Source organism: Nocardia beijingensis NBRC 16342 (assembly GCF_001612785.1).
Taxonomy (GTDB): domain Bacteria; phylum Actinomycetota; class Actinomycetes; order Mycobacteriales; family Mycobacteriaceae; genus Nocardia; species Nocardia beijingensis.
The window spans coordinates 1-55,838 of sequence record NZ_BDBC01000067.1 but is presented as its reverse complement, the minus strand read 5'-3'; the positions used below and the strand labels follow the sequence as shown (position 1 = coordinate 55,838).

Genomic DNA, 55,838 nt, shown 5'->3' with positions numbered 1-55,838 from the left:
GCAGTCCCTGAGCGATGGCTTCCGCGATCGCGGCGGTGTTCCCGAACATCGATTCGTAGACTATTCGCGCGCGCATGACGATGTTCTCCTCTGCGCTCTACCGGGTGAGGTCTCCGACGGTAGGGCGGCGGAGAGAGGAGGCAACAGAGTCGAACCGACCATTCCCGCGGGACTTTCGCCATGGCGGGCCGGGCGGTGATCTTCCGGGGCTCACCTCGAGTACTGGCCAGCGGCGTGCTCGCGCATGCCGCCGAGCGAGGTAGGGGCTTTGCGCGGCGGTAGAGGCGGGGCCTGATGTCCCGTCCGATGCATGACCTTCGTCTCTGTCGATGATCCACCCGAAGCGCGATCCTCGAAGCTGATGGCGCCGGTCGTCAGAAGCGGCGGTGGATGGCGATATCCGAAAGCGTGGTCATTGCGCTGGACGGATGGTGGATTCGGCTGACCCGCCTGTGGTCGCTGCAACCATGCAATGCGAACCAACTGATGCGCCCGTCCGACCACATCGGATCAGCGGTCCGCGCCATCGCCACGATCGCGGTACTGATCGCGGTCCCGGTGGCGGGTGCCCTCGCTACGGACGCGTATGCCGGCGCCTCCGCCGAAATCCGTTACGAGAGTGCGACGAGATCCCTGGTTCACGCCGTAATCACCGACCAGCCCGTCCGAACCGCGGCGCATCGATACGAAGGCCGGGTGCGATGGGAAGAGTCCGGCCATACGGGCGAGGCATCGTGCCGGTCCGGGAGAAGGCGCAACTCGGCGATCATGTCGAGCTGTGGCTCGCCGCCGACGGCGCGCCCACCGCGCAATCGCGCCACCCGGACACTGCGGTGGTGGCCGGGATCGAGATAGGTGTTTCCGTCCTGGTCGGGATCTGGGTGTGTGGATGGTGCCTGGTGAACGCGACGGTCTTGATACTGGCACGGCATCGTAGCGCGCGATGGGACCGACAGATGTGTCGTACGGCAAGAGGTGACAAGCATTGATGTACTTGTACTTGTACTTGTACTGGTGCGGAAACGGACCACAGTCTCGCTGGGGAGGCCGACGTGCAGTGGACGCGCAGGGACGCGAACGCATCCTCACCGAGGCTGCACGGGTTGCACGCCCAGCCGCGCGGCGAGGAGCCCGCGGTCACCACCGAGGTGAGCTTCGAACCGGTCATTCCATTCGCTCGAAGTGATCGCATCCGGGGCCCGGAGACACACTGACCCGTTTCACCTCCGGACTCGATTGGCCGGCTCGGCTCTGAACAGCTCCGTGATGACGGCGTCCACCGCGTGTGGGACGGCGGCGGTGACCGGCTCCGACAAGCCGACACCCAGATCCAGGCGTGCCGCGTCCACCGCGATGACGACGATCCGGCCGGGCACGCGGCCGATCGCGCGGCCCAACGGTAGCGCGTCCTGGATCCCCAGCGTGTGAGAGGACGCCGCGGTGCCGGTGTGCCGGAGCAGATCGAGACCGCCGCGGCGGACCCGGCCGGGAACCGACGGCTCGCAGCGCACAGCGTCGATCACCACGGCGAGGTCCATACCGGCCCAGAGGTCGGCGACGCTCATGGGTTCACCGTCCGACAGGGTCACCAGAACACCCGAGATGTCCAGCTTTTCGATCTGGAGGGCGACGGCGGAACCGACTCCGTCGTCCCTGCGGTAGGCGTTGCCGACGCCGATGACCACGGCCCAGTGCTCGGTCATCGGCGCACCACGTCGAGGTCCAGGAAGTGCGCCGAGCAGGAGATGCACGGATCGTAGTTGCGGATCGCGCGCTCGCATACCGCTGCGAGCGCGGCGTCGTCGAGGTCGACATTGTCCGCGACCGCGCGCCGCAGGTCGTCCTCCATGACGGCTTGGTTCTGGGACGTCGGTGGGATGATCGTGGCCGCGCGCACGATGCCGTGGTCGTCGATCTCGTAGCGGTGGTAGAGCAGTCCACGGGGGGCTTCGCTCACCCCGTGGCCGGTTCCGGCGCGGGGCGCTACGGGCACCGCCGCACGGGAGGGGCGCTCGTAGGCGGCGATGAGACTCAGTGCCTCATCGATGGCGTAGACGACTTCGACCACGCGGACCAGGATGCTGCGGAACGGATTACGGCATTCGGTGCCGAGGCCGATCTCGGCCGCGACCTGGCGGGCGCTCGGAGACAGCTGGTGGTAGTTCAGCGTGTACCGGGCCAGTGGCCCGGTGAGATAGCGTTCGCCGTCGAGCAGGGCGTGCAAGGCCGTGGAGTGCGGTACCTGGTGCTCGCGCACGTGCACGGGAAATTCCGCCGCGGAGAGCCGAAGCCCGCTGCTGGTGTGCACCGTGCCGCTGTCGATGGCGTATCGGTCCGGTGCGGCGGCGGCGAGAAAAGCGTAATCGAGTTCCAACTCGGGAAAATCGAACGCAGCCGCTCGATGTCCGGTTCGCTCCGCGCAGTCCCGCGCGTCGCGGAGTAACTCGATCACCGGAGCGAAATCGGCGAGTTCGGGGACCGAGTAGAAGCCGCCGAGCCGGACGTTGACCGGATGGATGGCTCGGCCACCGAGCAGTTCCAGCAGCGCGTTGCCCGCTTTCTTCGTTGCCAGCCCTTGTTCGACGAGTTCGCGGTGGTCGGTGGCGAGCGCGATCGCGTCCGGGTAGCCGAGGAAATCGGGCATGTGCAGCAGGTGAATGTGCAGGGCGTGGCTGGAAATCCATTCACCGCAATACAGCAGCCTGCGCAGGTCGGCCAGTGGCCGGTCCAGCTCCACGCCACAGATCTGCTCGAGGGCGTTACAGGCACTGGTCTGGTAGGCGACCGGGCAGATCCCGCAGATGCGGGATGTGATGTCCGGGGGCTCGGTGTAGGCGCGTCCGCGCAGAAATGCTTCGAAGAATCGCGGTGGCTCATAGATGTTCAACTCGGCGCTTTCCACCTGTCCGTCCGCGATGACGACGCGCAGCGCGCCTTCGCCTTCGACTCGAGCAAGCGAGCCGACCTTCAGCTGCCTACTCCGAATCATCGCCGTTCCTGTTCGCGAACTCCGGCGCGGCTGCGGCGTAAGTGGCGAAAACGCGGTCGATGTCGCCGGGTTCCATGCCGTTGACGCGCAGTATGGGAAGCAGCGCGTGGATATTGGGTTTCGCCATCGGACCGAAACAACCGAAACACCCGCGGTGATAGGCCGGGCACAGGGCGCCGCATCCCGCCTGCGTGACCGGGCCGAGGCAGGGAATTCCCTCGGCGACCATCACACAGGTGGTGCCGCGGCGTTTGCACTCGGTGCACACGCTGGTGTTCGGGATGTCGGGTGCGCGGCCTGCCAGGAACGCGCACAGGGTGTCGAGAAGCTGGCGCCGGTCGATCGGGCAGCCACGGAGCTCGAAGTCCACCGGTACATGCGCGGAAATCGGGGTGGATATGCCCAAGGTGGCGATGTACTCCGGGCTGGCGTACACCACTGACGTGAACTCGCTGACGTCGGCGAAATTGCGTAGCGCCTGGATCCCGCCATGTGTGGCGCATGCCCCGATCGCCACCAAGATCCTGGATCGCTCACGGATTTCCACGATCCGGCGGCGCTCTTCTTCCGTCGTGATCGATCCCTCGACGAGTGAAACGTCGTATGGGCCCGGTGCCATGGCGCTCGACGCTTCCGCGAAGTGGGTGATGCGCACCCTGCCCGCGAGCGCGAGCAGTTCGTCCTCGCAGTCGAGCAAGGTGAGCTGGCAACCGTCACAAGAAGTGAACTTCCATACCGCGAGGGTCGGTGTCTCGGTCATAGTTCGCGCACCGCCAGGAGTGGTTCGGCGGTCGCGTAGGCGACCACGGGTCCGTCCCGGCACAGCAATAACGGGCCGAGTTGGCAGTGACCACAGCGCGCGACACCGCACTGCATGTTGCGCTCCAAGGACAGCTGGATGTCGGCGGCGGCGACTCCCCTGCGCAGCAGAGTCTGTGCGCAGAAACGCATCATCATTTCCGGACCGCAGAGGAGGGCTGTGGTCTTGTCCGGGTCCACGGTCAGGTGGGCCAGTGGCTCGGTGACGAAGCCGACGCGACCGCGCCAGTCCGGCGCGGGGCGATCGACGGTCTGCTCGAGTTCGATCGGACCGGCCGCCGACCACACTTGTTGATCGTCGCGGAACAGCATGTCCGCCGGGGTGCGGGCTCCGCTGATCAGCACGATCCGCCGATAGTCCGACCGGGCGGCGAGCGCGGCGAGGATCGCTGATCGCAGCGGCGCCAGTCCGACGCCGCCGCCCACGATGACCAGATCTCCCCCGATCGCGGACGCCAGGTCCCATCCGGTGCCGAACGGACCGCGGACGCCGATCCGGCCGCCGATCTCGGTGTCGTGCAACGCCGCGCTCACCGCGCCCACCGCACGGATGGTGTGTTCGAGGATGCCGTCGTCGGCGGCGGGATTTCCGCTGATCGAGATTGCGATCTCACCCACGCCGAAGCTGTAGAGCATCATGAACTGCCCCGCCCCGAAACGTCGCGCGGCATCCCGCACCGGCTCCAGGCGCAGTGTCACAGTGTCCGGGGTCTGTATGACGCGGTCTATCACGCGGTAAGGCAGCATCGTGTCGCCGTACGGCACCGTGCGGGTCTGCGTGTCCACGCTCATCGGGCACCTCGTCCGGCCGTGCCGCGCGGTGCAGCGGCGGCGCACGTTTCGGTGGGGTTGCGGTAGAGGTCGAGCAGCCGCGCCCGGGTGGCCTGCAGCCGTTCCAGCAGCGCCTCGAAAAGCATCATGGCCAGCGCGCGGCCGAATCGCGGGTCCTGGTCGGCCAGTTCGGCCAATACGCGCGCGTCGAATTCGACGGCCTCGACCGGTTCGGCGGTCACCGCACCGAAATGCCACCGATAGGGTGGTACGAGCCAGGACCAGCCCAGCAGATCGCCGCCTCCGAGCGTCTGGAGGACAACGGCGCCGCGCCCCGGCACGTGGGCGTCCAGCAGTATTCGGCCGTGGCCGATCAGCCAGCATCGGTCGGCCTGCCCGCCTTCGGTGATCACCCGATGGTCGGCGGGGAAAGTCACATCACGCCCGGCGCGGGCCAGCGTGCGCAGCTCTTCCTCGCTCAGTGCCGCCAACTGCCCGAACCCGGACAATTCCTCACCGGTCGGCATGGTCGGTTTCCTCGGCCGATTCGGCCAGCCGGGCCACCTCGGCGGTCAAATCGATCTCGGCGGGGCACCAGGCGATGCACCGTCCGCAGCCGACGCACCCCGAACTGCCGAACTGCTCGTACCAGGTGCTGAGTTTGTGGGTGATCCACTGCCGGTAGCGGCTCTCGCCGGATTGCCGCACACTGCCGCCGTGCAGGTAGGAGAAGTCCAGCTCGAAGCACGACGACCAGTGCTCCCAGCGTTCGGCATGGTCGCCGGTGAGATCGGTGACGTCCTCGGTGCTCGTACAGAAACAGGTGGGGCACACCATTGTGCAGTTGCCGCAGGTGAAGCAGCGGCCGGCGACGTCATGCCAGTGCGGAGACTCTCGGGACTCGTGCAGCAGTGCGCGGATGTCCACCTCGGGCATCTCGCGGCCCATCCGGCCTGCTGCTGCGGTCACGGCGGCCCGGGCGGCGGCGACCTGCTCCGCCTCGGCCGGGCCGGTGGTGATCTCGGCGAGGATTTCCGCGCCGTCCGCGCTGCCGACGTCGACGAGGAATCGGTGCCCCTCGGCGTCGATGCGCTCGGTCAGGGCGAGGTCGTATCCGGCCGAGACGCCGGGGCCGGTACCCATCGACGCGCAGAAGCACACGCCTCCGGGCTCGGTGCAGTTGACCGCGACGATGAAGAGTTCTTTCCGGCGGGCGGTGAACGATGCGTCGGGGTGCGCGCCGCCGCCGAGTACTTTTCCGAGGATCGCGATCGAGGTGAGGTCACAGCCTCGGACCCCGAGGAACGCGGAACGGACAGGCGATTCTTCGACGGATTCCGGCTCGAGATCCGGACCGAATTGCGCTATCTTGCGGCGCGGCGGATGCAAGAACTGCTTCCATGATCCCGGTCCGGCGGAGTGCGCGAACACCGCCGCGTCATCGCGGCGATGCAGCCGATACCGGCCGGGCGCGGTCTCTACCCCCCACCCGGCGGGCAGCCGCTGACCGGAGTCCAGCTCGTCGAGGACGATAGCGTTATCGCGCACCTGCGGGCCGATGACGCGGTATCCCCGCTGCTGCAGCACGTCCACTAGACGATCCAGACCAGCGCGATCGATCATCACGATGTCCTCAGACATAGCCGAACGCCTCTACTCGGTCGTTTGTAGCCGTTCGTTTTCGAGTCTGGTGGTAGTCGCTGGTGCGCCGGGAGGGACAAAGGTCCCGAATCGCGATGGCCGACGGCATCGATACGGTCTTTCGTCCTCACAGCCGAGGACGATCAGCCGCATTCGAGTCGATGTGGCCGCTCATACCGTTGACATCGGCGCCCCGGCTGGGTGCGACACCATTACAGGCTCGGGAGGTCCGGCATGACAGAACAGCGATTCGACGATCCGCATCACCTCGCCGCGGCGAAGGTCGTCGTCGGCGTGGACGGCTCGGACGGTTCGTGGACCGCCGTGCGGTGGGCAGCCCGGTTCGCGGCCGAACATGGACGCGAACTCGAGATCCTGCATGGCATGGAGCTGGTGGGAACCGGCTGGGTGCTGAGCGACTACGAGGTTGTGATCCCCTCGGTGGTCGATGCCATCCGCGAACAAGGGCGAGACGTGGTCACCCGGGCCGAACGCGTGGCGCGATCGGTCGCGCCCGACTTGCGGGTCTCGGCTCGTGCGACCCCCGATACCGGCAAGCATCTGTTGATCGAGCACAGCGCCGAGGCGTACGCGGTCGTGATCGGCGCGACCGGAGACGCCGGTACGCTCACCCACCTCGGCTCCACGCTGCTGGCCGTGACTGCCCACGCGAAGGGCACCGTGATCGTCGTGCGCACCGACCCTGATTCCGACGGATCGGTTCGCACGTCGGGCCCGGTAGTGGTCGGCGTGGACGGCAGCCCGGTCAGCGATACGGCGATCGCGGTGGCCTTCACCGAAGCCGCCGAACGCGGTGTCGGACTCGTCGCCGTCCATGTCTGGACCGACTTCGATTCCGGTCGATTCGCCGGCCACGTCAACCTGGCCGAGACCGAACTCGACAAGGTCGAACGAGCGATCCTCGCCGAACGCATCGCTGGCTGGCAGGAGAAATTCCCGGACGTTCACATCACCCGCAAGGTCGAGATCTCCGCGCCGGCTCCCCACCTGCTGGACTGGTCGAAGGTCGCGCAGTTGGTGGTCGTCGGCAGTCGCGGGCGCGGCGGATTCGCGGGCATGCTGCTCGGCTCGACCGCCAACACGTTGGTGCAACATGCTTGCTGCCCGGTCATGGTCGTACATCCTGCACGGTGATCGACAGCGGGGCGGCGGCGATGTCACTGATACAGATGGCCGCCTCGACCGCCGGTTGGCTGTCAAGACGTCGACATCGGCGACAGCGTGTCCGTCGCCGACGGGGACACCCGCGTCGCCTCCCGGCAGCACCGGTGCTGTGGATCAGCGGCAGCAGTTGGGGTCCAGGATGAGGCAGAGTGCGGCCAAGGCTTCGCGGCGGGCGCGGTGGTAGGTGTTCATGCCGCGGCGTTCGGATGCGACCAGGCCGGCGGTGCGCAGTTGGGTGAGGTGATGGCTGACGGTGGATTCGGCGATGCCGACCGCTGCGGCCAGCGCGCCGCTGTTCTCCTCGTCGGCCGGGCTGGTCAGTAGGAGTGAGAGCAGGCGCACGCGCACCGGGTCGGCGATGGCTTTGAGGCGCAGGGCGACCTCGAGGGCGGCCGCGTCGTCCAGCGGTGCCGCGGCAACGGGCGTGCAGCACACGGGGGCGGACATGTCGATCACGGGTAGCGCCTTGGGCATGTTCCCACCGTACCCAGATTATTGACATATGTCGAAAAGGTGGAGCAGAATCGGCCCTGGCAGTTCTTCGATATATACCGAACAACTTTGGAGGTTCGTCATGCCCCGCGTCCAGCTCGCCCTCAACGTCGATGACATCGATGCCGCTGTCGCGTTCTACTCGACCCTGTTCGCCACCGAACCGGCCAAACGCAAGCCGGGGTATGCGAATTTCGCCATCGCCGAGCCGCCCTTGAAGCTGGTGCTCATCGAAAACCACGGCGCCGGTGGCAGCGTGAACCACCTGGGTGTGGAGGTCGAGACCTCCGAGCAGGTGCACGGCGAGATCGCGCGCCTGTCGCAGGCCGGGCTGTTCACCGAGGAGCAGATCGCGACCACCTGTTGTTTCGCCACCCAGGACAAGGTGTGGGTGAGCGGCCCGGACGCCGAGCGGTGGGAGGTCTACACCGTGCTCGCCGACAGCGAGACCTTCGGCACCGCACCGGCAACGGCGGCCGACGACGCCGAAGCGGTGCAGGCCTGCTGCACCAGCACCGCGACCGCCGGCCAACCGTGCTGCACCCCGCAGGCCAAGCAGGACGCCATCGCCGCCGGAGCCGGCTGCTGCAGCTGACCCCGCCCCGCCGGGCACTGTTCACGGCTGTCGATTTGTCTCCGATTTGTCTGCGATATCGACATCGATCAATATCGATGTGTGTCGAAACAGCCGCTGCCGTGGATCGGGGCGACCCCGCCCTCGTGTGAGGTCGCCCCGATCGCTCGTGAACCGCTCCCACCCGCCGCCGCGATCGAACTGGCCGCGGTGTTCAAGGCGCTGTCGGACCCGGTGCGCCTGCGGCTGCTGAGCCTGGTCGCCAGCCGTGGCGGCGGCGAGGCCTGCGTGTGTGAACTGTCGGCCGGATTCGAGTTGAGCCAGCCCACCATCTCCCACCACCTGAAAGTCCTGCGCGAGGCCGGGCTGCTGTCCAGCGAGCGCCGTGGCTCCTGGGTGTACTACCGGATCCAACCGCAGACGTTGGCACCGCTGGCACGGCTGCTCGACATCCCGGCCACCCAGGCATCGGCACGATGAGCGGCCACGCGCGCCGCCTGCTCGCCGAATTCGTCGGCACCGCCGCCCTGGTCGCGGTCGTCGTCGGCTCCGGTATCGCCGCGCAGCAACTCACCGCTGACCTCGCGCTGCAGCTGCTGGCCAACTCGACCGCAACCGTCTTCGGGCTCGGCGTGCTGATCCTGGTCTTCGGTCCCGTCTCCGGCGCCCACTTCAACCCGGTCGTCTCCGCTGCGGACTGGCTGGCCGGCCGCCGTCACGGCGTCGGCCTGACCGGGCGCGACGTAGCCGCCTACGCCCTTGCCCAGATCACCGGCGCGATCACCGGATCGGTCCTGGCCAACACCATGTTCGACCTCGCCACCGTCCAGATCTCGAGCCACGCGCGCATCACCACCGGCCACCTCGTCGGTGAAGTGGTCGCCACCGCCGGGCTGATCGCGGTGATCTTCGCCCTGGCCCGCAGCGGCCGCGCCACCCTGTCGGCTTCGGCGGTCGCCGCCTACATCGGCGCCGCCTACTGGTTCACCAGCTCCACCAGCTTCGCCAATCCCGCCGTCACCATCGGCCGCGTCTTCTCCGACACCTTCGCCGGTATCGCCCCGGCTTCGGTCCCCGGCTTCATCGCCGCCCAAATCACCGGCACCGCACTCGGGCTGGCGCTGATCGTCGTGCTTTACCCGCGCTCGGTGGCCTCGGCCGCCGACGACGCGGTCGTGCCCCACCCGGACCACACCACCCGCTGAAAGAGAACTCCGTGTCGACCAAGCCCAGCGTGCTGTTCGTCTGCGTCCACAACGCCGGACGCTCCCAAATGGCCCAAGGCTTCCTCACCCACCTCGCCGGTGACGCCATCGAGGTCCGCTCCGCCGGAAGCGTCCCCGGCGACGCCCTCAACCCCGCCGCGGTGCAAGCGATGGCCGAAGTCGGCATCGACATCACAGACCAGAAACCGAAGATCCTTTTCCCCGAGGACGTGGAAACCTCCACCGTCGTCATCACCATGGGCTGCGGCGACGCCTGCCCCTACTTCCCCGGCGTGGACTACCGCGACTGGAAACTCGACGACCCCGCAGGCAAGGACATCGACACCGTCCGCACGATCCGCGACCAGATCCGATCCCGCATCGAAGCGCTCATCACCGAACTGCTGCCCGAGCAATAGCCCGGCCGTACAGGTGTCGTAAAGCGATCGGTTCTCGACATCCCGCGGGTTTCATCCATAAGGGGTGATCCCTGCTCCTGGGAGGTGCTCATAGCCTGTGATTGAGCGCCGCGTGGAGGTGGGAGCCACTGTGCGGGTCTGCCGTGTGCGCTGACCCGTTCGACCGGCTCAGCGCGACACGACTCGGGAGTCTCGGGTGTCGTGGCCGGGTTGGTGTCGTCGATGGCTAGGCCCAGTGCGCGATCTTGATGGAGGGGCAATGACCAGGACCGATCCACAGGAATTCTCGACCCTGCTCGACACCATCGCCCAGCGCCGCAGCGCCGGCGACGGCACAGTTTCGGCGGAGTCCTCCACTCACATCCCCCAGGTCAGAACGGCGGATGTTCCGCAGGAGGTCAGAGACGCCCTTCAACCCGCCGAGACCGGCATGCTGAGCAGCTCGACCACACCGGCGCCGCCGCGTACACGTACGCTCAGCGCGTCCTCGCCGGTGACATCTCACGCGAACAGTTCGGGGACCTGATCAGTCAACTGATGGACAGCGCCCAAACCCAGTTCACTCAGCTGCAGGGCTCGACCAAGGCAGCACTCCAAAGCCTCGGCCACCAGCACCCCGACTGGCAAATGATGATCCTCAATGTATTCCAGGCGGTCACCGACCTTCTAATCGACATGCTGAACAAGGAATTCGGCTTCCTCCAATCGCTGACGGACACGCCCCAGCAGGCAAGTCAGGTAAACGGATTCTTCAGCGACTTGATGCGTCGTCTCGAGGACCGGTGGAGTCAGATCGTGGGGTGATACCGGCAGCTCGGCGTGGGCTCGGGTGTGGCTGTGCGAGTTCGCGCCACCGTTTCCTTGTGTGACGAACACCCGATCGAAGGAGGAGACAATGACCAAAGCGGAACAAGGTCTCGAAGTGAAGCAGGATACGTTGTCCGAAGCATCGAAGTCGGCGGAACGTACCTCGGTCGGCTGGTACAAGCTGCACAACGATCTGGACCTCCCCGTCACCGCCGTAATAGCGGCCAGCCGTGGCGGGACCCGCCTGAGGGTGCTGGTGATTGCGCCCGGCACCACCAGTGAGCAGTTCGATGACGGTACTGATGCACTTTTCTATCAGGGGACCGGGCCGGGGGAGGTGTACGACTGCGTCAGCGGTTGCGTCTGGTACCACTCCCGCGGGGATCTGCGCGGCAACCAGGTCAACAACCTGAGCTGGTTCCAGTAGCCGTGACCCCAGGGGTCCCGGACTGGCCGGGCCCCCTGGTGAGGCCGGTCGCCAGCGGGCACCTGCGGGCGTATCTACGGCGCGTGGGGTCCGCGTCCGCGGGATCCGGCGGTAAGGCGCCACCGCAGATAGTTTCGCGAGTCGGTACCACCTGCCGGGTATTCCCAGACCCCTAGGTCCGTCACGACGCTGGGGTGTTGAGAATCGTTCGGTTCTCCGACACCCCAGCGCCAACGAGCGGTGTCGTCCGGAAGCCCAGGTCGACCGGACCGGGCATACGTCGATAAACGCGTTGAAAAGCAGTGGGCGTCCAAGAACTCGGAAGTCCTTGAGTACATGCTCTCTGGCGCCACTCTTGTGGTGCCGTCCTGGACTACCCACACAATGCCCGAATGCTGTGCCGAAGCAATCGAATCCTCAGGCCGCGTAGTTCAGAGAACGACTAGACGAGTAGTTCCGAAGTTTCGGTCTGTCAAAGGGGCGAGGGTGCCCAAGATCCGTGTGTGACAACAGACCTGGACACCCTCTTGACCGCACTATACGTGAAGATCGATGACGAAATCGGAGGAACTCGATGCCTCGGCCGACCCCCGATGCTCAGCGATTCCGAACTCATCTGCCTCGCGGTGGCCCAAGCCCTGCTCGGCTACCACTCTGAAGCCCGCTGGCTGCGCTACGCGAACAAGCACCTGTCCGGCATGTTCCCTTACCTGCCGCAGCGAGCGGGCTACAACAAGCGTCTGCGCGCGGCCCTGCCCCTGGTCAAACGGCTGATCCGGAAACTGGCGATGGACAGCGACTTCTGGTTCGACAACCACTGGATCACCGATTCCACGCCGGTGCCGTGCGGGATGTCCCGCCCTACCGTGCGGCGCTCGGGCCTGGCGGGATGGGCCGGCTACGGCTACTGCGCCTCCCACTCGCGGTTCTTCTGGGGCCTGCGCCTGTATCTGGTCTGCACCCCGACCGGGATGCCGATCATGTGGGCCCTGGCCAACCCGAAGATCGGTGAGCGCGAGGTTCTGGCCGCGATGCTGGAGGTCCACGCCAACCTGGTCGCTGAGCGTGAGGGCATCCTGCTGATCTCGGACAAGGGCTTCGCGTCCAAAACCTTCGAGAAGGCCCTCGCCGAACTTGGCATCGAACTGCTGCGGCCCCCACTCAAGCGGGAGAAGCAGCGGCACGGCGAGCCGATGCTCAAGAAGGTCCGCCAGCTCATCGAGTCCGTCAACGACACCCTGAAAGGGCAGCTCGACCTGGAACAACACAGCGGGCGGACCTTCGAGGGTGTCGCTGTCCGGGTTGCCCAGCGTGTTCTGGCGATTGCGGCCGGGATCTGGCACAACAACAGGATCGGTGCACCGGTCACCCGCTCGCTGGTCGCTTACGATCACTGATCGCCGCGGGCCCTGCCGCCAGTCATCGGGTCGGCATCCCTCCGTGAGGGCTGTTGACCACGATCGGCACAGACCCTTCGACGAGGTAGGGGTGTCCAGGGAAGTAGTCGATGTGGAGGTGACCACCGTCCTCGGCGGTGGCCATGCTCTGGAGGTTGGCCGCGAGGATCGCTCTGGCACCGGGCGCGCCGCTGATCACCAGAACCTGCCGTGAGGCGTCCAGTTCGATCCGAATCCCGGGGCCGGAAGCCTTCCTGACGCCGACCCCTGCCAAGGTGCCACCGCCCAGTGGTGACGTGGAGCCGATGAACCCGTAGCCCTCGGCCACTGCCCTTGCCAGGCTGGCCAGTTCCTCCACTGAAGCGGTGAGATCCACTTCGCCGAACACGGGATCGAAAACCAGTCGCACGGGCGGCACTCCTTCAGGGGCGGACCTTCATGATGCCGTTGCAGGCCATCAGCCCTGCGCTCACCCCCCGCAAGCCGACCAGAGGTGACCAGGCACATCGGAACTACTCGTCTAGGACCACGGCGTGGAGGCGTGAGCAGCCTGGTGGTGGCGTAACGAGGTGATCCGGATCGACTCATGGGTCACCCGAACCGGCTGATCGCAGTAACAGAGATGTGTGAGTCCGCTGGTGGACGTGTCCAGCATGAGCGTTGTGTTCCGGCGGGGCCCAGCCGCAGGGCGGTGCTGCGTGGGCGACGGGCCGCGCGTCCGGAGACATGGACCGTGTAGGTGATGGATCGCAGCCGGCCGCGTCCGCCGCCGATACCGTCGTACGCGACCAGTTCGGTGTGGATTTCCAGGTCGGGGCGGGCCCAACCTGTCTGGGTTGTCACCAGGATGGCCTTGTGACTTTGGATCCGCACGAGCACAGCTCGCGTGCGGCTGGCTGCCGGGGTGATGGGACGGTCGAGCACGACGACGGGCAGGCCGTCGAGCAGGACGGCGGCGACGTCGAGGGGTCGTCACCGGGGTCGAAGATGTGGGCCAGGCGGGCGACATTTCCGCCCATTTCCGCGACCGCGAGCAATCCGAGCCGTGGGGATCCGAGGACGGCGGTCCATTCTCCGGCGGCGGTGGCCGTGGCGAGCAACCCGAGTAGGGGGCCGAGGCGTCCGGTGTACGCAATCAGTGATCCGCGTGGTAGCCACCGGCGGGTAGCGCGTCACCCAGTGTGCTCCGGGGATCGGCAGTGTGTTCGCTGGTGCGGTGGATGGCATCGGATGTCGTTGGTCAGCGGACCGGTGCCCGGAGTTGCGCGGTAGCTGTCCAGATCGGCGATTCCATGGGCGACAAGTATTTCCTCGTCGAGCAGCAGCTCGCCGGTGCAGGTCGAGCGTGTGAGCATCAGCAGTGCCGCATCGGCCATGACCCACACGTTGCGCGAGGTTGCGGCGACCTGGTCGCCGCCGATCTTGTTACGCACGGCCGCGGTGTCGATCGTGGTGCGCGGCCACAACGAATTGACCGCGATGCCCTGATCAGCGAGTTCCTGTGCCAGCCCGATGGTCAGCAAAGAGGTGCCGTACTTGCTGACGGTGTATCCGGGGAACCTGCCGATCTGCTCGCGAGCCAGGTTGATCGGTGGCGAGATGTTCAGGACCTGCGGTGCTCGACCTGCCCGCGCCGAAGCCTGGAGAGCTGGCAGGCATAGCTTGGTCATCAAAAGTGTTGCGCGACAATTGATATCCTGCATGTGGTCGTACTGATTCATCGTTAGCGTGATCGCAGGTGCGGGCTCGATCACCGCCGCCACGTTCAGCAGCATGTCGATACCGCCGAACCGGTCGATGGTCCGCTGCACGGCATCCGCCATCGCCTTGTCGTCGCGCACGTCGGCGGCGATCGGCAGGATATCCCCGCCTGCGGCCTCCGCCTCTGCGGCCATGGTATGGATCGTGCCGCTGTACCTGGGATGCGGTGTAGTCGTGCGGCCGATCATCGTCACGTTGGCTTCCTCCGCGGCCAGCCGTATCGCGATCGCAGCACCGATGCCTCGGCTAGCTCCAGTGACGATCGCTGTCTTGCCGACCAGTAGGCTCGAAGACACTTCACCTAAGGACATCGGATCCCCCATCTGCGCATGATCGACTTCTTGCAACTAACGGCTGACCGTGCCCAGTGGCGGGTGCGCAGGTATCAGGCACATTCCAGGTCCTCCATCTCCTCCCGCAGGGGCTGGTAGTCGGGGTGATCGGCGACCCAGGCGGCGAAGCGGCCCATTCCCAGCCACCGGCGCGGACGTCGGCGATGCGCAGGCCGCGGGTGTAGTGGATGGAGGCGGTGGTGAACGCCAGCGCCGCCTGCACCCGCTGGATGTCGAGGGAGCTGGCGAACACCCGCAGTTCGAGGGTTTTGCGGGGGTAGGGGTTGATCGCCTGATACCGCTCCAAGCCCAGCGCGTGTTGAGGGCCTTTGGCGGTGTCCTTCGCCCGTGCCCGCGCGGTGCGGTCGAACGGCGCGTATCGGGAGCGGCGCCTAGCGAGGGTGGAGACGGCGGATTCGTTGCGGTACAACAGCTTCATCCACCGGTAGATATGCGCGGGGGAGTCGAACCCGGCGCGGCTGGCGTGCACGTGCAAACCGACAGAGGAGTCGGTGTCGCAGTCGAGGTCTTCCAGCGCCTCGAGCAGCGGCCAGGGAAACCGGTCGATCGCATACCGGTAGGACATGGGATGGGTCACCAACTCGAATCCCGTGGGCCGGATCGACGAATCCTGCTTCAAGTAGCCGAGCCGCCCGAGGTGTTCGGTGGCGAGGGTGACGCATTCGCCGTAGCGGTAGCCGGGGACGATGATCTCCAGCTCCAAACCCAGAAACAGCGGGCCTTCGCCGTGGAAGCGGGGGTCGGGTTTGTAGGTGTAGTGCCAGACATGGTCTCGGCCTGTCCGGCAGTCGCAGGCGTGACCGGGGCGGGTCAGGGTGTCGCAGCGCGGGCAGGCGGCGAGCCGGTGGACGCAGCGGCGGCAGGCGCGGTACCCGCCGGCGACGTAGCGACCGTTGGCGGTGTATCGGCTGCACTGGAAGCAGACGTCGAACAGCACGGTCGCGCAGCGCATACACACCGGCTCGTCGGTGTCGGTCCGCACCGCGGGGCTGGTGGGTTTGCGGCAGGACACACACGGCCGCCAGCCCGTAACGCACCGGGCGCAGACCTGATGTTCCTCGGCGGTTTCGGTCAACTCGAGCGAGGGCTCACGGCAGTGATCACACCGCGGTATCCGCCCTGCGCAGTGGGGACAGACGACCTGGTTGTCGACCGGGTACCGGTCACCGGGCTCACCGCTGCCGCAGCCCGCGCACAGCGCAACAGAGAGGGAATCGGGCATGACGGGCCACCTTCCGGAAACGGCAGAACGCCAGACCGGAAGGCGTTCTCCGGTCTGGCGTTGTACGGGCAACAGGGAGTTGGTGATGTGGTCCCCGCGAATCCGCACGTCGGCGGGCTCGCGCGGAGGAGTGGTCACCGCATTCGTCGGTGACGACAGGACCGCTACCAGTCGGGCAGACCGTGGCTATGCCGCGCCGCGAACTGCCACGGCGTCGTGGGCGGCTTGCTCGAGCGCGAGCAGTCGGTCGTCGGCGTGGCCGTGCCAGCGCGCGTCGAACCCCGCACGCTGTTTGGGCACCACGGAATTGGGTGCGGCGACGAAGAACTCCTCCAACCGCGGATAAGTCGTCGCGGGTTCGGTCAACCACACCCGGGTGTGGTCACCGTCCAGGTCGCACGGGACCTGCAGCGTTGCGGCGATTCGGTGCAGGATCTCGACGGTGTCGGTTCGGCGGCCGTGGGCGAGGGTGTCGACGGCCCGCCAGGCGCGCGCGGGTGCGGTGTAGCAGCGGCGGACCCGGTAGACCGCCCACCGGCAGCGATCCAGCTGCGCTTCGGCCAAGGCGAGGACGTCGTGGGCGCCGTCGCGGCGCAACCGATCAGTCAGCGATCTACCCGGTCCGAACAGTCCGGAGTTGCGGTTGAGCGCGACAGCGACGTACTCGTCCACCACATGCTTGAACGCCTCGGCGGGCGCGGCGTGGAACCGCGCCAGCTGCTCCGGCCATCCGGGTTGGGACACGAAGCAGCATTGGCGGCAGCAGGACGCTGGCTGGCGGGCAGCGGCGAGGCCAGATCTCCGCGTGCATCACAGTGAGACCAGCTGCCCGTGGCGCCTGGCTGAAACCGCACCCGGTCGCGCCAACCCGATACGAGCGCGCGCCCGGTGTGCCCAGGCTATTGACGAAGATCTATGCCATCGCTAATGTTCGTTCAGAGAACAGCATGTTCTGTGAGAGAGACGCACTCCCTCCTTGATTGGGTGCGAAAGGAAAGCGATGAGCCAACTGGAGCTACTCCCGGCCGAAGGTCACCTGATCGCGGGTGAACTCGTCACCGACGGGGAGAAATACGACGTCATCGACCCCTGTACGGAGAGTGTCGCCGGCCAGGCGCCTTCGGCTGGTTCCGTGCTCGTCGACGGGGCGATGGATGCGGCCGCATCGGCACTGGATGCGTGGGCGAGCGACGAGGTGGCGCGCCGGGCTGCGCTGCTGCGAGCCGCCGATACCATCGAGCAGTCCGTCGAACAGCTTCGCGACGTGTTGTGCTTGGAAAGCGGTAAACCCGCACTTTCAGCCACATTCGAGGTGATGGGCGCTGCCGCGCACCTGCGCTGGTACGCGAACGCACCGCTGCCGCAGGACGTGCTACACGACGACGAGAATCAAAAGGTCGTGCTTGTGCGAGACCCGGTCGGTGTCGTCGTCGCGATTACGCCGTGGAACGGCCCGCTGGTGATGCTTGCGAACAAGCTCGGCGCCGCACTGCTGGTCGGCAACACGGTGGTCGCCAAACCCTCGCCGTTCACCCCGGTGTCGAGTCTGCTGCTGGGGCGCTTGATCGCCGACATCTTCCCTCCGGGCGTGGTCAATATCTTGTCCGGCGGCGACGACCTCGGCCGAGCGTTGGTCGCGCACTCCGCCACGCGCCTGATCTCCTTCACCGGCAGTGTCAACGCCGGCCGGGCGATCATGGCGAGCGCGGCAAGCGACCTGAAGCGGGTTTGCCTCGAACTCGGCGGCAACGACGCTGCGATCGTCCTCGGCGACGTGGATCCGGAGGTGGTTGCGCCGCGGCTGTTCCGCGGGGCGTTCATGGCCACCGGTCAAATCTGCGCAGCTGTCAAGCGACTGTACGTCCACGAATCGCTGTTCGACGCCGTTGTCGATCAGCTGGCGGGCATTGCCCGCGCAACGCGGTTGGGCACGCCACATGACCCGGAGACCACAATGGGTCCGCTGACCACGCGCCCACAATACGAGCGCGTGCGCGCACTGGTCGAGAACGCTCTCGCCGCGGGAGGCAAGGCGCATTCGGGCGGTGCTCCCGCCGACGGCCCCGGTTACTTCTATCCGCCGACCGTGATCACGGGAGTCGACACCGGCGTCGAGCTGGTGGACTCCGAGCAATTCGGTCCGGTGTTGCCCGTCATCCCGTTCAGTGACGTCGACGAGGCGATCGAAAAGGCGAACGGCACGAATTACGGCTTGGGCGGCTCGATCTGGACCGCCGACCTTGCCGCGGGCGCAAACCTGGCCAAGCGCTTGCGGAGCGGCACCGCCTGGGTGAACCGCCACCCCGCAGTCGGCCCGGATCTGCCGTTCGGCGGAATCAAGCACAGCGGTCTCGGGCGCGAAAACGGTGCGCCCGGCATCGACCACTACAGCGAACTGAAGACCCTCAGTGTTGATTACACCCCCACCCGGAAGGACCAATGATGTCTCTCGCCGAGCAGATGGTTGCCGAGCCGCCGAAGATCGAACTCGAGTACGCGTTCTCGGTCCGCGTCGATTTCAAAGAACGTGTTCGATGGGAGACCCCGGTCGCCCATCGTGTCTGGGTGCCCGCGACCGGCGGCGCCGTCTGGGGCCCGAAGCTGCAGGGCCGCGTCGTGCCCTACAGCGGCGCCGATTACGCCAACGCCTACGGTCTGGACGCGCACTACGTCCTGCAGGCCGAGGACGGTGCGCACATCTACATCCACAACCGCGGCTACCTCTACCCGCTCAACGGTGAGAAACCGAACCTCGAAGATCCGCGTTGGGGCGGCGACGGCGAGTTCTACTTCCGCCTCACCCCGCAGTTCGATGCGGAGAAGGGGCCGCACGACTGGCTGAACAAGACGGTCATCGTCGGCACGGGCAAGCGCGCCGCGTACCCCGAAGACCACACCGTCTTCACCTATTACATCGTGAAGTAGGAAGCGAGGAGTCGTCGATGCCCACGTTGCATCCACCCTTTGACGAGGCGATCAGCTTCGAAGCCGCAATGGCTTCGGAAAAGTTCTATCTCGCACGGCACGAAACCGAGCCCTACGCCCATGTCCGGGTAGAGCGCGACGTGCACTATGGGCCTGGCGACCGGCAGAAGCTGGACGTTTACATCCCTGAAGGCAATGGGTCCGGTCGCCCGGTAATGGTGTTCGTCCATGGTGGAAACTTCGTGGGCGGCGACAAGTCTCGTTCCGGAAGCCCGTACTACGACAATGTGGGGCTGTGGGCCGCCCGGCGCGGTTGCGTAGGAGTGATCATCACCTACCGGCTCGCGCCCCAATTCGGCTGGCCCACGGGGGCGCTCGATGTCGCGGCGGCGGTGGCGAGGGTGGTCGCCGGCGCGGCGGATTGGGGCGGGGACCCGCGGGGGATCGTCCTCGTGGGCGCTTCCGCCGGTGCCTTCCACGTTGCCGACTATCTGACCCGTTTCCGCAATCCAGGCGACGGTGTGCGTGGCGCCGCGCTGCTGTCGGGTATTTACGACCCGGCTGCCTTCGAGGACCGCGACGTCTTGATCGGCTACTTGGGGGACGACGAGAATGGTTGGCCCACACCGTCTTTGGACTTGCTGCTGCCGCAGTCGGGTGTGCCTTTGTTGATCGGAGTCGCCGAATACGATCCGGTTCGTTACCACAAGCAGGCGAGGCTTGCGATCGACGCGGTGCACAACGGCACCGGAAAACTTCCCCATATCGCGTGGGTGGCCGGCCACAGCCATCTCACCGAGATTCATCACCTCAACGCCGAGGAGAGCACTCTCGGCGCGAACCTCGGCGCGTTCATCAACGCCGTAACAGAAGGAAGACCGCAATGACGCGAGGCTGGGATTACATCGTCGTCGGAGCCGGGTCGGCCGGCGCGGTGCTCGCCGCACGCCTGAGCGAGGACCCATCGACGAATGTATTGCTGCTCGAGGCCGGGCCCGATTACACCTCGGCCGAGACACCGACTCAATTCCACGACCGCAATCTCGGCCGTGGCCTGGAGTTGCGCCCGATGGGGCCGCCGGAGAATCCGGAGTTCTTCTGGTCGAAGATCTCCGCGCGCCGGAACAAGTATCAGGAGTTCCTCCCGTACCGGCGTGGCCGCGGTCTGGGCGGGAGTTCGACGGTCAACGGCCTGTGCGCGATCCGCGCGGTGCCCGAGGACTTCGAAGACTGGGAGCGTCTGGGCGCGACCGGTTGGAGCTGGGACGCCATCATACCGGCATTTATCCGCTCAGAGTCCGACCACGACCACACCGACCCGCAGTACCACGGCATCGACGGTCCGATACCGATCTACCGCGAGCCCGAATCCGGCTGGGGCGGGTGCGATATCGCGTTGCGGGACGCCGGTGTCGACGACGGACATGCATGGCAGGACGACACCAACGTCCCGGGTACCGGCACCGGTCGCTTCGCGATGAATATTCGCGATGGACGCCGGGTATCCACCAACGACGGCTATCTCGAGCCGATCCGATCGCGGGAGAACCTTACGATCCGGGGCGAGGCACAGGTCGACCGCGTGCTGTTCGACGGCACCAAGGCCACCGGCGTTCAGTTGGTCGGTGGTGAGCAGATCCGGCTCGAGAGCGGTGGCGAGGTGCTGCTCTCCGCGGGCGCGGTGCACTCCCCGGGGATCCTGATCCGTTCGGGCATAGGGGATCCGGTCGACCTTCGCCGGCTGAACGTCCCGGTGTTGGCGGATCTGCCGGTCGGAAAGGCCCTGCAGGACCACGCGATCCTGTTCGTCGAACTGCCGGTCGACCCTGCCAGTCAGGTATGTGTCGGCAACCGGCCGACGAACGTGCTTGTGCGCTACACCTCGGGCGTCGGAATCGAAGCGCCGAACGATATGGCGCTGTTGGCGACCAACCACAACTACTGGTTCGGTCACCCCACCGCGGGTGTGGCGATTCAGCTCAACCACGTGCTCTCGCGCGGTGAGCTGAGTGTGCAGTCGACCGATCCGACCGTGGAGCCGACTCTCGAATTGCGGCTGCTGGATTCGGAGATCGACCTGGCGCGAATGACCGACGCGATAGACCGTGTCGAGCACATGATGAGCCACCCCTCGTTCAAAAAGATCGCCACAGGCGCGCCGCAACTGCCGCGTTCACGGGAGGAAATCCTGACTCAGGTCAAGGATGTCATGCATGCGTGCTGTACCGCCCCGATGGGCACCGTCTTGGACCCCGACTGCCGAGTGCTGGGCGTCGACGGCCTGCGGGTGATCGATGCATCGTCGATGCCGTCGATCGTTCGGGCAAATCTCAACCTTACCGTCATCGCCATGGGCGAGTTCATGGCTGCTCGCCTGCGTGGGGCGAATTCCTAGGAGGTCGAAGTGACGACAACGCAACAATCCTCGCATCCATTGTCGAGCTTCCCCGACACACCCGGCTTCACCAACTTGAACCGGCCGATGCGTACCGAGCTCGATGTGTTCGAACTCGAGTGGAAAGGCGATCTGCCCGAGGGCATCTCCGGCGGATTCTACCGATGTGGCCCGGATCCGCAGTTCCCGCCGAAGGCAGGGGATGACATCTACGTCAACGGTGACGGCGTGGTGTCGATGTTCCGGATCGCCGATGGTCACGTGGATCTGAAGATCCGCTATGTACGCACCGACAAGTTCCAGGCCGAACGTTTCGCTCGCCGCGCGCTTTTCGGTGCATACCGCAACCCGTACACCGACGACCCGAGCGTTGCCGGTGTGGACCGCACAACAGCCAACACCAGCATCCTGCGGCACGCGGGACGTACTTTCGCGTTGAAGGAAGACGGTCTTCCGCACGAGATCGACCCGACCACTCTGGAGACGATCGGAAAATTCGATTTCGAGGGCCGGCTGCGCAGTAAGACCTTTACCGCCCATCCCAAGACCGACCCGGTCACCGGCGAACTGGTGTTCTTCGGCTACTCGGCCAAGGGGGACGAACTTTCCACCGATATCGCACTGTGCACAGCGTCTGCCGACGGCGAACTGACCAGCGAACAGTGGTTCCTGCCACCGTACGGCAGCATGGTGCACGACTGGTTGGTCAGCGCCGAACACGTCATCTTCCCGGTAATGCCGCTGACCACCGACCCCGAACGTCTGCAGGCCGGCGGTCCCCGTTGGCTGTGGGACGGTGCCCGGCGCACCGCACTCGGCGTGCTGCGGCGCGGCGCTCCGGCAGAGGAGATCCGCTGGTTCGACGGCCCGCCGCGCTGGTCCTTCCACACCATGAACGCCGTGACCAGGGACAATGTGGTGACGTTGGATCTGTGTGTATCGCATCGGGCGCCGTTCCCCGACACCGAGGGCGAGATGTTCGAGCCCAAGGACGTCAAACAGTATCTGACGCGATGGACCTGCGACCTGGACGGCGATAATCCCCAGTTCACCGAGGAGCGGCTCTGGGACGACTGTTCGGTGGACTTCCCGGTCATCGACTCCCGGTATCTCGGTCGGGAGTATCGGCACGGCTTCATGGCAGCGCAAGATCCGTCCAAGCCTCTGCATCCGCAGCTGTTGGGCGGGCTGTACTTCAACTCTCTGGCCCACTTCGACCATGCCACCGGCGAGGCAGAGGTGTGGTACGCGGGTGAGGACGCCTCGGTGCAGGAACCCGCATTCGTGCCGCGCAGCCCCGATGCTCCGGAGGGGGACGGATATCTGCTCTCCGTGGTCGACAGGGTGCCGTTCGACCATGCGGAACTGGTTATCCTGGATACCGCGCGATTCAGTGCGGGCCCGGTCGCCACAGTGACGATTCCGCTCTTCCTGCGACCCACGTTCCACGGCATCTGGGTCGCGGACTGATGGCGCCGACACGGGCGCTGGAGGACGGCAATCGTCATCGCCCGGCCTGCTGGCGGGCTATGGGATAATCCGCCCATGGCAACTCCGGCATCGCAGAGCACCGACCGAGTCGTCGATATCCTCGAGACTCTCGCCGCAGCCAATGGGCCGATGAGCATCGCCGAGGTCGCTTCGGCGATGGGAGTGCACCGTTCGATCGTCTACCGCGCAGTGCAGACTCTGGTCAACCGGCGCCTGGTACGTCGGGAGAGCGATGGACGGTATGCGCTGGGCATCGGATTGATGCTCCTCGCGACCTCGGTGTCACAGGATTTCCAGGAAATCGTCAATGCCGAGCTGGCTGCACTCGCGGACCGTGCCGGGGCCAGCGTGATGTTCGTGGTCGATTCGGGTGACCGGGTCGAATGCCTGCTTACGGCAGAACCGCGCAACGCGGAGGTTCATCTGGCAATGCGATTCGGTGCCTTCGGCAGGCGCCGGGTCGCGCCGGAAAGCGTTGCCGCGCTGGCCATCACTATCGGACGCCCGGCCGAAGCGGGCGAAACGGCCGAGCTGATTCAGGCGCGGCGGCGCGGGTATGTGGAAGGGGCCAGCACGCGCTGGCCCGGGATCACGCTGCTGGCCGCCCCGGTGTACACAGCGCCGGGCTATGCCAACGCCAGCGTTGCGGTTCTGTATTCTGCGGGATCGCCGGCGAACGATCCGAAAGACGTACTTCGCACCGCCGCGACTCTTTCCGAATATTTTGTCCATGCCCGTGTGAGCCTGCCGTTCTCGCCCGGACCGCAGTCCGGCATCGAGCCTGCGCTAGGCTGATTCTTCCGAATAAAAGTCGGCCACCCACAGGGTTGGCCGACTTTTTTTCTGTTTTGACTTCAGGTCACTCCAGCAATCTGAAGCCCTTGCTCTTTGGTAGAACATAGTGTTCTATGAGGGAACAGCTCATGCTGAGAACTGGATCACTTTTCACCACCCCGCCGTCCGCGACGCCAATCGAAAGCAAATTGGGCGGCGATGCTCTCAAAGGAGAGAGAATGCCCATTCGTGTCAGGACCCGTCGGCTGCTTCGTGTCGCCGCAGGAATCGCCGTCCTCGCCCTGGCGCTCACGGCCTGCGGTTCGACATCCAACGGAGCCGGAACCACCCGGACTGGGGCGTGTGGCACAGTGCCTACCCGCCTCCCGGAGGACCCAGACGGCGTGTTCGCCAAGCTTCCTGCGGCGCTGCAGGCGGACTACAACGGCTACTCCACCCCGATTCATGCCAGCCCGTGGGTTGATTGGAAGCCGCCCGCCGGTGGCGCAGTCATTGGAATCAGTTGGACAGCGCCGGTCAACGACTACGCCGCCGACACGCTGAACAGCATCAAAGCGGCGCTGTCCTCATTCCCCGGCGTCAAGAACGTCATCGTGCTCGCCGGCGCCAATCAAGGTGATGTCACCGCCCAGCTGCAGCAATTCCAGTCTCTGGTCCAGCAACGGGTCAACTTGATCATCGCGGCCAGCGGTACCGGCGGCCCGTTCGTCTCCGTGGTCGACGGCGCCGCCAAACAAGGCATTCCCACGGTGTCGGCGTTCAACACGATCCCGACCAAGAACGCGGTCAACATCGTGCCCAACAACTACCTCGCTGCCGCCCAGACCGCCGCGGCGGCGATCAAGGCGGCGGGCGATTCCACGACCGTTTTGAAAGTGCATGGTATTCAGGGCATTTCGATCGACGGAGACGCCTTCCGGGGATTCGACGATGTGCTGCAGAACTGCCCGAAGGTGAAGGTCGCCGGCGAGGTCGCCGGAGACTTCGTCCCCGCGCAGGCCAAATCGCAGGTCCTGCGATTTCTGAGCACACACCCTGGCAAGCTCGGTGTGGTGTTGCAATCGGGCGGGATGAGCACCGGCATCATCGGCGCGTTCACCAGCACAGGCCGTCCGGTCCCGACCGTCAACGATGTCGCCGCGTTGAAGGGCTCACTGGGCTACTGGCGTGCGAACAAGAAGACCTACATCGGCACCGCTTCCGGCGGCGGCGCCGAGGCCTATGCGCAGCTGCTCTCGGGCGTCGTACAGGGCATGATCGCCGGAAACGGTGTGCTGATCAGTGATTTCGTTCAGCCGCAGCCACTGATCGACCAGAACAACATCGACACGTGGGCGCAGCCGGATTGGGATCTGCAGACTACGGGCACTGCGCCCAATCCCGCCGGCACCTTCGACAACGGCCCCCTCCTGGCCGCCGGGTTCCAGAAGAAGGCGTCTTGATGTCCCCCGCGACCACCCCGCCGGAACTCTTGTCGGCAGGCGAAAAGCTCACTGACACAACTCATATGCTCGAACTGGTCGGCATCGCCAAGAGCTACGGCGCGACGCGGGCGGTCGAGGAGGCCAACCTGCGCCTCGCACGGGGAGAGGTGCACGCGCTGGCCGGGGAAAACGGGTCGGGCAAGAGCACTCTGGTCAAGATCATCAGCGGTGTTCAACAAGCCGATTCCGGCGAGATCATGCTGGCCGGACGTCGCATCCGCGGCTGGCCGTCCCCACGTGCGGCCGCTGGATCCGGTGTCGTTGCTGTCTACCAGGAAGTCCTCACTGTCCTCGAACGCAGTGTGCTGGATAACATTTGGCTCGGTGCGGAGGGACTTTTCAAGCCCGGCCCCCCGCTGGCCCAGCGCAAAAAGCGCGCGACCGCAACACTGTCGCGGCTGCTGGATCCGGTGCCGCCGCTGGACACACCCGTCGGCGGATTATCGCTGAGTGAACGTCAAGCGGTATGCCTGGCCCGGGCGCTGCTGCGCGAGCCCGAGCTGCTGATCTTGGACGAAGCGACCTCCGCACTGGACGTGCAGACCCGCGACCGGCTGTTCACAGTCCTGCGCGAGCGAGCCGCCGAGGGTAAGTCGGTGCTGTTCATCTCCCACCGAATGGATGAGATCGAAGACATCGCCGACCGCGTCACCGTGCTGCATTCCGGACGCACGGTCGCATGTCTGGACCGGGGCCCCAATCGCGCCGCAGAGCTCGTCGAGCAGATGAGTGGCCCGCAACAAGCGCTCGCCGCCGACACCACCCCAGTCCCGCCTCCGGGGGACGTAGTGCTGTCCACTCGCGACCTCGTGCTTACGGCTGGTGCTGCGCCGATCGATTTCGAAGTGCGCACCGGGGAGATCGTGGGCTTGGCCGGCCTGGAGGGCCATGGGCAGAGCCGATTCCTCGCGGCGCTGGCGGGAGTGGCGCCGTGTGCAGGCACCATCACGCGGGCAGGGTTGTCTGATATCTCCGATCCACGCACCGCAGCCCGGCACGGCATCGCGTACGTACCGCGCGAGCGGCGCGCGGAATCGCTGTTCGAGACGTTGTCGGTAGCCGACAACTTCGGGCTGCCGACCGTGCATCGCGACCGGCGCCTGGGCCTGGTCAGCCGCCGCGAGACCGAACGACGACTGAAGTACTTCCGCGACCTCATGCACATCCGGATGGGTCAGACCTCGGCTGCGATCGCGAGCCTGAGCGGCGGAAATCAGCAGAAGGTCGTCATCGCCCGCTGGTTGGCCACCGAGCCGGCCGTACTGCTGCTCGACGACCCGACCCGCGGAATCGACCTCGGCGCCAAACGCGACATCTACCGGATGCTGCGCGATCTGGCGGCCTCCGGACTGGCTGTCGTGATGGTCTCCACCGACCTGGACGAGCAGCTCGAACTCATGCATCGCGTCGCGGTCTTCCGGGAGAACTCGGTATTCGCGACCTTCGATCGTTCCGACCTGGGCCGTGAGCGGCTCGTGTCGGCCTTCTTCGGGAGGAACTGATGGTTCCGAATATGATCAGGGCGGCGCTGACCCGCACCTACGGGTTCGCCGCTCTGCTCGCGGCAGTATTGCTGCTGATCAACATCGTCTACATCCCCAGCATCGCGACTCCGGGGCAGTGGCCGAGCGTGCTCGGTCAACTCGCCCCGGCCGCGCTGGTCGCCGTGTCGACCCTACCCTCGGTGATCGGCGGCGGCTTGGACATCTCGGTCGGTCCGCTGGCCAACTTCGTGGCCGTACTGTTCACCGTCGGGCTCTTGCCGCACGGACTCAGCGCGCCCTGGATCGCGATACCGATTTGCCTGTTGGTCGGTTCTGGAGTGGGCGCACTGAACGGCTTGATGGTGGCGGTGCTGCGCTATCAGCCGATTGTGGCGACGCTGGCGAGCTTCATCGTGCTAACCGGTATCAACCTGCTGTTGGCACCGACCGCCGAACCGGCGCCGCCGAACTGGACCTCGCATCTGGCGGGCAGCGTCGGGGGAGTGCCCGGCGGTGCGCTGCTCATCGGGGTCGTCGCACTCATCTGGTTCACCCTGGGACGTACGGCATTCCATCGCGGTCTGTATGCCGTGGGAGGTGACGCGCCGGCCGCGTATTCGGCTGGACTCCAGGTGACTCAGGTGCGCGTCGCTGCGTACACCCTCGGCGGACTGTTCGCCGGATTCGCCGGCTTGGCACTGGCCGGGCTGGTGCAATCCGTCGACTCTTCGTACGGGCAGAGTTATGCGGTGATGGGGATCGCCGCAGTCGCGGTCGGCGGCGCGTCGTTGCGTGGCGGACGCGGCGGGCTGGTCGGCGTCCTGATGGGCGCCTGCGCGCTCTACCTCGCGCAGAACGCGATGCTTGCCGCCCATATCAACGTGCTCTGGGTACAGGTCGTCTACGGCGCGTTCCTGATCGTGGGCGTGGTCGCCGGTACGTACGTCGGAGCTCTCAGGATTCAGCAGGAGGCGAGCGTATGAGCACCACCGTCGCGAATCGGCCGGAGTCGGCCGCACCGTCTGTGCGCAACCCCATAGCGCGGATGTTGGACACTCAGCGTCGATATCCGCTCGCACAGACCGCCATCGCGGTCGCGTTGTTCGCCTACGGTGCCGTCACGATCGACGGGTTCACCGATCGAACCAGTCTGTATTCGGTCCTGGTGCTCACCGCGCTCCTGGGACTGGCCTCGTTCGGGCAGACCCTGGTCGTGCTGGCCGGCGGCATCGATTTCTCGATTCCCGCCTTCATCCTGCTCGGCCAGACCGTGACCCTGCAGCTGCCGGCCACGCACCAGTGGCCGACCGGCCTGGCGATCGCGGCGGGATTTCTTCTCGGACTGCTCGCCGGCGCGGTGAGCGGCTGGGTGTGCCATCGCTTCAAGGTGGAATCGCTGGTGGTCACCCTCGGTATGAGTGCGGTGGTGACCGGCGCGGTGCAGGTCTGGACCAAGGGCTACTTCACCGGTGCCCCGCCGCAGTGGCTGATGAATCTGGCCTCGGCCGCCGGGACAACCTTCGGCATCCATTTCCCGCCGCTGCTGGTGATCTGGGCGGTGATTGCTGTAGTCGCCGCGGTTGTACTGCATCGCACCGTCACCGGCCGCCGATTTTTCGCGGTAGGTACGAATCCTCTGGCGGCACAGTTCAGCCTGGTGGCTGTCGGCCGTCACAGGATCCTGGTGTACGCGCTGAGCGCGGGGCTGGCGGCACTGGTCGGCACCGCTCTCGCCGGTTTCGCCAGTGGTGATCCGTCCGCGGGAAATCCATACCTGTTCGAAAGCCTCGCCGCGGTGGTGATCGGCGGATCGAGTTTCGGTGGCCGCGGCGACTATTCCCGCACCGTTGTCGGCGCGTTCGTCATCGTCCTGCTGTCGACGATCTTGGTCGGCCGCGGGCTCGACGATGCCGCCCAGCAAATCATCTATGGGCTTCTCATCCTCGTCATCGTCGGCGGCTACGGTCGTCAACGCCATATCAGGAATCAGGTTTGACATGACCGAAAACGAATTGCTCGAATATCTTTCGGCGTTCAACAACAAGGATTACGCCAAGATGGCGACGTTCTTCGACCCCGACGTCGTCCTGGAACTGCCCAACAACGTTCTCGAAGGTGCCGACCAGATCGCCGCCTTTTACGAAAATCTGCACACCGATGTACGCGAGCTGCTCGCGGTCGATTTTCTGATGATCGACGACGAGCACATCGCCCTCGAGCTCTACACCGAATTCCGTGCGCTGAGTGACCGCGACCAGTTCACTTTCGGGCCGCTGCGCAAAGGCGAGGTATACCGCTGCACCAATATGGTGCATTACGACCTGCGCAACGATCGTTACGCGCGGATTCGCGTCGGGCGCTACCGCGAATGGGGCGAGAACGAGCGGCGCGAGCCCAAGGATTACCCCGGCGTCACCACCGATATCGAAGGGATCGAACGTTGAGTCTTCTCGATGGGGCCACATGGAGTGGACTGATCTTCACCGGCCAGTGGACCTCCGGCGCCGGTGCCACCTATCAGGCCATCGAGCCGGCGTCCGATCGGACGCTCGGTGAGGTAGGTCAAGCGTCGGCAGAACAGGCCCGGTGGGCGGCTCGTCGAGCGGCGCAGGCGCAGCGTGAGTGGGCGGCGACCCCGGCGTTCGAGCGGGCCGCAGTGCTTACTCGAGCTGCGGCGTTGTTCCGCGAACACACCGAAGAGATTGTCGAATGGATCACGCGCGAGTCGGGATCGACGAAGGGCAAGAGCCACAGCGAGGCACAGGCAGCAGTCGCAGAATGCTCCGAGGCGGCCGCGCTGGCCACTGCGCCCTATGGTGAGTTGCTGCATTCCACGCAGCCGCGCATCAGCGTCGAGCGGCGCGTGCCGGCCGGTGTAGTCGCGGTGATCTCGCCGTTCAACTTCCCGCTTATCCTGTCGATCCGGTCGGTGGCGCCCGCGCTCGCGCTCGGTAATGCCGTGATACTCAAACCGGATCCGCGCACGGCGGTCTGTGGCGGAGTGCTCATAGCACGCGTCTTCCAGGAGGCGGGCTTACCGGAGGGCGTACTGCAGATGCTGCCCGGCGGTCCGGAGGTCGGCGGTGCTCTCATCGACGCCCACGAGGTTCGAATCGTGTCGTTCACCGGATCGACCGCCGCCGGACGTGCGATCGGCGCTCAGGCGGCGAAATCGCTGACCCGCACGCATCTCGAACTGGGCGGCAACAGTGCCCTGGTTGTGTTGGGAGATGTCGATGTCGAGGCGGCCGCGTCCTGTGGTGCGTTGGGCAATTATCTGCACTCTGGACAGATCTGCATGGCTGTCGGGCGGCATATCGTACACGAGTCCATCTACGATGAATACGTTGCGGCGCTTGGTAAAACGGCCGATTCGCTCACTGTGGGCGATGGTTTCCGTCAAGATGTGAACCTCGGGCCGATTATTGATGACAAGCAGCTCGCTCATGTCAAGGATCTGGTGGAGCGCAGCGTCGCCGCCGGAGCGCGGCTGGTCACGGGCGGCACACACCAGGGCCGCTTCTATCGGCCCACTGTGCTGGCCGACTGCACCGCCGATACCCCTGCCTACCGAGAAGAGGTGTTCGGTCCTGTGGCCTGTGTCCGCAAGTTCACTGATGTGGACGAGGCAGTCCGCCTCGCGTGTGAGAGTGAATTCGGCCTCGCCCTTGGCATTCTCAGCGCCGACCTGGCCCTAGCCGCCGCGATCGCGGACCGGGTGCCCGCAGGGATCGTGCACATCAACGACCAGACGGTCAATGACGACCCGAACGCGCCGTTCGGCGGGGTGCTGTCCTCGGGCTGGTCGCGCGTCGGCGGTCAGCGCGCAAATCTGGAGTCGTTCACCGAAACCCAATGGATGACTTTCAGAGCGGCGCCACCGCTGCATTCACTCTGAACAACAAGGTGTACGGCATTTAGGGTGCGAATCCCGCGGTATGCCGGCGCCGCTGAATATGGGCGCTATCTCGGTGTCGAACATGGATCCGAGGGGATTTCTGATCAGCGTGCCCGGCTGCCTCGAAGCCGGGAATTCGTGAGCTGAAAACCAACTGCACGGCAGCAGCTTCGGCGAATCCAACCGTGCAGAAAAAGTGTTCGAGATGTTGTCGAGCACGTACGAAACGCTTCGAGGCTCGGCGCTCGTGCCGCAATTTTGGCCGGAAGGCGTGCCCAATTCGCCATATCATCGTCCGGCCGTCCGAGAAAGGAAATGAAATGAATCATCTTACGCGCTTGATCAGCACCGGATTGGTGGTGGGTACGGCTACTATGGTCTGTACTGGTATCGCCACCGCGGCACCGGCGAACGACGGAGTGATCAACTACACGGAGCATATCGCTGACAATTCGGTTGTTCTGACTACCGACCGTGGATCACTGCGGCAGGAAGACTCTCGGCTGGAGATTTTGGACGACGCGGGTAAGGTCGTTACTGGTCTACCGCTGACGTTCCGGTTGAACGGCGCGGAGCATCCGATCTCCGCAGCGATCTCCGGACGAACCGTCACCCTTACCCCGGACCTGCACCGGACGACTGCCCAAACCGCTGACCTGCCCCAAGATCGCGTGCTGACCAAGGACGTCGCGATGGAGCAGATTGCCGCGACCTATCCGAGCGAGGAAGCACGCAACAGTGCTGCACTCGGCACCCTGACGCAACAGTTGACCGTCGGCACAATGACGGCCGCCATGCTCGGCACGATCGTCAGCGCGGGGGTCGGCTGTGTGGCGGGTCTGGCCGCGGGCGCGGTAGCCACGGCGCCGGTGGCGTGGCTGCTCGGTGCCGGCCCGATTGCCGGGTGTGTCGGGGGAGCGGTGCTCGCTGCTCCGATCGGTGCGGTCGGCGGCGCGGTTCTGGTCGGCGGGCCGGTCATGGTGGGCGCGTTTTACCAGTACTTCCAGACGATGAATGCCCCCATCGTGCCCGAACCGGCTCCGGCGCGCTGATCAACCCGATGTAGAAATCCCGTCGGGCGCGTGGTTCCGAGGCGCCCGGCGGGTACTCGCACCGATCGGTCTCGGCTCGATCTCGACAGGATGAAGATGCCCACAACCACCACTGCCGCCATTGTCGAAGCACCCGGCGAACCTTTCTCCTTGCGCCAGGTCCAGCTCGATGATCTGCGACCGGACGAAGTGCTCGTTCGAATGGTTGCAGCCGGTCTGTGTCATACCGATCTGAGTGTTCAGGCCGGATACATTCCCTTCGCATTGCCGGGCGTGCTGGGCCATGAGGGCGCGGGACTCGTCGAGGCGGTCGGGGACGCGGTGACCCGGGTGCGGCCGGGCGACGCGGTAGCCTTGTCTTTCAACTCATGTGGTCGATGCCGGAACTGCCGCACCGGACACCCCGCGTACTGCGTGACGTGGTTGCCGCTCAATATACTCAACGACGGTCTGCGCACCGACGGCACCGGAACGATGCGGCGCGGCGAGCGCGTCGTGGGCGGCCGCTTCTTCGGTCAGTCGTCCTTCGGGGCGAAGGCGGTCGTCGACGAACGTTCGGTGGTGAAGGTCGACAACGACCTTCCGTTGGAGCTGATAGCGCCGCTGGGCTGCGGAATTCAAACCGGCGCCGGCACCGTTTTGAATATTCTGAGACCAGAACCGGGAAGCACTCTGGCGGTATTCGGAACAGGTGCAGTGGGCTTGTCCGCGATCGCAGCGGCGACGATGACCCCATCGACAATCGTCATTGCCATCGATCGTGTCGACAGTCGGTTGGATCTTGCCCTCGACATGGGCGCCACCTACAAGATCAACGCCGGCACCGAGGGCAGTGCCGAAGCAATCGCCGACATCACCGGAGGTCTCGGCCTCGACTACGCCATCGATACCACCGCAAGTATGGATGTGGTCCGCACCGCCTATGCAGCTCTCGGTACGTTCGGCACACTCGCCGCGGTCGGTGCCGCCGCGGTCGGCACCGAGCTGGCCCTCGACTATACTGGATTGCTGGCCGGACGTTCGATCATCGGTGTGACAGAGGGCGATTCGGACCCACAGACCTTCATCCCGTTTTTGACCGGCCTCGTACGCCAGGGCCGACTGCCGTTGGACAAGATGGTCAGGACCTACCCATTCACCGCTATCAATCAGGCCGCGAGGGACGCTTCGGACGGATCAACCATCAAACCGGTCCTCCTGTTCGACGCATAACCGGACCGATCCGAAGCGCCGGCGGATGAAACTTGTTCAGTATTGGCGGGCGGGTCGACGTGGTGGATCCGCGGTCCCCACCGCGTTGTCGAGCATCTTCCGCGCGACAGCTGCGATTCGGGTCGGAAATCCTTCGAAACTGTCGCGAGGTGCGCTTGGGCACCGTGCCGTCTCAGGAGGTCGTTCGCGCGATGGTTGGACTGCGTGAAGTCGAACTCAGTTCTCGGCGCGCCGGTTGTCGTCGTCCTGAGAGCCGAGCTCGTCCAAAGTCCGAGCGGCGATCGCGAAGGCCGCATTCGCTCGCGGGACGCCAGCGTAGACCCCGGTGTGTAGCAGCACCTCGGCGATCTCTTCGCTGGTGAGGCCGTTGCGTAGGGCGCCACGCACATGCATCGCGATTTCACCCTCGCAGCTCAGCGCGGTCAACACCGCGAGAGTGATCGCACTGCGGGTCCGGCGGTCCAGGCCCTCACGCGTCCACACCGCGCCCCAGGCGGCTTCGGTGATGTACTCCTGAAACGGGCGAGTGAATTCGGTAGTTCCGGCGATGGCACGGTCGACGTGCTCGTCGCCGAGGACGGCGCGACGAACGGTGGCTCCAGTATGGTCGGTGTTCATCGGTTCTCTCCGAGGAAGTTGTCGATCAGGTGCAGAAACTCAGCGGGCTGCTCCACGGTGCCCAGATGTGCTGCGTTGCGCACGGTTTCATAGCTAGCGTGCGGGATCCCTGTCGCGATGAGTCGGCTGTGCTCAGGCGGCAGGGCAGCGTCGTCCGCGCCGGATATCACCAGGGTCGGGGCGGCAATCTCCTGAAGATCCGCCGTCAGATCGAGTTCGGCCAGCAGTTCGCAGCAGGCGGCGTACCCCTCGGCGGGCGTGTCGGCGGTGAGTGCCCGCATGGCTTGCGCGCGTTCCGGATGGGCTGTCCGCCAGGCGGCGGTGAACCAGCGGGTCACGCTGCCGTCGGCGACTGTCTCCATGCCCTCCGCGCGCACCTGCGTTGCGCGGTGGAGCCACATCTGCCGATTTCCGGGGTGGGCCGAACTGCAGCACACGGTGAGCGACCGCACTCGTGCGGGATGATGCCGTGCCAGCCAGAGTCCGAGCATCCCACCGATCGAGATTCCGACGATGTGCGCTCGGTCGATTCCGAGGCGATGAAGCAACGTGAGGGCATCTCCACCGAGTTCCTCGATCCGGTACGGGCCGGCGGGGACGGGAGAATCTCCGTGTCCGCGCAGATCGTGCCGAATCACTCGAAAGCCTCTGTCGGTCAGTGGCTTGACATAGTCGTCCCAGATTCTCAGGTCGCTGCCGATCGAGTTCGCGAACAGTATCGCCGGACCGTCGGCCGGGCCGTCCACGCGGTAATGGACCTCGACTGCGGGGGTGTTCTCGGCAGGAATCCGATGGCGGTGAGCAGCGAGTGCTCGTTCAACGAATGATGCTGCGCTGGCGACATATTCGGTCGGCGCCAGCAGTGCGTGGATTCGCGGAAGATCCACATGAGGCCGCAGTACCGGATGGTCGGCCAGTAGCTCCGCGAAATCTGTACCCGTCTCGGCATGGCGGCGAGCACACGCGGTGACGGCATCGTGTGCGACGAGGCGCCCTACAGTGTCGGTCAGAGCCGCGGTGACTCGCTCCGCGAGGAGTAGACCACCAGTGCTCGTGAGGTTTACGCGCATTCGCCGCGGATGTACCCGCAAGCGGTCCAGGCTGACGTTCAGCCAATGCAGCGCCGAACCCGTTACGCGCACCAACTCGGTGAACGGCCTCCACTCGGCATGCCAAGACCCGGCCGCACGCTGGTACTCCTGTGCAGCAGCGGAATACAGCGTCGCCATCAGTCCTGGCGCTTGCGCGGCCGCGGCGGCAGCCAGAACCGCCGCAATCGGATTGCGTTTGTGCGGCATGGTGGACGAACCGCCACTATGGGCGGCGACCTCCTCGACCTCGGCGACCTCGGTCTGAGCGAGCAGCGTGACGTCTCGGGCAATCTTGGCGACCGCACCGCACGTGGTGGCGAGCACTCCGGCCAAGTCGGCAACCCGCCCGCGCTCGGTATGCCAGGCCACTACAGGTTCGACCAGGCCGGTATGGCGGGCGAATGCGGCCAAGACCTCTGGCCCGGCGTCCCCGAGTGCGGCGAGAGTGCCTGCCGCGCCGCCGAGTTGGGCGGCCAGTCGACTCTCTCGAACCTCTTCGATCCGCTCGGACGCGCGGTCGAGCGCTGAGAGCCAGCCCGATGCGGTGAATCCGAATGACACCGGCACGGCCTGCTGCAGAAGTGTTCGCCCCACCTGGGGGGTGTAGGCGTGAGCGGCCGCCAACATCGCTAATCGTTCGGTGCAGGACGCCAACTGGGCAAGCAATTCCTTCAATGCCGTGCGTGCCACGAGCATTGCCGCAGTGTCGAGTATGTCCTGGCTGGTAGCGCCGCGATGTACGGATCCGGCGGCCGCCGAGTCCACCGCGGCCACGCGCGCGGTGAGCGCCGCCACCAGCGGCTCGACCGGATTGCCAATCTTTATCGCGGCCCCGCCGATTGCGGCGACGTCGTAGAGTTCCGCCGTGCATGCTTCAGCAATTCGTTCCGCATGCGAGACCGGCATCAGACCCACCTGCGCCTCGGCGCGTGCCAGCGCCGCCTCGGCGGTCAGTATGGCCTGCAGCCAGGCCGCATCCGAGACGGTGTCCTGCACCGAACCGGCAGCCAGAATCGGATCGAAGAGTTCGGACACGGCTATCTCCCGTCTGCGCGCTTATACATCGAAGAACACGGTTTCTTTCGGGCCCTGCAGATGGATATCGAAGCGATAGCCGTCGGAGGTCGGCTTGGCGCACAAGCTGTGCCGACGATCGTGCGGGACAGTCCTCAGCGCCGGGTCGAGCTCGTTGGCTGCGGCGTGTTCCGGGAAGTAGATCCTGGTGGTGACACGATGGAGCATCCCGCGGGCGAAAACTGAAACGTTCAGATGGGGCGCTTGAGGGCGATCTTCCCGGTCGGGTACCGATCCGGGCTGCACGGTGTAGATGGCGAATTCGCCGAGCCGGGTGTCGCTGCGTCCCAGGCCGCGCCAGCCCCGTGCCCGTTCGCGGGCATCGTCGGGGTGGTCGAACCTGCCATCGGGATCGGCCTGCCAAGTTTCAATCAATGCGTCGCGAATCACGTCACCGTCCCCGTCCAGAATTTCGCCACGGATCCAAAATGCGCCCGCGGTGCCTTCTGGGACGACCAGGCGTCCTGGCCGACCCCAATCCAGGCCGATCGATAGGAACGGCCCGACGGTCTGCGAAGGCGTCGAGAGCAATTCGGTGCTGATGGCGTCAGTCATGGTGGGGCTCCTCGAACGGGGTCTGTTCGCGTCCGCGTAGGACGATGTCGAACTCGAAGGCCAGCGCCCAGTTCGGCCGCGTGCGCTCCAAGCTGAATCGTGAAATCAACCGATGCCGCGCGGCTTCAGGGGTCGCGTTGAAGATCGGGTCTTGGAAGAACAAAGGGTCGCCGGGGAAGTACATCTGGGTGACCAACCGCTGGGCGAATGCGCGGCCGAACACCGAGAAATGAATGTGCGCGGGCCGCCAGGCGTTGTGGTGATTGCCCCAGGGGTAGGCGCCGGGGCGGACGGTGACGAATTCGTAGCGGCCGAATTTGTCTGTGACAGTGCGCCCGACGCCGTCGAAGTTGGGGTCGAGTGGTGCGTCCCAGCGATCTCCGATGTGCCGGTAGCGGCCGGCGGCGTTCGCCTGCCAGATCTCGATGAGCGCATCCGGGATCGGGCGGCCGTCGCCGTCCAACAGTCGTCCGAAGACAATGATTCGTTGTCCGATCGGTTCACCGCGATGCTGGAAGGTCAGGTCGTTGTCGCCGGGGCGTACCGCGTCATGTCCGAGAATAGGGCCGGTAATCTCGGACATACTGTGCTGCAATGGGATCAGCGGCTGTCTGGGATGGCGCAGCGCGCTCGAACGGTAGTCGGGGGAGTCCAGCGGGGGATGGATTCCGGGCGGATCGGCCCGGTAGCCGGAGAAAGTGGTCATAGCGGTCCTTGGATCGGAATTCTGGAACGGATATAGGCGAGCGCGGTTACCGTCGATGAACACCACGCACGGGCCGGAAAGGCTCGACTGTTGGGGTTCGGGATGGCATAGCGCGAATCAGCCTGGGAAGTGTGCGTGTTCCGTCGCGAGCGTCAGCCAGCGGATGTTCGAGAACGCCTCGATGCCCCAGCGTCCACCGAAGCGGCCATAGCCGGAGTTCTTGAATCCGCCGAACGGCGCCTGCGGCTCATCGGCAACCGTCTGGTCATTGATGTGCACAATCCCCGTGCGCAAACGGGCGGCCACGCGCAGTCCATGCGTGGAGTTCTCGGTGATCACGCCCGCTGACAGACCATTCTCAGTGTCGTTGGCTTTAGCGATGGCCTCGTCGTCGGTGCTGAACGTATCTATCGCACAGACCGGTCCGAAGGCCTCGGAATAGTACAGCCGGGCATGCTTGGGGACTGCCGCCAGCAATGTTGGCGGATAATACGGGCCCTGCGGTTCCCCGCCACCGGCAAGGAGTTCTGCGCCATCGGCGACCGCATCGGTGACCAGGCCAGCTACTCGTGCCGCGGCGGCGCTGCTCATCAACGGACCGACGACGGTGCTCGGATCCGCCGGATCCCCGGTGCGCAGTGCGGCGACTGCTGTGGTCAGCTTGCTGGTGAACTCCTCGGCTAGAGAATCGTGCACGAGCAGCCTGTCTGCCGACATGCAGATCTGGCCGGCGTTGTTGTACATCGCGAAAATCGTCGCCGCGACGGCATAGTCGACATCGGCGTCATCCAGCACGATCACGGAGTTCTTGCCGCCGAGTTCGAGCAGGGCCGGTTTGATGTGCTGAGCGGCGAGGGTTCCGATCGTCCGGCCAACGGCTGTCGAGCCGGTGAAGTTCACTGCGCGTACGCGTTCATCGCCGATCAGTGTCTCGGCGATGACGGCAGCGTCGGCGGGATCATTGGTGATCACGTTCAGGACGCCGTCCGGCAGACCCGCCTCGTGCAGGACGTCGGCCAGCAGTAGCCCGCTCGAGACCGGGGCTGCCTCACTAGGTTTCAGCACGACGGTATTTCCGGCTGCCAGCGCTGCGGCCACCGCCCGGATACCCAGGATGACCGGCGCGTTCCACGGCGCGAAGGCCGCGACGACGCCGACCGGCTGCCGCACGGCCAGGCCGAGCGCGCCGGACTCTTGTGCGGCCAGCACCTCACCGCGCGTCGCGGTGACCGCCGCAGCGGCCTCACGCAGGATGTTCGCGCCGAGCCAGCTATTGAAGCCCGCCCATCGGACCGTCGCGCCGACCTCACCCGCCATTGTTCGGGCAATGTGATCGGCCCGCCCCTGGAGCAGGTCGGCGGCACGCAGGAAGCTCTCGCGACGCTCGAACGGACTCGATGCGGCCCATGCGGGAAACGCCTGGTCGGCTGCAGTGACCGCAGCGGTCACATCGGCAGGTTCGGCCGCGGCAACGGTGGCGAATGTGGCTCCCGTGTGTGGGGTGGTCACTCTAACCGTTCGGCCATTGTGGGCGGATCGGTCCGCGCCGCTGATGAACAGGCCACGGGAAATAGTCATGAGCTCTCGATTCGGTAATGCGCGGGCACTGAGCCCGCTGAGGGGGTGTGTCACAGCCTCGTGATGATGTGGCCCGCCTACGAGACCATTTCCATTCAGTGGATGAGATTCATTGATTCGCGCCGAGGGCTCGGGAGATGCCGCGCGCGGTGGCCTGCACTGCGGGAGCGACATCGCGCGCAGCCTCGTCGTTGGCCACCAGGGCTGTGAGTGCAGCGACCACTCGTCCGCGCGTGGCCTGGACGGGCGCGGCGATCGATGTGGTTGTCGCGTCGAGATAACCTGGACAAAACGCCACTCCGGTACGTCGGATCTCACTGAGAAGGGCGCGCAGGGTGCTGGGATCGGTGACGGTGTGCGGGGTGAATCGGGCGAGCGGACCGGTGAGGATGGACTCCTGCAGTTCCACTGGGCCGTTGGCCAGCAGCACCAGTCCCGGCGCCGAGACGTGCAGCGGCAGCCGTCCGGCATATCGACTCAGAATGCGAACCGATCGCGGCGCCGAGAGCCGCTCGATGTAGAGCACCTCGCTGTCCTGTAGGACGGCCAATTGCACATGGTTGCCGATCACCGCGTGCAGATCCTGCATGTAGGGCATCGCCACGTCACGCAGGCCGAGCGTGGGGGAGGCGCGCGAGACCAGCTCCCACATTCGCACGCCGATCCGAATGCGGCGGTCGGCGTCGCGGCGTAGCCACCCGTAGCTGAGCAGCTCGTTGACCAGGCGTGAGGTTGTCGCGATCGGCAGGCCGGTTCGCCGGGCGAGGTCGGAAACGCTTAAGGCGGGGTCGTCGGCGTCGAACGCCTCGAAGATCCGGACCGCCCGGGACAGTACTGATTCGCCGCTGGCTGATCTAGCCATCAGTCCGCCGCGCTCCAGTCGTTCGTCATAGCGGCCACCTTGGTGCGACTATCCCAGTGCGAAGATGACATCGTGACGCCGGCGCATGATGACCATGATACCGACCAGCCCTCGACGCTGTATCTGATCAAACAGCTGGAACTCGCGGTGCGCGCAGTCCTGGACGATGCCTTGCGGCCATTGGGCCTGACCACATTGCAGTACACGGCATTGACGGTGCTCGCACGACGCGGGGGGCTGTCGTCGGCGCAGCTGGCGCGTCGATCCTTCCTGCGACCGCAGACTATGCACGTCATGGTGCGCACATTGGAGGAGCGCGGGCTGATCAGCCGAGATCGGGATCCGGACAACCGTCGGGTACTGGTTGCCTCGTTGACCGATCGGGGCCGCGATCTGTTGGACCGGGTGGCACCGGAGATCGAGCGGATCGAATCCTGTGTGCACGCCGGGATGACCCCACGACGCGGTGTGGAGTTTCGCGTCGCGTTGCAGCAGAGCTTGGCCGCGCTGACGGTCGAAGCAGCGGAACGCGGAGTCTCGGTGACGTTGCCTGCCGACGAGTAACGACGAATATCTCACAACTGTTGACGGTCGACGAATCCGGCGGCATCATATGCTTCGAAGCATCAGCAATACTGATAATGGGAGCAGCGATGAAGAGCGTGATCGAGCCCTGGGGCGAGACTGTGAACGTGGAGTTCGAGGAGGGAATCGCGTGGGTGACGCTGAATCGCCCCGACAAGCGCAACGCGATGAACCCCGCCTTGAATGCCGAGATGTGCCGGGTGCTGGATCACTTGGAGGGCGATCCGCGGTGCAAGGTGCTCGTGCTTACCGGTGCGGGAGAATCGTTCTCCGCTGGAATGGATTTGAAGGAGTACTTCCGCGAAGTGGAAGCGACCGGCGACTTGGCCCTGCAGTATCGGGTGCGCCGTGACGCCAACGAATGGCAGTGGAAGCGGTTGGCCTACTTCTCCAAGCCGACCATCGCGATGGTGAACGGTTGGTGCTTCGGCGGCGCGTTCACACCGCTGGTCGGCTGCGACCTGGCGATCGCCGATGAGGAAGCGCAGTTCGGCCTGTCCGAGGTCAACTGGGGAATCCCGCCGGGCAGCGTGGTTACCAAGGCCTTGGCCGCGACCGTGCCGCAGCGTGACGCCCTGTACTTCATCATGACCGGTGAGCCTTTCACCGGTGCGCAGGCCGCGCAGATGCGCCTCGTCAACGAGGCGGTTCCGGCCGATCGGCTGCGCGGGCGCACCCGGGAACTGGCGTGGCGCCTGACCGAACTCAATCCTGTCGTCCTGCACGCGGCCAAGGTTGGCTACCGATACTCCGCCGAGATGAGCTGGGCGCAGTCCGAGGACTACCTGTACGCCAAGCTTGACCAGACGCGGGCGCTGGACGCGGCCAACGGTAGGGAGAAGGGCCTTTCACAGTTCCTGGACGACAAGACCTACCGGCCCGGGCTCGGTGCGTTCGATCCCGCGAAGTAGGTAGGGCCACCACCTGAAGCCGGCCGCGGGCCGAGTGAGGATGAATCGTGCGAAATCAGGGACTCGGCTCGTGGCCCGCTCGACGGGCCCGGATGACACCGGATGCGGTGGCGGTGGTCGGCGCAGGCCGGTCTATCACCTACGCGCAGTTGTATCACCGGGTGGCGCGGGTCTGCGAGCTGTTGCGCGGCGCAGGCGTCGGCGCGGGCGATCGGGTCGCGTATCTAGGGCCGAATCACCCGGCCTATCTGGAACTGCTGTTCGCCTCCGGCGCGGTGGGCGCTGTCTTTGTGCCCGTGAACTTTCGTAGCACGGCACCCGAAATCGACTACGTTCTCGGCGACAGCGGTGCGCGAGTGTTGTTCCACACCGCCGCGTACCGCGAAGTCGTCGGAAGGCTGACCGTCGGAATCGCCACAATCTGCGTGGACGATGGCGGTGATCTCCCCGTGGATGAGGGTGACGACGCGGTCATCCCGGACGAACCGGTCGACCTCGCTGATCCATGCATGATCATGTACACCTCGGGCACCACAGGTCGCCCCAAAGGGGCCGTGCTCACGCACGCCAACCTGACATGGCACTGTCTGAACGTTCTGGTGGAATCGGATATCCGTGCACATGAGGTCGGTCTGGTGTCCGCACCGCTGTTCCACGCGGCCGCGCTGGGCATGCTGTGTCTGCCCGTGCTGCTCAAGGGAGGTTGTGTCGTGTTGCTCGAAAAGTTCGACACGGCAGCGGTTTTCGACGCAATCGAGACTCACCGGGTCACCAGAATGTTCGGTGTCCCCGCCATGTACGACGACCTGGCCGCATCCGAACGCTGGGACAGCGCGGACCTGTCCAGCGTCCGCGAACTGCTGTGTGGCGGAGCACCGGTGCCGCACAGCACGATTCGACGCTACCTGGCGCGGGGGCTGACCTTCGTGCAGGGATACGGGATGACCGAGGCCGCGCCCGGAGTCCTGTATCTGGACCCCCAGCACGCGCAGGACAAGGTCGGATCAGCCGGTGTCCCGTCATTTTTCACCGATGTGCGGGTCGTCGGCGCAAACGGCGCGCAGGTCCCGCCGGGCGGTCGCGGCGAGGTGTTGGTCAGCGGCCCCAATGTTTCCCCCGGCTATTGGGGACGCCCGGCCGAATCGTCGGAAGTACTACGGGACGGGTGGTTCCACTCCGGCGATGTCGCCACCGTCGATGAGGACGGTTATGTGTACATCGTCGACCGGATGAAGGATGTGATCATTTCCGGCGGCGAGAACATCTATCCCGCCGAGGTGGAGAACGTACTGACCGCGCATCCAGCTGTGGCTGCCTGTGCGGTGATCGGCGTCCCGGACGAGCGCTGGGGTGAGGTGGGCCGGGCCATCGTCGTCCCGGCTCCCGGCCACGAGCCGAACCCGGATGCGTTGCTGACCTTCGTTCGGGAAAAGCTCGCCGGCTACAAGGTGCCCAAGTCGGTGGTTTTCGTCGACGAACTGCCCACTGGCGGATCGGGCAAGATCCAGAAATCTGCGGTTCGCAAGCTCTACGGCTGACGACCGTCGGTTCGCTCTCTCGCCCACCCGCTTCGATCAGAGGGGGATGAAGTAAATGCAAGAGGCGTGACGGAGTGAGTGCAGGCGAACGTCGACATGTGGGTTCGACCCGTTGGTAGGCCCGTTCGGGGGTGCAGGTTCATTGGCAAACGATGTGGATCTGCGAATCTGGTTCGGCGGCACAGCCTTCGACTATCGGGCGGCCGTCGAGGCGGTGGATCAGTTGATGTGTGATTGGCAGCGCAGGCGCTGGAGCGGTATGGAGGTCGAGGTGCACACGGTCGGGGAGCCTCTGCCTGAAGCTCGGCGCCCGAACGAGCGACTGTTTCGCGGCCCCTGAGCGGTCCATGACCGCTTAGCGCGTGCGCTGCTAGCGCGCAGTCGTGCTGGATCCAGTCGCGATGTCGATCCCCGCTGCTTCCACGGGTCGGCTCGACTTGGCGGTACTGCCCTCAGCGGTCAGGCGGGATACGACGACTTCCAAACCGGCAGCGATAGCTTGCTGCTGTTCGGCGGTGAGAATATCGACCAGTATGCGGCGGACTGTCGTCACATGTGCGGGTGCGGTCGCCTCGAGTCGATGACGGCCGGCGGGGGTGAGAATCGCGATGACGCCGCGGACGTCGCTCGAGCACGTCTCGCGGCGTACCAAACCGGCCTTCTCCAGCTGGGCGATTTGATAACTGAGGCCACTTTTGGTGCTGAACATCGCGTCGGCCAGTTCCGTCATGCGAAGTCGTTGGTCCGGAGACGCCGAAAGTCGGCTCAGGACCTCGTATTGAGTATGGGACAGCCCTTCCCGCTTCAGATCCTGATCGATCTCGCGCTCGACCAGTACTCCTGCTGCTAGGAAGTTCTGCCAGAGTCTCATCTCGCGCTCGTTCAACCATCGAGGTTCGGTCACGTAGTCCAGCATACCGGTTGTTAAAATTTGAATTTAACTGTAATGTGGCCGATGTTCAAATTTGAACGAATATCTGTCGCTTAGGAGCTACCCATGCACGCATCACCTGTCATTGAGACCGCACCCGAGGTTCCCGCTCGGGAGAGCGGCACGTCCACGCACATCTACGATGCGGGCCTTGCTGTGTTGCGGCTCGGTGTCGGTCTCACCATGGCCGCACACGGCAGCCAGAAGTTGTTCGGTTGGTTCGGAGGTGGTGGCATCGACGGGACCAGGCGTTTCTTTACTGGCAGCGGCTACCCCATCGGCAAGACAATGGCGGTGATCGCTGGCCTCAGTGAAACACTTGGTGGGATCGCCTTAGCGGTCGGCTTCCTCACCCCTCTGGCCGCGGCGGCCGTCGTTGGGGTGCTGGTGAACGCGATCGCGGTGAAATGGGGCGGAGGGTTCTTTGCGCCGAAGGGCGTCGAATATGAGCTTGTGCTCGCCCTTGCCGCAACCTCGATCGCGCTGACCGGACCCGGTGCCTATGCTGTCGACCGCATGGTTCCTGGTCTGCGACCTCACCGCCTCGGGTACGGAATTTCGGCGCTGTTGTTGGCGCTGGTCACCGCTGGTGCAGCTTTGCTTGTGCGTTCGTAAGTGTCCGCCGGAGACGAACCGCTTGCCGTACGGGCATTCATTTCCTGCCGCCCCCGGTGTCTCGCCCCCCGAACTGGAGGGCGAGAGTCGGGTCTAGACGTCGTCGGAGTTCGTCGAGTGTGATGGCGAAGGTTTCGCGGACTGTGATGGTGTCGCGGGCGATGTCGAATATGGCGTGGTCGGTGTAGACGCGGCTGACGCAGTTGATGCCGGTGAGGGGGTAGGTGCAGTGGGGGACGAGTTTGGGGTGGCCGGTTTTGTCGAACAGGGTCATCATGACGAAGACGTGTTTGGCGCCGATGGCGAGGTCCATCGCTCCGCCTACTGCTGGGATGGCGTCGGGTTGGCCGGTGTGCCAGTTGGCGAGGTCGCCGGTCGCGCTGACTTGGAAGGCGCCGAGGACGCAGATGTCGAGGTGGCCGCCGCGCATCATGGCGAAGGAGTCGGCGTGGTGGAAGTACGCGGCGCCGGGTAGTTCGGTGACAGGTACTTTGCCGGCGTTGGTGAGGTCGGGGTCAATGTCCTCGCCTGTGGCGGCGGGACCCATGCCGAGCATGCCGTTTTCGGTGTGCAGGGTGATGCCGAGTTCGGGATTCAGGTGTTCGGCGATCTTGGTGGGTTGGCCGATGCCGAGGTTGACGTAGGCGCCGCGGGGGATGTCGTGGGCGATGCGAGCGGCGAGCTGGTCGGAGGTCAAGGCCATGTCAGCGGGCTCCTCGGACGGTGTAGTGACGGGCCTGGGTCGCCACGATGCGGTCGACGTAGATGCCGGGGGTGACGACCGCTTCGGGATCGAGTGTGCCGGCGGGGACGATCCCGGCGACTTGGACGATGGTGGTGGTGGCCGCGGTTGCCATGACGGGTCCGAAGTTGCGAGCGGTTTTGCGATAGACGAGGTTGCCGAGCGTGTCGGCGCGGTGTGCGGCGATCAGAGCGGTGTCGCCGCGCAGTGGCATCTCGAGGACGTGGTCGCGTCCGTCGATGGTGCGGGTTTCCTTGCCTTCGGCCAGTACTGTGCCTACGCCGGTGGGGCAGTAGAAGGCCCCGATACCCGCACCCGCTGCGCGCATTCTTTCGGCGAGTGTGCCCTGCGGAACGACCTCGAGTTCTACCTCGCCCGCGCGGTAGAGGCGATCGAAAACGTAGGAGTCGCTTTGGCGGGGGAACGAGCAGATCACCTTGCGCACGCGTCCCGCTGCCAGCAGTGCGGCGACGCCGACGTCACCGTTTCCGGCGTTGTTGGACACGATCGTGAGGTCGGTGGCGCCGTGGCGGATCAGCGCGTCGATGAGATCGAACGGCATTCCCGCCAAACCGAATCCACCGATCAAAACCGTTGCGCCGTCCGCGATTCCGGCGACCGCGTCGTCGGTGGTGGGGCAGATGGCTGCGGTCATCGGGTGAGGTCCAGGTTTTCGAGCACGACGGCCAAGCCTTGGCCGACGCCGATGCAGATCGCGGCGACGCCCCACCGCTCGTGGTGCTGGCGCAGCACCTTCGACAATGTGGCGAGGATGCGACCGCCCGAGGCTCCCAGCGGGTGGCCGATGGCGATCGCGCCACCGCGCGTGTTGACGATCTCCGGGTCGATGTTCCACGCATCAACACACGCCAGTGATTGCACCGCGAACGCTTCGTTGAGTTCGACGGCACCGACCTGGTCCCAGCCGATACCCGCCCGCGCGAGCGCTCGGTTGGCGGCCTCGACCGGTGCGTAACCGAACGCCTGCGGCTGGACCGCGTGCGCGCCGCGGCCCGCGATCCTGGCCACCGGCGCCACCCCGACCAACTCGGCGGCGGCCGAACTGCCCAGCAGGACAGCCGAGGCGCCATCGCTGAGCGGTGAGGCGTTCCCGGCGGTGATCGTGCCGTCGGCGCGGAAACTCGGCTTCAGCCCCGCCACCTTCTCGACGGTCGCATCCGTGCGGATGCCCTCGTCGCGCATCAATTCCACGCCCGGGACCGGCGCGACGAGGTCGTCGTAGAAGCCGTCGGCCCACGCGGCGGCCGCCAGCGTGTGGGAGCGGACTGCGAAGGCGTCCTGACGCTCGCGGCTGATGGAAAACCGCTGCGCGAGTTGCTCATTGGCCTCTCCGAGGCTGACGGTCCACTCGGACGGCATGCGCGGGTTGACCAGCCGCCAGCCCAGCGTGGTTGACACCAGCGTCGCGTCACCGGCGGGAAACGCGCGGCCCGGCTTCGGCAGAACCCACGGCGCTCGCGTCATCGACTCGACACCGCCGGTCAGCACCAGGCGCGCGTCGCCGGTTTCGATCTGCCGCGACCCGATCATTGCCGCATCGAGCCCGGATCCGCACAGCCGGTTGACGGTGGTGGCGGGAACGCTGACCGGGACTCCGGCCAGCAGCGCCGCCATGCGGGCGACGTTGCGGTTGTCCTCACCGGCGCCGTTGGCGTTGCCCCACACGACCTCGTCGATAGCGGCCGGATCCAGCCGGGGCGTTGTCGCGAGCGCGGCGTGGATGACGGCGGCGGCGAGGTCGTCGGGCCTCGTTGCGGCAAGTGCGCCGTTGAAGCGGCCGAACGGTGTTCGCGCCGCGGTATAGAGGAAAGCTCCGGTCACGACTTCGACGCTAGAGTTCATTGTTGATATCGTGAAGTATCCATTCTGCGCGTGATTAGGACGTTTTCGATATGGATGTTCGGCACTTGCGCTATTTCGTCGCCGTCGCCGAGGAGCAGCACTTCGGCCGCGCCGCCGCGCGCCTGCATATGGCGCAGCCGCCGCTGTCGCAGCAGATTCGCCAGCTCGAGACGAATCTCGGTGTATCGCTGTTCGAACGCACGACCCGCAAGGTGGAGCTCACCGCGGCCGGGGCCGCCTACCTCGCCCGCGCCCGGCAGATCCTCGCCTCCCTCGACGACGCCGCACGCGAGGCGCAGCTGGTCGCGGCCGGCTCCGTCGGCCACTTGACCATCGGCTGCGTCGGCTCCGCGACAGCTTCCCTGCTGCCGACACTGTCGCGTCACCTCGCCACCGAGCTACCCGGAGTCGAGTTCGCCTTCCGCGGCGAAATGCTGGTGCCCGACCAGATCGAGACGCTACGCACCGGCGCCGTCGACATCGCCCTGCTGCGCCCGCCGGTCACCGACCGTTCACTGGCCGTAGAGCCGCTCCGCGACGACGAACTCGTGCTCGCCACGCCCTCCGACCATCCCCTCGCCGCACTCGCGCACGTAGATCCGCGTGAGCTCGCCGATACCGACCTCATCGTGCACTCCGCCGACCGGGCATCGGTCATGTACAGCGTCGTGATGCGCCTGCTGCGCGACGCCGGCATTCAACCCCGCATCCGATACCAGGTCGGCGAAACCTCGACACTGGTCACCCTCGTCGCCGGTGGTCTCGGCGTCGCGATCGTGCCCGCACCGGTATCCGCGCTCGCCCTCGATGGCGTCACCTACCGCCCACTACGACCCACCACCACCACCATCGGACTCGCCCTCGCCTACCGCGCCGGCAGAACCGAACCACACCTCACCCGAAGCCTCGACACAATCAAACGACTGACCGTGGCGAAAGATGTTCCATCGCAGCCTGTTTACTCACAGAAATCGAAGAACTAGCTGTATGAGGCCAGGGAGTGTCGGAATTTTTGTGGGCAGAACGGTGAATTGTCCTGCTAGTTTCCGGTTATCCGCTCACCGTAGAACAAGGCGAGCGTGTTGAGTATATCCTTCCATCCACTGATCTTTCCAGTGATATTCTGCCGATTCTTCAGCGGGTTTCTGATGACCAGATAGAGCACCTTGAGTGCGGCCTGCTCGTTGGGGAAATGCCCGCGCCGGCGGGTTGCTTGCCGGAATCTGGCGTTCAGGCTTTCGATCGCATTGGTGGTGTATACGAGTTTCCGGATCGGTGCCGGGAACCGCAGGAACGGTGTGAATTGCTCCCAACTGTTGCGCCAGACGGTGATCATCGCCGGATACTTGGGTTCCCACTCGGCGGCGAACTCCTCGAAAAGAGATTCGGCGGCCTCGACCGTGGGGGCGGTGTAGATGGCCCGCAGTTCGGTGGTGATCCGGCTCCAGTATTTCCGGGAGGAGTACTTCAGGCTCGCCCGCACAAGGTGAACCACACACTGCTGGACATCAGCCAGCGGCCAGGTGTCGTTGATCGCCTCCGGCAGCCCTTTCAGCCCGTCGCAGCAGACGATCATGACGTCCGCGACCCCGCGATTCCGCAGCTCGCCCAGGACACCGGCCCAATGCTTGGCGCCTTCGCCGCCGGTGCCGACCCACAGGCCCAGCACCTCCCGCTCACCAGCCAAGGTGACACCGACCGCCACGTAGATCGGCCGATTCACCACCCGGCCATCCCGGATCTTCACGAAAATAGCATCGATCAGCACGACCGGATACACACGTTCCAGCGGACGTGACTGCCATTCATTCATCTCCTCGACCACCTTATCGGTGATCTTCGAAATCAATTCGCGGGATACCTCTACGTCATAGATTTCCGACAGATGCTTCTGAATTTCCCCGGTTGTCAACCCCTTCGCATAGAGCGAGATGATCGACTCGTCGAAACCCTCTACTCGCCGGGAATGCTTCGGAACCATCTTCGGCTCGAATTCCGAGTTCCGGTCCCGTGGCACATCGATACGCACCGACCCGACATCGGTATGCACCGTCTTCTGTGACCGCCCGTTGCGGTGATTCCCGTCCCCTCGGATCGGCTGGTCACCCTTGGAATATCCCAGATGCTCATCCATTTCGGCGTTCAACGCCGTCTCCAGAACGGTTTTCGTAATCTGCGACAGCAAACCACCCGGCCCGGCCAGCGACACCCCCTCTTTCCGAGCCTTGTCCACCAACTCCTGGGCGATACGGACATCCAGACCGTCCGCTGCCGACCACTGTCCGGCCGCCGGCATCGACTCCTCCGACACGATGATCCCTTCCGCTGAGACAGGCCGCCTCAGCTTCTCCGATCACCGTCCCGCCCACAAGATCTCAGACAGTCCCTGAGGCCATGACGTTGGTGACGCCAGCGTGGAGGCGGCTGGCTGGAGGCCGGTTTCCGGCGGCGGAATGTGGTCGATGATAGTTGTAGTGGATGTTCCAGACGCCGAGTGCGTCGGCGCGTTGGGTTTCGCTGGTCCATTCTCGGGCGTAGAGAAATTCCTCGGCCAGGATCCGGTGGTAGCGCTCGACCTTGCCGTTGTGTCGTGGCGTGTAGGGCGTGATGCGCTGGTGCCGCGCTCCGAGCAGGACTTTCGCGAAGTCGGTTGCTTTGTAGCAGGCGCCGTTGTCGGTGACGATCCGCTGGATGTGGATGATGCCGTGAGCGGCGAAGAACGCTCGCGCCCGGAAAACGAATCCAATTGCGGTGACGGCTTTCTCGTCGGGCAGGGCCTCGGTATAGGCCAGCCGGGAGAAGCCGTCGACCGCGGTGTGCAAGAAGACGTAGCCGGTGCGGGTGCCGCGTTTCTTCGTGCGGGCGACAGCCTTATCCCGGTCCGAGCCCTTGCCGTGCACGCGCCAGCCGCCGCCGTCCGGAATCCTTCCGACCTTCTTCACATCGACGTGGACCATGTGCCCGGGTCGGCGGGCGAGGATGCGGCGCGGTTCGCGGTTCGATACGCCGGCCGGGTCGAGAAACCGCCGCCGGTTGAGTCCCAGCTGGTGCAGGTGACGGCTCACCGTGCGTGCCGAGATCACCGTGCCCTCGGTATGTAGTTCGGTGGCGATGCGTCGTGCCGACCATTTGTGCTCACGCCGCAGCTGCTCGATCCGGACGATGATCTGGGCCGGAGTCGCTGTCGGTGACCGGTGCGGTGTCGAGGACCGGTTGTGCAGGCCGAGTTCACCGTACCGGCGGAACCTGTTGACCCACTTGCTCGCACACTGACGGGACAGGCCCATCTCGGCGGCGACATGAGCGATCGGCCGGGTCTGGCAGCGCTGCACGAGCCGGTAGCGGCCCTCGACTGTCAGCGGGGCATTACGGTGAATCACGGCGGTTCTTTCGGCTTGCGGCGGACGTGGTAGTTGGCGCTTCACATCCTGCCGTCGAAAGAACCGCCTTCAGCTCACCACCACTGCCACCGCGTCACCAACGTCACGCCCCGCAACAACTAGCTGCTGCGGCTCGATCGGGCGGAGTGGATGGCACCGCCGACGACTGGCGGTGTAGTCGGCGCAACGTAACCGCGCCGAAGACGATCAAATACAACCGATACGCGCGAGATATGTCGCGAGGCCTGCTAAATCGCAGCCGCCGGAATGCGTCAAGATATCCGGCAACTGAGCGAGCGTGTCGGTGTAGCGGCGCAGACTGGCGCACGCGCTCAAGGACGTCGTTCCCGCTGAACTCGTCGATCAGAGCCGTCAGGCCATCGGCCAAGATCTGGAAACGCAGTACGTTGCTGTTCCGTATCCGTACCGCCGGTGTCGGCGGGCGGTTGCGGGCCGGCCTACTCGGCCGCCCACGTTGCGATCTGTACTCGTGAGGTCAGTCCCAGTTTGGTCAGGATATGGGCCACATGTCCTTCGGCGGTTCGCTGGGATATGACCAGCCGGGCGGCGATCTCTTTGTTGGACAGTCCGCCGGCGATAAGGTCGACGACCTGACGTTCGCGCTTGGTGAGTTTCCCTGCTGCGGGAATGGGCGGCGTCGAGGTGCCGGCATGCTCGCCGAGTGCGAAGGCAGTGGCCGCATCGAGGGTCATCGCGGAGCCTTTGTTGTGCTCCGCCTCGAATGTTCGTGCACTTAGTGTCTCGCGACTCCTGCGGACGCAGTTGTCATGGAAGGTGTGCAGATCGTGGAACAAATATGTCGAAGTGCCGATGATGCGGCCCAGTGCATCAGCGGCCCCTAGCAAGATGGCTGCTTGCCGGCCGTTGCCTCGGTCGGCCGCGATCCAGGCCCAAGTCTCCAGATAAGCGGCTGTCATCACCGGATCTGCAACGGATCGAGCCCATCGAAGTCCTTTCTCCAAGAAGACTGCTGCGCGGTCTTTTTCGCCCTCTCGCCAGAGGACGAATCCGGTTGCCAGGTGCGCCCAGGAATGGATCAGTGTTTCCCCGGCGGGTTCTGTGATGGCGAGGATCGCTTCGCAGCAAGTGCGAGCTTGCTTGTTGTCCCCTTGCAATGCGTAAGCCCATCCAAGCCATATCAATGCATCGAGACGTGAGCGGAGGTCGCCGGAGACTTCGTAGAACTGGATGGCAGCAGCAAGGAGGGCCGCCGCGCGCGTTGTGTCACCACCACCGGCGAGAATCTCGTTTGCTTCGGTATGGGCGCGGAGAGCATCCACGAGCGGGTCCGAGGTCTGCTCGGCTAAAGTCGCGAGATCGGCCAGATGGCTGTCCCCGCTTGCGGCGTCGCTTTGGATGACGGCCGTGCTGCCGGCAGCGAACAGCGCCCTGGCCCGGGCCGAGGTTGCTCCGCTGGGAAATTGGGAAAGGGCCCGTTCGCACCAACGGCGGCCCTCGCCGCGCCGTCCGCGCAGGTGCCAGAACCGATAGAGTGCGCCGGCGATCTGCAAGGCGGTCTCATCGCGCTCGGATAGGCCAGATTCCAGCGCTTTCCGCAGGTTCGGCAGTTCCCGTTCCAGGCGGGCAAGCCATTGCAGTTGGTGCGGGCTGATCCATTGCTTCTCCGCTTCGAGCACCAGGCTGTGGCACCACTGCCGATGTCGCCGACTGAGTTCGGGATAGTCGCCGGCTTCTTGTGCCCTTTTTCTGCCGTATTCCTGGACTGTTTCGAGCATGCGGAAGCGGAGCCTGTCGTCGGCGTCGTCGCGAATCAGAATTGACTTGTCGACCAGCGCTGAGAGCGCGTCGAGCAACTCTGCCTCGGTGCCGCCGGTGGCACAGAGTTGCTCGGCTGCGTCGAGTTCGAAGCCCCCGGCGAAAACCGACAACTGGTTCCACATTCGCTGCTCGGCCGTTGTGCACAGGTCGTAGCTCCAGCCGATGGACCATTGCAGCGTTTGCTGCCGTTTGGGTGCGGTGCGGCTGCCGCGCGTGAGTAGGGAGTAGCGATCGTCGAGTCGGGACAGGATCTGTTCGGGGGTCATCGTGCGGAGCCGGGCTGCGGCGAGTTCGATCGCTAGTGGTAGTCCGTCGAGCCGGGCGCAGATCCTGCTCACGCTACCCCGATTGGCCTCGGTGATTTGGAAGTTCGGCACGGCGGCAGTGGCCCGCTCGGCGAACAGAGCGAGTGCGCCGTCGAGCGCTGATCGCGGGCCCGATTCCGGAATTCTCAGCGGGGGAATCGCGGCCAGCGATTCCCCGCCGATGTTCAGTGCCTCGCGGCTGGTCGCGAGAATCCGCACTTGCGGGCACGCCCGTAACAGCGACTCGGCAAGTTTTGTGGCGGAATCGATAACGTGCTCACAATTGTCGAGCACAAGCAGCAACTCGCGGGAAGCCAGGTATCGGATCAAGAAGTCCGACGTCGGTCCTGCGCCGCGATGTCGCAAGCCGAGACTGGTCGCGACGACTTCGGACACCAGCGCCGAGTCCTGTAACTCGCCCAGTTCGACGAGCCACACACCGTCGGTGAAATCTGGGGCAAGCTTGTGGGCCACCCGGAGTGCAATTCGCGATTTACCCACTCCGCCGATGCCGGTCAGAGTCACAAGCCGCGAGGCGGCCAGCCGATTTTTCACCTCGGCGACTTGGGCACGCCGGTCGACGAAACTGGTGAGTTCGAGAGGCAGGTTTCCTGCAGTGTTGTCCGCGGCGACGGACGGGACGGGCGGATGCTCGATATCGGGCCCCGTCCGCAGGGCCATCTCGTCCACCACCAGACCATGATTGCGCTCTACCTCCTGCAGTTGATCACCCAGCGTTCCAGCAGTGGGGCGGTCGGTGGGTTGGGGTGACATTGCCGTCTCGATCACCGCACTCAGATCGTCGGGAATGCCATGCTCGCGCAGATCCGGAACATCGTGCTCCGTGATACGCAGGAATTGCGCGACCACTTGCTCGCCACTGCGGCGCTCGAAGGCCGCATGCCCGGTGAGCGCGCAGAACAGCGTGGCTGCCAATCCGTAGACATCGGAGGCGCGGCTGGGCGCGGTGCCCTGCAGTATCTCGGGGGCGGTGAAGGCTGGTGAGCCGGTGATGGTGCCGGCCGACGTATGAAAGCCGCCGGCGATGTGTGCGATGCCGAAGTCGGTGAGCGCGGGTTCGCCGTAGTCTGTGAGCAGGATGTTGCCCGGTTTGACGTCGCGATGCAAGATTCCGGCACGGTGCGCAGTTTCCAGCGCGCCGGCCATCTTTACTCCCAACCGAAGCACATCGTGCAGCGGTTGTGGGCCCTGGCGGCGAATCAGTGCTTCCAACGATCCGCGCTCTAGATAAGGCATCACGAGATAAGGGCGTCCGGTCTCGGTAGTGCCGACTTCGAGCATGTGCACGATGTTCGGATGCCCGGTCAGCCGTCCCATGGCTCGCTGCTCGCGCAAGAATCGCTCTCGGTTCTCGTCGAGCTCACCGGTCAAAACCTTGACCGCGACCGTGCGATCAGCCGCGGCCTGGGTGCAGCGGTAGACTTCCCCGAAACCGCCTCGCCCGATTTCGACGGCATCCGCGAAACCGGCAGCAACCAACTCCGTGACGACATCCACTCCGACATCACGCTGAGTCCGGTCGCGATCGTTCTCGTCCATTGGTCGCTCGTTATCTGCCCGACGGGCATAGCCAGGATATCCTGCCGATGGCAAATTCCAAGCAATTGGCGTCGAGCTGTGGAAGACCTGCGCGGCACCGGCCGCGTGGCCGTTGGACAGGATGATCCGGCTACTCAAGGCAGTCGCTCGAAGACGGCAGCAGTCCTTGTCCGCCCCCGATGCGCATTGTTTCGAGGCCGTACCGACCCTGCCGGTGGTCGAGTTCACCTAACAGTGTCGCCACGACGGTGGTGACCACGGAGGTGACTACGACGACACACAACAAGACCGCCGCGCAGCTCGCGCCGAGGGCTTTGACCAGCATCGGGGTCTCACCGGTATTCGAGTGTGGGCGGGCGTAGCCGCGGTAGGGCCACGGGCATGACCTGACTGCGGAGGGTGGCCGCGCTCTGCCCGGTGTCGATATCGGTGGCGGTGCGGCGAGGCCACACGGTGCCAGTTCCCACAGGCGTAGACGGGTCGCGCCGGGGGCGTCGAGGGGTCGCCACATCTGGTCGGCGGGCTCGTATCAGGGGAGAGGGGCCAGGAGTTCGGCGGCGGTGGCGACCGGCACCGCCTCCGCGGAATGCTTCTGGGGACCCACAGCCGGGATCGCCGCCCCTTCTTCGGGTGACGGCGTATTCGGATCGGTGATGTGATTACCCGAGCGGGATTCGTGTCCAGGTGGGGCGTAGTTGACCGATCAGGTGAGACCAGAAGTCGAGCGCGCCTCTCGGATCGACCTCGGGCGGGATGAGTACGGTGATCCGGCGAGCACGGGCACTGAGCCAGCGGCGGCGCAGCCGCACGAGTGCCCTCGCTGCGGCGAGCACACCGGCAACTGCTAGCACGACCACGATCGCGGCCTCAGACGAGACGGCATGCTCGATCGTCTCGGCGAGATCACCCAGGGTCGTGGCGGGTGCGAGCAACATCCGGCCCAGCCATCCCTGTTCGGGACTCGCGATGGTGATGTTCACGCGGCCACCGCCCTGTCTGGCCGGGCTGTCCGCTCGTGCCCCAGAACGGGGCCCCGTACTGGGCAAAGGACGCTGCGGTTCGGCGACGGCACTGTCGACTCCGGCAACGCGACCAGGCCCGGTCCCACCGGGGCGCCGGTGTCGGGAACCCGTGCCGGGTTCGGCCCGCCATGCCCGGGGCAGCGACTCCAATAGGTGCTTCTTGAGGCCACGGGTGCAGGCGTTGTCCGTTCGGCGCCCGTCGAGTGCATGCCCGAGCAATTACACGAACCGTGGGCGGGCGACGCCGAAGTTCACGAATAGCTCCTCGGTGGTGGCACCGCCGAAGGGAGCCCAGTGGATGGCGAAGACGATCACCGACCTCGACTCGCCGTCGATAGATCTGCTGGTCTCGAGGAGACGATATTGTTCCAGCAAGGTGCGTACCCACAGCACGCCGTGGCAGTCATCGGTATCTCGTCGGCGAATGGGTGAGCGCACGGTGTTTTGATCAGACGCAGGCAGGAGTGCGGAGCTCATGCCGGTGTCCTGTGCTGTCGTTGGTCGGTAGCGCTGACTGTGAAGACCGGGAACCGGTCGTGCTGGGGGCGCGGCTGGAAGTGCACGCGTACCGGCCGAGCCGGGAGCGCTGGGACGTTGCCCTCGATGGAGGTGTAGACCCACGGACCCTCATCGAGCTCGACGATGGCGATCGTCAACGGTGCGAGTTCGCCACGAGTCCCGGCACGATCCACCACCCGCCACGAGACGATCCAACCAGCGCCGGCGCAGGGCACCCACTCGAGATCCACGGACGCGCAGGAGAAACATTCAGCGGTCAGCGGCGCGAACAGCCTGTCGCAGTCGGCGCAACGCCGGATCATCAAGGTGTCTTCCACACACTGGGCGCTATCGCCGACGCTGCCTATGTGTTGCTGGTTGGGTGGGAACATATGAGCCTCCGCAAACGATGCTTGGTTTCGCATCAGCCTCGTCCGGACGGGGTGCTGCGGCGACGGTGAAACTACCCCGGGGGCATACCTATTTTTGGCCCAGTCCTGGGTCAGCGGCCTGCGCCGACTCCCACGCAACGACATCAGCGCAGGTATCCGCCCCTAATCGTCGTAAGGCGGCCGAGACCCGCAGACCCGAGCTACTATGGCCGACGCCCGCGGCGATGGTCGTCCACATCTTTCGGCTATAAGATGGCAACATCGTCGAGCACTGGGACGTGGTCCAGCCGGTCTCGGAGGCGTGTTGGACATGTCATGTCGAGAGTGGCGGGTTGCAGTTGCGCCACGGGAACGCTGAACCTCAACCGATATCGCAGGACGTCCCAACACCAACTCCCTCGTCACGGCGCGGGT

Annotated in this window: 56 protein-coding genes and 1 pseudogene; 29 read left to right on the top strand and 28 right to left on the bottom strand. The window is 65.3% G+C overall.

The genetic code is table 11. The annotated features are described in order from the left end of the window. Nucleotides 1-1,220: 1,220 nt before the first annotated feature. The 6 genes from NB3_RS30685 to NB3_RS30660 are packed head-to-tail and all read right to left on the bottom strand — an operon-like array spanning nucleotide 1,221 to nucleotide 6,220. Nucleotides 1,221-1,703 carry a hydrogenase maturation protease gene (locus NB3_RS30685; protein WP_067810210.1) on the bottom strand — a complete coding sequence of 161 codons (483 nt, stop codon included), beginning with the start codon at nucleotides 1,701-1,703 and terminating at the stop codon, nucleotides 1,221-1,223. Then, nucleotides 1,700-2,989 carry a Ni/Fe hydrogenase subunit alpha gene (locus NB3_RS30680; RefSeq protein WP_067810208.1) on the bottom strand — a complete coding sequence of 430 codons (1,290 nt, stop codon included), beginning with the start codon at nucleotides 2,987-2,989 and terminating at the stop codon, nucleotides 1,700-1,702. The genes NB3_RS30685 and NB3_RS30680 overlap by 4 nt, the downstream gene beginning before the upstream one ends. Beyond that, nucleotides 2,976-3,749: an NADH-quinone oxidoreductase subunit B family protein gene (locus NB3_RS30675; protein WP_067810206.1), complete on the bottom strand. Its 774-nt coding sequence runs from the start codon at nucleotides 3,747-3,749 to the stop codon at nucleotides 2,976-2,978. The genes NB3_RS30680 and NB3_RS30675 overlap by 14 nt, the downstream gene beginning before the upstream one ends. Beyond that, nucleotides 3,746-4,600: an FAD/NAD(P)-binding protein gene (locus tag NB3_RS30670; protein WP_067810225.1), complete on the bottom strand. Its 855-nt coding sequence runs from the start codon at nucleotides 4,598-4,600 to the stop codon at nucleotides 3,746-3,748. Before NB3_RS30670 ends, NB3_RS30675 begins: the two co-directional genes overlap by 4 nt. Beyond that, nucleotides 4,597-5,106, bottom strand: a complete 510-nt coding sequence (locus NB3_RS30665) for a Crp/Fnr family transcriptional regulator (protein WP_067810204.1) — start codon at nucleotides 5,104-5,106, stop codon at nucleotides 4,597-4,599. Before NB3_RS30665 ends, NB3_RS30670 begins: the two co-directional genes overlap by 4 nt. Further along, nucleotides 5,093-6,220, bottom strand: coding sequence for a 4Fe-4S dicluster domain-containing protein (locus NB3_RS30660; RefSeq protein WP_067810203.1), 1,128 nt, complete (start codon nucleotides 6,218-6,220; stop codon nucleotides 5,093-5,095). Before NB3_RS30660 ends, NB3_RS30665 begins: the two co-directional genes overlap by 14 nt. Before the next feature lie 234 nt (nucleotides 6,221-6,454). Between NB3_RS30660 and NB3_RS30655 the strand changes: the two genes are divergently transcribed. Further along, nucleotides 6,455-7,375 (top strand): universal stress protein, encoded by a 921-nt coding sequence (locus NB3_RS30655; RefSeq protein ID WP_067810202.1) that lies wholly within the window; start codon nucleotides 6,455-6,457, stop codon nucleotides 7,373-7,375. Nucleotides 7,376-7,519: 144 nt separating this feature from the next. On the opposite strand, the gene NB3_RS30650 is transcribed toward NB3_RS30655, so the two are convergent. Continuing rightward, nucleotides 7,520-7,879 carry an Rv2640c family ArsR-like transcriptional regulator gene (locus NB3_RS30650; RefSeq protein ID WP_067810201.1) on the bottom strand — a complete coding sequence of 120 codons (360 nt, stop codon included), beginning with the start codon at nucleotides 7,877-7,879 and terminating at the stop codon, nucleotides 7,520-7,522. A 100-nt stretch (nucleotides 7,880-7,979) separates the two neighbouring features. Between NB3_RS30650 and NB3_RS30645 the strand changes: the two genes are divergently transcribed. The 8 genes from NB3_RS30645 (at nucleotide 7,980) to NB3_RS30615 (ending at nucleotide 12,726) form a co-directional block, all read left to right on the top strand. After that, nucleotides 7,980-8,492: an ArsI/CadI family heavy metal resistance metalloenzyme gene (locus NB3_RS30645; protein WP_067810200.1), complete on the top strand. Its 513-nt coding sequence runs from the start codon at nucleotides 7,980-7,982 to the stop codon at nucleotides 8,490-8,492. Nucleotides 8,493-8,573: 81 nt separating this feature from the next. Then, nucleotides 8,574-8,951: an ArsR/SmtB family transcription factor gene (locus tag NB3_RS30640; RefSeq protein WP_067810199.1), complete on the top strand. Its 378-nt coding sequence runs from the start codon at nucleotides 8,574-8,576 to the stop codon at nucleotides 8,949-8,951. Continuing rightward, nucleotides 8,948-9,676 (top strand): aquaporin, encoded by a 729-nt coding sequence (locus NB3_RS30635; protein ID WP_067810197.1) that lies wholly within the window; start codon nucleotides 8,948-8,950, stop codon nucleotides 9,674-9,676. The genes NB3_RS30640 and NB3_RS30635 overlap by 4 nt, the downstream gene beginning before the upstream one ends. A gap of 11 nt (nucleotides 9,677-9,687) precedes the next feature. After that, nucleotides 9,688-10,095 carry an arsenate reductase ArsC gene (locus NB3_RS30630; RefSeq protein WP_067810195.1) on the top strand — a complete coding sequence of 136 codons (408 nt, stop codon included), beginning with the start codon at nucleotides 9,688-9,690 and terminating at the stop codon, nucleotides 10,093-10,095. A gap of 259 nt (nucleotides 10,096-10,354) precedes the next feature. After that, the gene (locus tag NB3_RS35380; RefSeq protein WP_157112103.1) at nucleotides 10,355-10,621 is read left to right on the top strand and encodes a hypothetical protein; all 267 of its coding nucleotides are present in this window, start codon (nucleotides 10,355-10,357) and stop codon (nucleotides 10,619-10,621) included. Nucleotides 10,622-10,632: 11 nt separating this feature from the next. Further along, the gene (locus tag NB3_RS30625; protein WP_067810193.1) at nucleotides 10,633-10,899 is read left to right on the top strand and encodes a hypothetical protein; all 267 of its coding nucleotides are present in this window, start codon (nucleotides 10,633-10,635) and stop codon (nucleotides 10,897-10,899) included. 91 nt (nucleotides 10,900-10,990) lie between these two features. Further along, nucleotides 10,991-11,329, top strand: a complete 339-nt coding sequence (locus NB3_RS30620; protein WP_067810191.1) for a hypothetical protein — start codon at nucleotides 10,991-10,993, stop codon at nucleotides 11,327-11,329. A gap of 503 nt (nucleotides 11,330-11,832) precedes the next feature. Further along, nucleotides 11,833-12,726, top strand: coding sequence for an IS982 family transposase (locus NB3_RS30615; protein ID WP_067810189.1), 894 nt, complete (start codon nucleotides 11,833-11,835; stop codon nucleotides 12,724-12,726). A 22-nt stretch (nucleotides 12,727-12,748) separates the two neighbouring features. Here NB3_RS30615 and NB3_RS30610 read toward each other — a convergent pair whose 3' ends face one another. From NB3_RS30610 to NB3_RS30595, 5 genes and pseudogenes are all read right to left on the bottom strand, one after another. Continuing rightward, a complete protein-coding gene (locus NB3_RS30610) occupies nucleotides 12,749-13,135 on the bottom strand; it encodes an Imm32 family immunity protein (RefSeq protein ID WP_067810223.1) in 387 nt (128 codons plus the stop codon). 182 nt (nucleotides 13,136-13,317) lie between these two features. After that, nucleotides 13,318-13,871: pseudogene (gene imuA' / locus NB3_RS36930) on the bottom strand (DnaE2-dependent mutagenesis accessory factor ImuA'); the annotation flags it as partial. A gap of 27 nt (nucleotides 13,872-13,898) precedes the next feature. Then, nucleotides 13,899-14,810: an SDR family oxidoreductase gene (locus tag NB3_RS30605; protein ID WP_244892153.1), complete on the bottom strand. Its 912-nt coding sequence runs from the start codon at nucleotides 14,808-14,810 to the stop codon at nucleotides 13,899-13,901. Beyond that, entirely contained in the window at nucleotides 14,785-15,822 is a 1,038-nt protein-coding gene (locus tag NB3_RS30600; RefSeq protein ID WP_067810187.1) for a hypothetical protein, read from the bottom strand. Before NB3_RS30600 ends, NB3_RS30605 begins: the two co-directional genes overlap by 26 nt. Before the next feature lie 426 nt (nucleotides 15,823-16,248). After that, nucleotides 16,249-16,806, bottom strand: coding sequence for a hypothetical protein (locus NB3_RS30595; RefSeq protein WP_067810185.1), 558 nt, complete (start codon nucleotides 16,804-16,806; stop codon nucleotides 16,249-16,251). Between the two features lie 256 nt (nucleotides 16,807-17,062). On the opposite strand from NB3_RS30595, the gene NB3_RS30590 reads away from it, so the two are divergent. From NB3_RS30590 to NB3_RS30525, 14 genes are all read left to right on the top strand, one after another. Next, nucleotides 17,063-18,505, top strand: coding sequence for an aldehyde dehydrogenase family protein (locus NB3_RS30590; protein WP_067810183.1), 1,443 nt, complete (start codon nucleotides 17,063-17,065; stop codon nucleotides 18,503-18,505). Continuing rightward, nucleotides 18,505-18,987 carry a DUF3237 domain-containing protein gene (locus NB3_RS30585; RefSeq protein ID WP_067810181.1) on the top strand — a complete coding sequence of 161 codons (483 nt, stop codon included), beginning with the start codon at nucleotides 18,505-18,507 and terminating at the stop codon, nucleotides 18,985-18,987. The genes NB3_RS30590 and NB3_RS30585 overlap by 1 nt, the downstream gene beginning before the upstream one ends. A gap of 17 nt (nucleotides 18,988-19,004) precedes the next feature. Continuing rightward, nucleotides 19,005-19,874 (top strand): alpha/beta hydrolase, encoded by an 870-nt coding sequence (locus tag NB3_RS30580; protein WP_084823811.1) that lies wholly within the window; start codon nucleotides 19,005-19,007, stop codon nucleotides 19,872-19,874. Between the two features lie 47 nt (nucleotides 19,875-19,921). Beyond that, on the top strand, nucleotides 19,922-21,382 hold the full coding sequence (locus NB3_RS30575; protein ID WP_169810766.1) for a GMC family oxidoreductase: 1,461 nt from the start codon (nucleotides 19,922-19,924) through the stop codon (nucleotides 21,380-21,382). Nucleotides 21,383-21,391: 9 nt separating this feature from the next. Beyond that, a complete protein-coding gene (locus NB3_RS30570) occupies nucleotides 21,392-22,852 on the top strand; it encodes a carotenoid oxygenase family protein (protein ID WP_157112101.1) in 1,461 nt (486 codons plus the stop codon). A gap of 75 nt (nucleotides 22,853-22,927) precedes the next feature. After that, nucleotides 22,928-23,668: an IclR family transcriptional regulator gene (locus NB3_RS30565; RefSeq protein WP_084823809.1), complete on the top strand. Its 741-nt coding sequence runs from the start codon at nucleotides 22,928-22,930 to the stop codon at nucleotides 23,666-23,668. A gap of 383 nt (nucleotides 23,669-24,051) precedes the next feature. Beyond that, nucleotides 24,052-25,110 (top strand): substrate-binding domain-containing protein, encoded by a 1,059-nt coding sequence (locus NB3_RS30560; RefSeq protein ID WP_067810174.1) that lies wholly within the window; start codon nucleotides 24,052-24,054, stop codon nucleotides 25,108-25,110. A 65-nt stretch (nucleotides 25,111-25,175) separates the two neighbouring features. Continuing rightward, nucleotides 25,176-26,654, top strand: a complete 1,479-nt coding sequence (locus NB3_RS30555; RefSeq protein ID WP_067810173.1) for a sugar ABC transporter ATP-binding protein — start codon at nucleotides 25,176-25,178, stop codon at nucleotides 26,652-26,654. A gap of 68 nt (nucleotides 26,655-26,722) precedes the next feature. Beyond that, entirely contained in the window at nucleotides 26,723-27,619 is an 897-nt protein-coding gene (locus NB3_RS30550) for an ABC transporter permease (RefSeq protein ID WP_169810765.1), read from the top strand. Nucleotides 27,620-27,801: 182 nt separating this feature from the next. Continuing rightward, a complete protein-coding gene (locus tag NB3_RS30545; RefSeq protein WP_169810764.1) occupies nucleotides 27,802-28,632 on the top strand; it encodes an ABC transporter permease in 831 nt (276 codons plus the stop codon). A gap of 1 nt (nucleotide 28,633) precedes the next feature. Further along, nucleotides 28,634-29,080 carry a nuclear transport factor 2 family protein gene (locus NB3_RS30540; RefSeq protein ID WP_067810166.1) on the top strand — a complete coding sequence of 149 codons (447 nt, stop codon included), beginning with the start codon at nucleotides 28,634-28,636 and terminating at the stop codon, nucleotides 29,078-29,080. Then, nucleotides 29,077-30,534 carry an aldehyde dehydrogenase family protein gene (locus NB3_RS30535; protein WP_067810165.1) on the top strand — a complete coding sequence of 486 codons (1,458 nt, stop codon included), beginning with the start codon at nucleotides 29,077-29,079 and terminating at the stop codon, nucleotides 30,532-30,534. Before NB3_RS30540 ends, NB3_RS30535 begins: the two co-directional genes overlap by 4 nt. Nucleotides 30,535-30,854: 320 nt before the next feature. Then, nucleotides 30,855-31,586, top strand: a complete 732-nt coding sequence (locus NB3_RS30530; protein WP_157112100.1) for a DUF8020 domain-containing protein — start codon at nucleotides 30,855-30,857, stop codon at nucleotides 31,584-31,586. Between the two features lie 96 nt (nucleotides 31,587-31,682). Then, nucleotides 31,683-32,798, top strand: a complete 1,116-nt coding sequence (locus NB3_RS30525) for an NAD(P)-dependent alcohol dehydrogenase (RefSeq protein ID WP_067810217.1) — start codon at nucleotides 31,683-31,685, stop codon at nucleotides 32,796-32,798. Between the two features lie 216 nt (nucleotides 32,799-33,014). Here the strand turns inward: NB3_RS30525 and pcaC are convergent, their stop codons facing one another. From pcaC to NB3_RS30495, 6 genes are all read right to left on the bottom strand, one after another. Further along, nucleotides 33,015-33,416 (bottom strand): 4-carboxymuconolactone decarboxylase, encoded by a 402-nt coding sequence (gene pcaC, locus NB3_RS30520; RefSeq protein ID WP_067810152.1) that lies wholly within the window; start codon nucleotides 33,414-33,416, stop codon nucleotides 33,015-33,017. Next, the gene (gene pcaB, locus NB3_RS36435) at nucleotides 33,413-35,542 is read right to left on the bottom strand and encodes a 3-carboxy-cis,cis-muconate cycloisomerase (RefSeq protein WP_067810150.1); all 2,130 of its coding nucleotides are present in this window, start codon (nucleotides 35,540-35,542) and stop codon (nucleotides 33,413-33,415) included. The genes pcaC and pcaB overlap by 4 nt, the downstream gene beginning before the upstream one ends. Before the next feature lie 21 nt (nucleotides 35,543-35,563). Next, nucleotides 35,564-36,136: a protocatechuate 3,4-dioxygenase subunit alpha gene (gene pcaG, locus NB3_RS30510; protein ID WP_067810148.1), complete on the bottom strand. Its 573-nt coding sequence runs from the start codon at nucleotides 36,134-36,136 to the stop codon at nucleotides 35,564-35,566. Further along, a complete protein-coding gene (pcaH, locus tag NB3_RS30505; protein WP_067810146.1) occupies nucleotides 36,129-36,842 on the bottom strand; it encodes a protocatechuate 3,4-dioxygenase subunit beta in 714 nt (237 codons plus the stop codon). The genes pcaG and pcaH overlap by 8 nt, the downstream gene beginning before the upstream one ends. 117 nt (nucleotides 36,843-36,959) lie before the next feature. Next, the gene (locus NB3_RS30500; protein WP_067810144.1) at nucleotides 36,960-38,420 is read right to left on the bottom strand and encodes an aldehyde dehydrogenase family protein; all 1,461 of its coding nucleotides are present in this window, start codon (nucleotides 38,418-38,420) and stop codon (nucleotides 36,960-36,962) included. Between the two features lie 109 nt (nucleotides 38,421-38,529). After that, nucleotides 38,530-39,282, bottom strand: coding sequence for an IclR family transcriptional regulator (locus NB3_RS30495; RefSeq protein WP_067810141.1), 753 nt, complete (start codon nucleotides 39,280-39,282; stop codon nucleotides 38,530-38,532). A gap of 72 nt (nucleotides 39,283-39,354) precedes the next feature. On the opposite strand from NB3_RS30495, the gene NB3_RS30490 reads away from it, so the two are divergent. From NB3_RS30490 to NB3_RS35970, 4 genes are all read left to right on the top strand, one after another. Beyond that, entirely contained in the window at nucleotides 39,355-39,846 is a 492-nt protein-coding gene (locus tag NB3_RS30490) for a MarR family winged helix-turn-helix transcriptional regulator (RefSeq protein WP_244892152.1), read from the top strand. A gap of 20 nt (nucleotides 39,847-39,866) precedes the next feature. Further along, nucleotides 39,867-40,778, top strand: a complete 912-nt coding sequence (locus tag NB3_RS30485) for a p-hydroxycinnamoyl CoA hydratase/lyase (protein ID WP_244892151.1) — start codon at nucleotides 39,867-39,869, stop codon at nucleotides 40,776-40,778. Nucleotides 40,779-40,825: 47 nt separating this feature from the next. Then, nucleotides 40,826-42,316: an acyl-CoA synthetase gene (locus tag NB3_RS30480; RefSeq protein ID WP_067810138.1), complete on the top strand. Its 1,491-nt coding sequence runs from the start codon at nucleotides 40,826-40,828 to the stop codon at nucleotides 42,314-42,316. Between the two features lie 142 nt (nucleotides 42,317-42,458). Next, nucleotides 42,459-42,656, top strand: coding sequence for a hypothetical protein (locus tag NB3_RS35970; protein ID WP_218020668.1), 198 nt, complete (start codon nucleotides 42,459-42,461; stop codon nucleotides 42,654-42,656). Between the two features lie 30 nt (nucleotides 42,657-42,686). Here NB3_RS35970 and NB3_RS30470 read toward each other — a convergent pair whose 3' ends face one another. Then, a complete protein-coding gene (locus NB3_RS30470) occupies nucleotides 42,687-43,232 on the bottom strand; it encodes a MarR family winged helix-turn-helix transcriptional regulator (RefSeq protein ID WP_067810135.1) in 546 nt (181 codons plus the stop codon). 81 nt (nucleotides 43,233-43,313) lie between these two features. Here NB3_RS30470 and NB3_RS30465 point away from each other — a divergent pair, with 81 nt between their 5' ends. After that, a complete protein-coding gene (locus NB3_RS30465; RefSeq protein WP_067810133.1) occupies nucleotides 43,314-43,862 on the top strand; it encodes a DoxX family protein in 549 nt (182 codons plus the stop codon). A gap of 37 nt (nucleotides 43,863-43,899) precedes the next feature. Here NB3_RS30465 and NB3_RS30460 read toward each other — a convergent pair whose 3' ends face one another. The 3 genes from NB3_RS30460 to NB3_RS30450 are packed head-to-tail and all read right to left on the bottom strand — an operon-like array spanning nucleotide 43,900 to nucleotide 46,446. Further along, nucleotides 43,900-44,565 (bottom strand): 3-oxoacid CoA-transferase subunit B, encoded by a 666-nt coding sequence (locus NB3_RS30460; protein WP_067810131.1) that lies wholly within the window; start codon nucleotides 44,563-44,565, stop codon nucleotides 43,900-43,902. Between the two features lies 1 nt (nucleotide 44,566). Beyond that, nucleotides 44,567-45,259: a 3-oxoacid CoA-transferase subunit A gene (locus NB3_RS30455; protein WP_067810129.1), complete on the bottom strand. Its 693-nt coding sequence runs from the start codon at nucleotides 45,257-45,259 to the stop codon at nucleotides 44,567-44,569. After that, entirely contained in the window at nucleotides 45,256-46,446 is a 1,191-nt protein-coding gene (locus NB3_RS30450) for a thiolase family protein (RefSeq protein WP_157112099.1), read from the bottom strand. The genes NB3_RS30455 and NB3_RS30450 overlap by 4 nt, the downstream gene beginning before the upstream one ends. A 71-nt stretch (nucleotides 46,447-46,517) precedes the next feature. On the opposite strand from NB3_RS30450, the gene NB3_RS30445 reads away from it, so the two are divergent. Continuing rightward, nucleotides 46,518-47,450 (top strand): LysR family transcriptional regulator, encoded by a 933-nt coding sequence (locus NB3_RS30445; protein ID WP_067810127.1) that lies wholly within the window; start codon nucleotides 46,518-46,520, stop codon nucleotides 47,448-47,450. A gap of 56 nt (nucleotides 47,451-47,506) precedes the next feature. On the opposite strand, the gene NB3_RS30440 is transcribed toward NB3_RS30445, so the two are convergent. The 6 genes from NB3_RS30440 to NB3_RS30415 form a co-directional block, all read right to left on the bottom strand. After that, nucleotides 47,507-48,763 (bottom strand): IS256 family transposase, encoded by a 1,257-nt coding sequence (locus NB3_RS30440; protein WP_067810126.1) that lies wholly within the window; start codon nucleotides 48,761-48,763, stop codon nucleotides 47,507-47,509. A gap of 79 nt (nucleotides 48,764-48,842) precedes the next feature. Continuing rightward, nucleotides 48,843-49,847 (bottom strand): IS481 family transposase, encoded by a 1,005-nt coding sequence (locus NB3_RS30435; protein ID WP_067810125.1) that lies wholly within the window; start codon nucleotides 49,845-49,847, stop codon nucleotides 48,843-48,845. Nucleotides 49,848-50,305: 458 nt separating this feature from the next. Continuing rightward, a complete protein-coding gene (locus NB3_RS30430; protein ID WP_067810124.1) occupies nucleotides 50,306-53,512 on the bottom strand; it encodes a protein kinase domain-containing protein in 3,207 nt (1,068 codons plus the stop codon). 659 nt (nucleotides 53,513-54,171) lie between these two features. Beyond that, entirely contained in the window at nucleotides 54,172-54,492 is a 321-nt protein-coding gene (locus NB3_RS30420) for a hypothetical protein (RefSeq protein WP_067810120.1), read from the bottom strand. Between the two features lie 261 nt (nucleotides 54,493-54,753). Beyond that, nucleotides 54,754-55,011 carry a hypothetical protein gene (locus NB3_RS35375; protein ID WP_157112098.1) on the bottom strand — a complete coding sequence of 86 codons (258 nt, stop codon included), beginning with the start codon at nucleotides 55,009-55,011 and terminating at the stop codon, nucleotides 54,754-54,756. Next, entirely contained in the window at nucleotides 55,008-55,424 is a 417-nt protein-coding gene (locus NB3_RS30415; protein WP_084823804.1) for a Zn-ribbon domain-containing OB-fold protein, read from the bottom strand. Before NB3_RS30415 ends, NB3_RS35375 begins: the two co-directional genes overlap by 4 nt. Nucleotides 55,425-55,838 lie beyond the last annotated feature (414 nt).

Bases quoted from the DNA above. Each gene is read 5' to 3' on its own strand.
- NB3_RS30685 (WP_067810210.1), bottom strand. From the start codon at position 1,703: ATGACCGAGCACTGGGCCGTGGTCATCGGCGTCGGCAACGCCTACCGC.
- NB3_RS30680 (WP_067810208.1), bottom strand. From the start codon at position 2,989: ATGATTCGGAGTAGGCAGCTGAAGGTCGGCTCGCTTGCTCGAGTCGAA.
- NB3_RS30675 (WP_067810206.1), bottom strand. From the start codon at position 3,749: ATGACCGAGACACCGACCCTCGCGGTATGGAAGTTCACTTCTTGTGAC.
- NB3_RS30670 (WP_067810225.1), bottom strand. From the start codon at position 4,600: ATGAGCGTGGACACGCAGACCCGCACGGTGCCGTACGGCGACACGATG.
- NB3_RS30665 (WP_067810204.1), bottom strand. From the start codon at position 5,106: ATGCCGACCGGTGAGGAATTGTCCGGGTTCGGGCAGTTGGCGGCACTG.
- NB3_RS30660 (WP_067810203.1), bottom strand. From the start codon at position 6,220: ATGTCTGAGGACATCGTGATGATCGATCGCGCTGGTCTGGATCGTCTA.
- NB3_RS30655 (WP_067810202.1), top strand. From the start codon at position 6,455: ATGACAGAACAGCGATTCGACGATCCGCATCACCTCGCCGCGGCGAAG.
- NB3_RS30650 (WP_067810201.1), bottom strand. From the start codon at position 7,879: ATGCCCAAGGCGCTACCCGTGATCGACATGTCCGCCCCCGTGTGCTGC.
- NB3_RS30645 (WP_067810200.1), top strand. From the start codon at position 7,980: ATGCCCCGCGTCCAGCTCGCCCTCAACGTCGATGACATCGATGCCGCT.
- NB3_RS30635 (WP_067810197.1), top strand. From the start codon at position 8,948: ATGAGCGGCCACGCGCGCCGCCTGCTCGCCGAATTCGTCGGCACCGCC.
- NB3_RS35380 (WP_157112103.1), top strand. From the start codon at position 10,355: ATGACCAGGACCGATCCACAGGAATTCTCGACCCTGCTCGACACCATC.
- NB3_RS30625 (WP_067810193.1), top strand. From the start codon at position 10,633: ATGGACAGCGCCCAAACCCAGTTCACTCAGCTGCAGGGCTCGACCAAG.
- NB3_RS30620 (WP_067810191.1), top strand. From the start codon at position 10,991: ATGACCAAAGCGGAACAAGGTCTCGAAGTGAAGCAGGATACGTTGTCC.
- NB3_RS30605 (WP_244892153.1), bottom strand. From the start codon at position 14,810: ATGGGGGATCCGATGTCCTTAGGTGAAGTGTCTTCGAGCCTACTGGTC.
- NB3_RS30590 (WP_067810183.1), top strand. From the start codon at position 17,063: ATGAGCCAACTGGAGCTACTCCCGGCCGAAGGTCACCTGATCGCGGGT.
- NB3_RS30585 (WP_067810181.1), top strand. From the start codon at position 18,505: ATGTCTCTCGCCGAGCAGATGGTTGCCGAGCCGCCGAAGATCGAACTC.
- NB3_RS30580 (WP_084823811.1), top strand. From the start codon at position 19,005: ATGCCCACGTTGCATCCACCCTTTGACGAGGCGATCAGCTTCGAAGCC.
- NB3_RS30565 (WP_084823809.1), top strand. From the start codon at position 22,928: ATGGCAACTCCGGCATCGCAGAGCACCGACCGAGTCGTCGATATCCTC.
- NB3_RS30555 (WP_067810173.1), top strand. From the start codon at position 25,176: ATGCTCGAACTGGTCGGCATCGCCAAGAGCTACGGCGCGACGCGGGCG.
- NB3_RS30540 (WP_067810166.1), top strand. From the start codon at position 28,634: ATGACCGAAAACGAATTGCTCGAATATCTTTCGGCGTTCAACAACAAG.
- NB3_RS30530 (WP_157112100.1), top strand. From the start codon at position 30,855: ATGAATCATCTTACGCGCTTGATCAGCACCGGATTGGTGGTGGGTACG.
- NB3_RS30525 (WP_067810217.1), top strand. From the start codon at position 31,683: ATGCCCACAACCACCACTGCCGCCATTGTCGAAGCACCCGGCGAACCT.
- pcaC (WP_067810152.1), bottom strand. From the start codon at position 33,416: ATGAACACCGACCATACTGGAGCCACCGTTCGTCGCGCCGTCCTCGGC.
- pcaG (WP_067810148.1), bottom strand. From the start codon at position 36,136: ATGACTGACGCCATCAGCACCGAATTGCTCTCGACGCCTTCGCAGACC.
- pcaH (WP_067810146.1), bottom strand. From the start codon at position 36,842: ATGACCACTTTCTCCGGCTACCGGGCCGATCCGCCCGGAATCCATCCC.
- NB3_RS30500 (WP_067810144.1), bottom strand. From the start codon at position 38,420: ATGACTATTTCCCGTGGCCTGTTCATCAGCGGCGCGGACCGATCCGCC.
- NB3_RS30495 (WP_067810141.1), bottom strand. From the start codon at position 39,282: ATGGCTAGATCAGCCAGCGGCGAATCAGTACTGTCCCGGGCGGTCCGG.
- NB3_RS30470 (WP_067810135.1), bottom strand. From the start codon at position 43,232: ATGCTGGACTACGTGACCGAACCTCGATGGTTGAACGAGCGCGAGATG.
- NB3_RS30465 (WP_067810133.1), top strand. From the start codon at position 43,314: ATGCACGCATCACCTGTCATTGAGACCGCACCCGAGGTTCCCGCTCGG.
- NB3_RS30460 (WP_067810131.1), bottom strand. From the start codon at position 44,565: ATGGCCTTGACCTCCGACCAGCTCGCCGCTCGCATCGCCCACGACATC.
- NB3_RS30455 (WP_067810129.1), bottom strand. From the start codon at position 45,259: ATGACCGCAGCCATCTGCCCCACCACCGACGACGCGGTCGCCGGAATC.
- NB3_RS30445 (WP_067810127.1), top strand. From the start codon at position 46,518: ATGGATGTTCGGCACTTGCGCTATTTCGTCGCCGTCGCCGAGGAGCAG.
- NB3_RS30440 (WP_067810126.1), bottom strand. From the start codon at position 48,763: ATGCCGGCGGCCGGACAGTGGTCGGCAGCGGACGGTCTGGATGTCCGT.
- NB3_RS30430 (WP_067810124.1), bottom strand. From the start codon at position 53,512: ATGGACGAGAACGATCGCGACCGGACTCAGCGTGATGTCGGAGTGGAT.
- NB3_RS35375 (WP_157112098.1), bottom strand. From the start codon at position 55,011: ATGAGCTCCGCACTCCTGCCTGCGTCTGATCAAAACACCGTGCGCTCA.
- NB3_RS30415 (WP_084823804.1), bottom strand. From the start codon at position 55,424: ATGTTCCCACCCAACCAGCAACACATAGGCAGCGTCGGCGATAGCGCC.